This is a genomic window from Streptomyces erythrochromogenes (assembly GCF_036170895.1).
Classification (GTDB): domain Bacteria; phylum Actinomycetota; class Actinomycetes; order Streptomycetales; family Streptomycetaceae; genus Streptomyces; species Streptomyces erythrochromogenes.
Genome location: NZ_CP108036.1, coordinates 8,046,157 through 8,102,834, shown reverse-complemented (window position 1 = coordinate 8,102,834; position 56,678 = coordinate 8,046,157). Strand labels below are relative to the sequence as shown.

Genomic DNA, 56,678 nt, shown 5'->3' with positions numbered 1-56,678 from the left:
ACGCGGGCGAGTCGTGTGGTGCGGGAGATGGGCGTGGTGTGCCTCATGGGTCGCTCCTCCATGCCACGTACTGGTGGGGGTGGGCGAGGCGCTGGGCCTCTCAGGGGGTGCGGAGTGCGTGCCGGGAGCGTCCCACAGCCACCTTGAAGTGTCAGGAGCCTGTCAGGTGCATGGCAATATTTGGCTTGAATTACCGGTCGGTACGACATGGCGGCCGCCGCGGGGCGCGCCGCCGGGTCCGCCTCCCGGATGACGGGCACAATGAGGAGAGACCTCGATCGAAGGGGGACCTCCGATGCCATCGGACCGGCCAGGGGGTGCGGACGACGACACCCCTGGTCCGATCCGGTCCGAGCCGGGGTCCCTGCTGGAGCACGTGTCGGTCGCCGTGTTCGCCATGGACGACGAGGAGCGGATCCGCTACTGGGGCCCGGGCGCACGGAACCTGTTCGGACACACGGCCGAAGAGGTGCTCTCCCGGCCGGCCTCCGTCCTCTTCCCCGACCCGGCACCGGGAGCCCCCGGCGGGGCCGCGCAGCTGGTGGAGCGCGGGCGGAGCCTCGGCTACTGGCGGGTCCGCATGCCCGCCCGGCACCGCGAAGCCGGGGTCTTCGACTGCGGCTTCCGGGTGTTCCCGGTGACCGGGACCGCGGGCGACTCCGTGGTCATGGCCCTGGCCAGCAGGGGCGACGAGCTCGACCGGGTCAAGACGAACCTCGTCTTCCTCGACGCCCTCTTCGAGACCTGCCCGATCGGCCTGGTCATGCTCGACGAGGAGCTGCGCTACGTCCACCTCAACCAGGTGCTGGCCGACATGGACGGACTCCCCGTCCTGGAGCACCTGGGGCGGCGCATGACCGACATCATGATCACGTCCGACGGGGGCGAGTACGAACGCATGCTCCGGGCCGTGGCCGAGAAGGGCCACCCCCTGGTCGGCGCGCTGGTCGGACTGCGCACACCCGGCCGGCCCGACCGGGACCAGGTCCGCTCCGTGAGCTTCTTCCCGCTGAGCGGCGCGGGGGACACGCGGCCGGGTGTGGGCGGGCTGCTCGTCGACGTGACCGACCGGGAGCAGGCCCTGCTCGAAGCGACGGCCGCCCGGCAGCGGCTGGATCTCCTGGACCGCGCATCGGCCCAGGTCGGCACCACCTTGGACCTGGAGGTCACCGCCCGCGAGCTGATCGACGCCGTCATGCCCGACTTCTGCGACGGCGCCGTCGTGGAGATGGTCGAGTGGATGTACGAGGACGAACGGTTCGACCCCGCGCTGCCGCTGACCACCCGCCGGATCGCCGCCGACACGGTCCTCCCGCCGCCCGCCCCCGAGCTGGTCGGCGGCCTGGAGCGGGTCACGTACCCGCCGGGCTCCGGCATCCACCAGATGCTGAGCAGCGGACGCCCTCTCTCCGTCGTCGTCGACGAGGCCTTCGCGACCCGTACGGCCGCCCACCAGGACCGGGCCCGCCTGCTGCTCGACAGCGGTCTGGGCGGCATCGTCCTCGCCCCGCTCATCGCGCGGGGCACGGTCCAGGGCATCGCCATGTTCGGCCGATCCGCCGACCGCCCGGCCTTCACCGAACAGGACGTCACCCTCGCCGGCGAGCTGGCCTCCCGCGCCGCCCTGTGCCTGGACAACGCGCGCCTGTACGGCCGCGTCCAGGACATCGCGCTGACCCTCCAGCGCGCCCTGTTGCCCAGCGCCGTGGCATCCGGCGCCCACGTGAGCGTCGCCCACCGCTACCTCCCGGGCAGCCGGATCACGGAGGTCGGGGGCGACTGGTACGACGTGATCAACCTGCCCGGGGACCGGGTCGCGCTCGTCGTCGGGGACGTCATGGGGCACGGCGTACCGGCCGCCGCCTCGATGGGGCGGCTGCGCATCACGGCCAAGGCCGTTGCCGCCCACAGCCGCACCCCCGAGGCGCTGCTCACCGAACTCGACACGTGCGCGCAGGAGGCCGGCATCCAGCTGGCCACCTGCCTCTACCTCGTCTACGACCCCCACTCCGGCCGCGCCCGCATCGCGAACGCCGGCCATCCGCCGCCCCTGCTGCGCCACCCGGACGGCACCGTCCAGACCATCGGCGAGGGCCTGGGGATCCCGCTGGGGGTGGGCGGCGTCCCCTACCGGTCGTCGGCGATCGACCTGCCCGAGGGCGCGGTCCTCGCCCTCTACACCGACGGCCTCATCGAGGCGCGGGGCCAGGACATCGGAACCGGTCTGGACGCGCTGCGGGAACAGCTGCGCACGGTGACCGGGCCGCTGGAGGAGGCCGCCGACCGGATCATCGCGAACCTGCTGCCCGACGAGGCGACCGACGACACGGTCCTGGTCCTGGCCCGGATCCGCCGCGCCGCATCCTAGGGGACCGTAGTGGTCTTGCGCAGGACGCCGACCTTGTCGATGCGGTGCTCGGGGTTGCCCTGGGCGTCGCTCCAGAAGTTGCCCTCGGCGTGGTCCTCCGGTGTGGCGCAGGTCGAGATGGTGATCATGGCCTGGGTGGGGGTCGCCCCGGGTGAACCGGGGACCGCCGCCCGCTGTTCGTCGAGGGAGCGCTGCGACCGGAAGGACGTCTTGCGGGTCGCGGTGATCTCGTAGGTGTACTCCACCCCGCCCACCGTCACGGTCACCGTGTCGCCCTCGTCGACGGCGGGCAGGTCCCGCAGCGGGCCGCCGGCCGACAGGCGGTGCGCGGTGACCAGGAAGTTCCCCACCTGGCCGGGTCCGACCCCGCCCTGCTTCCCGTACGGGCTGGCCGCGTGTCCGCGGTCCTGGATGCGGGTCCCGGGCGCGTCGTCGGTGGTGCCCTCGTACGGCACCACGCGCAGCCCGGATATGCCCGCGGAGGGTATGGACAGGGTCGACTCCCGGGTGCGGACGTCGACGGGGTCCTGAGCCGGCGTGGCCGCGGGTGCGTGCGCGGCGGAGGCCGCGGGCAGGGCGGGCCGGGCGGACGCCGGGCCGGTGGCGGGGGCGGAAGCGGAGGCTGCGGGCGCCTCGGCCGTCCGGGGCGCCGCCGCGGGGCCCGCGGCGGCCGAGGGCCCGCAGGCCGCCAGCAGGGCGGTCACGGCGCCGGCGAGCACGACGGGTACGGCTCGGGACGGGAACGTCAGGGGCATGGGCGCATCCGTGGGGGTCGGTCGCCCGGGTCGAGCGGCAGGTGGGTGACCCGGTTGAGGGCCAGGGTGACATACGGAGCAAGAAGTCCATAAGGGGCGAGGCCTGTGACCTCCCTCCCCGCCCCCCGGGCCCGCCGCCCGCGCGGACGACGCAGGGCCCGCGGACGGGACCGCGGTCAGTGCCTTCGGCGGGCGCGCAGCTCCAGCTGCCCTCCCGGGAACCGCCGGCGGAATCCGCGGTCGTGCGAGACCGCGACCACCGCTCCCGGGTACGCGGCGAGGGCCGCCTCAAGGTCCTCGACGAGGTCGAGGGCGATGTGGTTCGTCGGCTCGTCCAGGACCAGGAGGTCCGCCGGGCGGGTCACCAGGTTTGCGATCTGCAGCCGCCGCTGCTGGCCCGCGGACAGGGCCGCGACCGGGACGTGCAGGTCCTCCTCGCGGAACAGGCCCAGCGCCAGCAGCGGCCGGGCGTACTCCTCCGGCAGCCCGGGCCTGCCGGCCGCGAAGGCGGCGAGCAGCGGCAGCCGGCTGGAGCGGGCGGGCAGCTCCTGCGCGAGGTACCCGATCCGGGCCGGGCGGCGTACGGTCCCCGCGTCGGGCTCCAGGTCGCCCGCCAGGACGCGCAGCAGGGTGGTCTTGCCGGCCCCGTTCTCGCCCGTGATCAGCAGCCGCTCCCCCGGCCCGACGGCCAGCAGGCCGTCGAGGCGCAGCCGGTCCCCGACGGCCACGCCCTCGAGCTCGGCGAGCGGGGCGGCGGCGTTCCGGTCCCCGCCGCCCGCCGCGGGCAGCGCCGCCGTGAACCTCAGGGGTTCCGGCGGCGCCGCCACCGGGTTGCGCCGCAGGTGGGCCAGCCGCTCCCGGACGGCCCGGACCTGTCCGCCGAGCTTGGCCTCGTGCGACCGGCGGTGTTTGCCGAAGCCCTGCCGCGGGTCCTTGCCGGTGGTGGCCAGGCGTTTCGCGGCGGCTCCGAGCAGGTCCTCGGTCCGGGTGAGTTCCGCGAGCCAGTCCGCGTGCTCCTGCTCCGCGCGCCGGCGGGCGGCCGCCTTCGCGGCGCGGTAGCCCGGCCAGCCGTCGCCGTACCGGTGCACGGTGCGCGCACCCCGGTCGACCTCGAGGACGGTGGTGGCGATGCGCTCCAGGAAGCCCCGGTCGTGGGTGACGGCGACGACGGTGCCCCGGTGGGCGCGCAGGTGCTCTTCGAGCCAGTGCACGGCCGCGGCGTCGAGGTGGTTGGTCGGCTCGTCGAGGAGCAGCAGCTCGGGGGCGGCGGCCAGCACGCAGGCGAGCGCGAGCCGGGACTGCTCGCCGCCGGAGAGCGAGCCGAGCGGGCGGTCGCGGGTGGTCCCGGCGAGCCCGAGGCCGTGCAGGGCGGCGTCGACGCGGGCGTCCGCCTCGTAGCCGCCGCGTTCCTCGTACGCGGTCAGCAGCTCGCCGTAGGCGTCGAGTTCGGCGGGGGACGCGTCGGCGAGGCCCTCTTCCGCCGCACGCAGCCGTCGCTCCATGTCGCGCAGGTCCGCGAGGGCGAGGTCGACGGCGTCCCGCACGGTGTGGCCGGGGTCGAGGTCGAGGGTCTGTGCGAGGTGTCCGGTGCCGCCGGGGAAGCTGACGGTGATCTCGCCGGTGTCGGGCGGCTCGGCCGCGGCGAGGAGCCGCAGCAGGGTGGACTTGCCGGATCCGTTCTCGCCGATGACTGCGGCCTTCTCGCCGGGGCGGACGGTGAAGGAGACCTGGTCGAGGACGGTGCGGGTGCCGTAGGACTTGGTGACGTCCTTGACGGACAGCTGTGCCACGGCAGCGGGCACGGCGGTGTGGGCGCGTTCGCGCATGGTGCTTTCCCTGGTGACGTGAAGGGTCGACGGGCGGCGGAGGCGGCGGGGCCGCCGTGCCCGGACTCAGGGGAAGCAGTAGAAGGACATGCATCGACCATAGCAAGACGATGCGTCTCGTCTCAACTCATTTATGCCGCCGCCTCCGCAGCTATTCGACCTTGGCCCAGTCCAGGGTGCGCTCCACCGCCCGCTTCCAGCCCTCGTACCCTTCGGCGCGCCGCTCCTCGGACCACTGGGGCTCCCAGCGCTTGGACTCCTGCCAGTGGGTGCGCAGTTCGTCCGTGTCCCGCCAGAAACCGGTGGCGAGGCCGGCCGCGTAGGCGGCGCCGAGCGCGGTGGTCTCGGCCACGACGGGGCGGCTGACCGGTACGCCGAGGACGTCGGACTGCGTCTGCATGCACAGGTCGTTGGCGGTGACCCCGCCGTCGACCTTGAGCACGTCGAGGTGTACGCCCGAGTCCTGCTCCATGGCCTCCACGACGTCGCGGCTCTGGTAGCAGATGGCCTCCAGAGTGGCCCGCGCCAGGTGGCCGTTGTCGTGGTAGCGGGCGAGGCCGACGATGGCGCCGCGGGCGTCGGAGCGCCAGTACGGGGCGAACAGGCCGGAGAAGGCGGGGACGAAGTAGATCCCTCCGCTGTCCTCGACCGTGCGGGCCAGGCGTTCGCTCTCGCCGGCGTCGGTGATGATCTTCAGCTGGTCGCGCAGCCACTGCACGGCGGAGCCGGTGACCGCGATGGAGCCTTCGAGGGCGTAGACCGCGGGGCTGTCGCCGAACTGGTAGGCCACGGTGGTCAGGAGGCCGTGCTGCGAGCGGACGAGTTCCGTCCCGGTGTTGAGGACCAGGAAGTTGCCGGTCCCGTACGTGTTCTTCGCCTCGCCGGGAGCGAAGCAGACCTGGCCCACGGTGGCCGCCTGCTGGTCGCCGAGCACGCCCGTGATGGGAATGGCCTCCCGCAACGGCCGGGAGGTGCGGGTCCGTCCGTACGCCTCGGGGTGGGAGGACGGGTTGATCGTGGGCAGCATGGACCGGGGGATGCCGAAGAAGCCGAGCAGTTCGTCGTCCCAGTCGAGGGTTTCCAGGTCCATGAGCATGGTGCGGCTGGCGTTGGTGACGTCGGTGGCGTGGACGCCTCCGTCGGGGCCTCCGGTGAGGTTCCACAGCACCCAGCAGTCGGTGTTGCCGAAGAGGGCGTGGCCCTTCTCGGCGGCCTCCCGCACCCCGTCGACGTTCTCCAGGATCCACTGGATCTTGCCGCCGGAGAAGTAGGTGGCCGGGGGCAGCCCCGCCTTGCGGCGGATGACCTCGCCCTGGCCGCCGCGCTCCAGCGCCGCGGCGATGGAGTCGGTACGGGTGTCCTGCCAGACGATGGCGTTGTAGTACGGGCGCCCGGTGCGGGGGTCCCAGACGACGGTCGTCTCGCGCTGGTTGGTGATGCCGACGGCCGCGAGGTCGGAGGCGTCGAGGTTGCCGTGCCGGAGGGCGTTCTGGATCACCGAGTTGGTGCGTTCCCAGATCTCCACCGGGTCGTGTTCGACCCATCCCGAGCGCGGGAGGATCTGGGAGTGCTCCAGCTGGTGTTTCGCCACCTCGTTGCCGGCATGGTCGAAGATCATGAAACGGGTGCTCGTGGTGCCCTGGTCCACCGCGCCGACGAAGTCAGCCATGGGGTGTGCCTCCTCTGGGGGATACCGCGTGTGGGGTTCCGGCGGGGACGGACGGCCGTGGCCGGTCCGTCCCGTGCGCGGTCAGCTCTTCTCCGGTTCCGGTTCGGGTTCCGGCACCCGTCCGGGGGGCTCCGCTCCGGCGTCCGGCAGGAACCGGCCGATGAGGAACTTGTAGAGGCCCGCTCCGAGCACACCGCCGATGAAGGGGCCGATGATCGGGACCCAGAAGTAGAGCTGCCCGTACTGGTCTCGCCACGCCCCGCCGTATCCGGTGAGGTAGCTGGCCAGGCGGGGGCCGAGGTCACGGGCCGGGTTGATCGCGTAACCGGCGTTGGTGCCCCACGCCATGCCGATCGCCACCACGATCAGGCCGACGATGAACGGGGCGAGGTTGGCGCCGGGAGGCGTGCCCAGCAGGTCCGTGACGGCGAAGATCAGCAGGAGCAGGATGGCGGTGCCGATGATCTGGTCGCGCAGTGCGCCCCACTCGGTCACCGGCAGGTTCGTGTTCCCGTTGGCCGGGAGGGTGGAGAAGACGCCCTGCGTCTTGATGGTGTGGCCGGGGTCGGCCGCGGCCAGCGCCTCGGTGTAGTTCCAGCGGACGATCAGCGCGGCCACGAAGGCGCCGGCCACCTGGGCCAGCGCGTAGGGGGCCACCTTCTTCCACGGGAAGTCCTTGAACGCGGCCAGCGCGACGGTCACCGCCGGATTGAGGTGAGCGCCGCTCAGCCTCGCCGCGACGTACACGCCCAGGGTCACTCCGAGACCCCAGGCCCAGGCGATGCTGTCGTGGTTCCCGAGGCCGCCCGCGGGATCCGTGAGGGCTCCGCCGGCGACCACCTGGGCCACCACACCACAACCGAACAGAATGAGGATCATGGTGCCGGCGAATTCGGCGAAGAGCTCGCCGACCAGCCCCGATCGTTTGAGGCGCTCCGTCATGGATGCCCGCTTCCCGCCGGGCCGAAGACCGGCTTCGAACTGCCCCGAGTTCTCTGTCTGACCGCATGTCGGGCCGGTTCCGCGCGCAGGACGGCAGGTCCTGCGCAGCGCGGATGCCTGACTGCGGGTACCTCGTTCCTCCTTCGTCGTTCGTCCTGCCGCCTGTCCGGCGGATCCGCCGCGGATGTGACAGGGCCCGGCCGGGGTGACTACAGGCTCCGGCCGGGCCCTGCGTGCGTGGGGTGCTGCTCTGGAGCGCGGATGCCCAGCGGCTCCGGGTCAGAAGCTTTCGTCGCGCGGACCGGCTTCGCGGGACTCGCCCTCGCGGCCCGGCTGACGGGACGGCCGGCGGGGCTCGGGATGGACCGGATCCTGTCCGGGGCCCTGCGGGCGCCGCTGCTCCTCGCGGCCCTTGCCCGGTTCCTGGCGCTTGTCCTTCATTCCGCCCATGACGGCAGACTCCTTCTGAGGGGGTAAGGATTCCTGGGTTTCCTCGGACTCCTTTCCACCACGCTGACACGACTGGTCACTTTCCGCATCATTTCGACTACGGGGCGCGGTACGTGCGAAGGGGTGGAGATCAGCGGGGTCAACGTCCGCGGGCCGGGTGGGCGCCGGGCGGGTCCGGCGGACTGCCCGGGCGCGAAGGCAAGGAGCGGTCGGTGGTACTCGTTCCCGGACCCGCCCTTCTGATCGCAGCGGTCGTCGTCGGCCTGGCCGGCCGTGGTCCTCGTGGGCCCCCGCCTGACCTGGTCGTTGCCGGCTCCCGCCGCTCCGCCCGGCGTTCCGCCCGGGCCCGGCGGGATCTCGACGCGCCGGCCCGGTGACCGGTGCGTGTCGCGGCGTGCGAGGTCGCCTTCGCCCCCGCGGTCGGTGACGGCAGCCGGCCGACGCGTGTGAAGCGGCGGCCACTGGTTCGGCCGCCGGGCCGCGCCCCGCTGACCGCCTGCGCTCCCCGGGGGGAGCCGACTGAGCCGCGCTCGCTCGGCGCGGGCGAGCGAGCCCGGGCAGTCCTGTCAGGCCCTGCGGCCCTGGCCGCCGCAGTCGCCGCGTTCTCCGCGTCTCCGCGGTCTCCGTCCGGCGTCTACCAGGAGTCCTCGCGCCCGCGCGCCACGGGATGCTGGTCCGCCGACCGGGTGGGGGCCCGGCGCCGCGCCCGCGTCGGCCGCCGGCCCCGGGGCTGTCAGCGGTGTCCGCAGCCGCGCCGCACCAGCAGGAAGACGACCAGGGCGGCGCAGCCGGCCACGAGCAGCACCTTGGGGTTGGCGCGTGCCGCCGTCGCGGCCCGGCCCGCGGTGTCCAGCACCGGCTCCGGAGTCGCGTCCTTAACCCGCTGCGCCGTGTGTGTTGCCTTCTCGTGGATCAGGTCGGCGACCTGCGCGGTCTTCTCCTTGGCCTGTGCCTTGACGTCTGCCTTGCCTGCCAGCGCCTCTATCGTCTGCCCCAGTTCGTCACGCGTGCGCTCGACCTGTGCGCGCAGCTCGTCGGGGGTGGGCGTGTCGGCGTCGGGTCGGGGTTCGTCGGGTTCGTGGGTCATCGCTGCGCCTTCTCCCTCATCGCGGCCAGGTCGGCCTTGACGCTGTCGATGGTCCGCGCCGGTACGGGGGCGCCGGCCTCGGCCACCTGCTTCTTCCCCGCCAGGGCCAGCACGGCTGCGACGACCGCCAGCACCACCGCGATGATCAGGGCCGAAGCCCACACGGGCAGTACCAGCGCGAGCGCTGCGATACAGGTCACCGTCAAGGCCTGGGCTGCCAGGAATCCGAGCAGGCCCGCTCCGCCGAAGAGGCCGCCGCCTTTGCCGAAACGCTTCCCCTTCTGCGTCATTTCCGCCCGCGCCAGCTGCATCTCCTCGCGGACCAGCTCCGAGATCTGCCGCGAGGCGCGCGAGACGAGCACGCTCACGGATTCATCGGCCATGTGGGTCTGCCGCTCTATCGTGCTCATGCGGAGTCTCACCCCTTCACTGTGCACACGCCTTGTCGAGGCGCGCCTACCCGGCAAACGCCCCTGCACCCGCTCCCGGGGGTCACCGCTTCATGCGCCGCCGGTCCTCCGCGTCCACGCACGGGTGTCACGCGGCGGGCTCATCGCCCTCGGGCAGCCCTCCGGCCATCGCGCACTGCCGGGACAGTTCCGCGTCGAACTCCAGCCCCAGGAGGACGGCGAGGTTGGTGATCCAGAGCCAGCCCAGGAAGACGACGACCCCGGCGACGGCTCCGTACGTCTTGTTGTAGGAGGCGAAGTTCGCGACGTAGAACGCGAAGCCGGCCGAGGCCGTCGCCCAGATCAGCAGGGCCGGGAGGCTGCCCGGCGTCACCCACTTGAATCCGCGGCTCTTGGCGTTGGGCGCCGCCCAGTACAGCCAGTACAGGAGGGCGATCATGGTCGTGACGAGGACGGCGAAGGCCGGCCGCTTCGCGATCGAACACACCGTCAGGCCGCCGTCGCCGATTCCCAGGACCGCGCCCGCCTGCCGGGCCAGGCTGCCGGTGAACAACGCTCATGGACGCGTGCGCGGCCGCCGGGGAGACCGTACCGACACCCGGCCCGCCGACGTCGCCGCCCTCGAAGGCATTGCCCTCACCTCGGCCGGCGCGGAACACCGCCCGCAGGCGGAGCGCCTGCTCGACCTCACCCTGGACGGCCTCGCGGTCCGCCGGTGAGGCCGACCGACGACATGGAGCGCCGCCCTCGATACCCGTCGGCGCGGCCGGTACGGCGTCCGGCCGCGTGATGGCGGGGGGGGGAGGCCACCACGCGGCCCGGGTCCGCCCGGGAGTCCGCGCCGCTCACCGCCGCGGACTCCCGTGAACACGCTTATGGCCGCTCCCCCCGGACCCAAACCTCGAATCGCCGCATCTTCTCGCAGGGGGGTGGAAGCGCACGCTCCGGGCAGGCGCCGGCCCTCTCGACCGTCACCGGTCGCGGTGGCGGGCTTCCTCCGCCGCCGCGATGGCAGCGAGGGGCGAACCCGGGTCCCGTTCGACTTCCAGGTCGCCGAGGGTGACGATGCCGACGAGCTCGCCGCTCCCGTTCCGCACGGGCAGGCGCCGCAGCGCGTGCCGGCGCATGAGGTCGACGGCCTCGTCGACGTGGTCGTCGGGCCCGACCGTGCGCGGTTCTGCGCTGCAGATCGCCTGCACGGTCGTCTCGGCGGGATCGCGGTCCTCCGCCAGCCCGCGTACGACGAGGTCGCGGTCCGTGAGGATGCCGCAGAGCCGGCCCTGGTCGACGACCAGTACGTCCCCGATGCCCGCGTCCCGCATCACCCGCGCCGCTTCCGCCAGTGAGGTCAGGCGCTCCACCGTCACCGGGTTGCGCGTCATCACCTCGTGCACTCGTCGGGTCATCGGTCCTCCCGATGGTCGAAGCCGCCGCAACACGGCACCTGCTGCGCCGCGCCTACCCCTCCACCGGCGAGGTAGGCCAGTGGGCCCGAGGCGGCCCGTTCCAGTATCCGGGTGAAGGCGGCGGCGCGCGTTGTGTGGGGGTGGCAGCACCGGGTAGCCGCACCCATGCCGACTCTCAAGCACCCTCCGTCCGTGTGGACCGACGGCACCCCCTCGCTGCTGACGCACGGCTACGCCTGGCTTCCCGACCACATGCGCGCTTCGGCGGACGGTACGGTCCGCACGCGCCTCCTCGGCCGCCGGACGGTCGCACTGCGCGGCCCGGAAGCCGTCGCCTTCTTCTACGACGAGCAGCACGTCCAGCGGCGGGCCGCGCTCCCGGACCCGGTGCTCGACACCCTCTTCGGGCAGGGTGCGGTGCACACCCTCGACGGCGTCGCCCACCGGGTCCGCAAGGCGATGTTCCTGAGCCTGCTGAAGGACGAGAAGGGCGTCGAGGCCTTGCGGGAGCACGTCCTCCTGCGCTGGCGGGAGGCCGTGGGCCGGTGGCGCGGCGAGCCGGAGGAGACCGTGGTCCTCTTCGACGAGACGGCCCGGGTCCTCGCCCTGGCGGTCTGCGACTGGACCGGCGTACCGCTACCGCTCACCGCGGCCGACGGCGGGCAGCTGGCACGGGACTGCGTGGCCATGGTCGACGGATTCGCGACGGCCGGGCCGCGCCAGCTGCGCGCCCGCCACGCCCGCAGGCGGCAGGAGCAGGCCCTGGCGCAGCTGATCGTCCGCGTCCGGGAGCAGCGGGAGACGGCCCCCGACGGGAGTGCGCTCGACGTGGTCGCCCGGCACCGCGACGCCGACGGCTCCGTCCTCGACCCGCACCTGGCGGCCGTGGAGCTGCTGAACATCATCCGGCCGACCGTCGCGATCGCGTGGTTCGCCACCTTCGCTGCGCACGCCCTGCACCGGTGGCCCCAGCACCGCGACCCGCTCCGCGACGACGCGTCGGGGCACCTCGCCACCGGTTTCGCCCACGAGGTCCGCCGCTTCTACCCCTTCGCGCCGTTCGTCGGCGGGCTCGCCGCCCGCGAGCTGCAGTGGCGCGGCGAAACCGTCCCGGAGGGCACGCTGCTCCTGCTCGACCTGTACGGGCAGCATCACGACCCGCAGTGGTGGGACCACCCGTACCGGTTCGATCCCCACCGCTACGGCACGGGGGAGAGCCTGCGCCATCTCGTACCCCAGGGCGGCGGCGACGCGGCCGCCGGGCACCGGTGCCCGGGCGAGGACATCACGGTCACGCTGCTGGCGGCGTTCGTCACCGAGCTGGCCGGGCTCGACGTGAGCGTTCCCGACCAGGACCTGACCATCCCGCTGTCCCGGATCCCCGCGCTCCCCCGCAGCGGTTTCCGGTTCCGCCTCGGGTAGGCGCGGCCGCGGGGACCCGGACACGGGTGGGCCCCGACCGGCCGGGGGGGATGGCCGATCGGGGCGGCCCCAGCCGGCCGGGGGGAGGCGGGCCGGGGCGTCCGGGGCGGGGGCGGGAAGGGCGTCGCGTCGCCTCACGGCTGAGGCACCGCGGGCACCGGATCGGGGCCGGGGACGTCATCCCCTCCCACACCCCACGCAAAGATGAACGCTCAACAACCTCTGGTTGTTCCCGCAATCCGGTGGCGCTCGGCGCCAAGATCAGTAAGGCTCGCTCGCATGGTCTCGGTATTGCAGAACGTGGCGGTCGACTGTGCGGATGCCTATGGGCTGGCTCGATTCTGGAGCGGGGTGACGGGCCGCCCGCTGCACCCGGACGTCAAACCGGGCGACCGGGAAACGCTGGTGATGCTGGCGGAGGGCCCGGTGCTGTACTTCAACCAGGTGCCCGAGGCCAAGACGGTCAAGAACCGGATCCATCTGTGCCTGCGCCCCGAGACCTCGCGCGACGAGGAGGTGGACCGCCTGCTGGCCCTCGGCGCCACCTTCGCCACCGACCACCGCAACCCCGACGGTTCGGGCTGGGCCGTCCTCGCCGATCCCGAAGGCAACGAGTTCTGCGTCCTGCGCAGCGACTCCGACCGAGCGGACGCGGACTCCCAGGGGATGTCTTGTCGATCAGGCCGCGAGCCGGGCATGAACGGCGAGACACCCCCTGGCCCGCCGACCGCCTAGGCCGGCTCCGCATCGGCCGCCCTGCTCGCGTAACGTCCCGATCAGTGTGTGGGGTGTCAGCAGGATCGGACCGCGCGGACGGTGATCGGCCCAGCGTGACAGCATGCGGCCATGCCCTTCCCCCACCCCGACGGCGAATACGCGGTCACCACGATGGGGCGAACGCCCGGGCGCTGGCGGAGTGGCTCGAACAGCGCGACGAGGTCTCGGCGGTGCACTACCGCGGCCTGCCGTCCAACCAGTGGTACGAGGCAGGGCGCCGCCACCTGCCGCGCGGTGCCGGAGCCGTTCTCGCGTTCGAGCTGCGGGGCGGGGTCGAGGCGGGCCCGCCGGTTCGTGGACGGCCTGGAGCTCTTCAGCCACCTCGCGAACGTCGGTGACGTGCGCAGCCTGGTCATCCACCCGGCCTCCACCACGCACAGCCAGCTCGACGAGGCACAGCTGGCCGCCACGGGCACCGCCCCGGGGCTGGTGCGCCTGTCGGTCGGCATCGAGCACCTGGCAGACCTGAAGGCCGATCTGGAGGCGGGGTTCCGCGCAGCGAAGGAAGCGTCCTGAACCCGGACGCACCAGCCCGGGCCACCGCGGGTCCCCCTCCCGCCACGGGTGCGTGGCGGGAGGGGGACCCGCCCGGCCACCGCAAGTGGCACCGGCGCACGAGGCCAATGGAGTTGGAGGCCGGAGGTGTGGTCCCGCAGGTGCGGCTGGCGTTCGAGACCTGGGGGCGGCTCGCGCCGGACCGTTCCAACGCGGTCCTCGTGCTGCACGTGCTGACCGGGGACAGCCACGTCGCGGGCGGCGCCGGGCCCGGTCACCCCACCGCGGGCTGGTGGGACGCGCTGATCGGTCCGGGCCGTGCGCTCGACACCGATCGGTGGTTCGTAGTGGCGCCGAACGTCCTGGGCGGCTGCCAGGGCAGCACCGGCCCCGCCTCCGCGGGCCCCGGCGGGCATCCCTGGGGCGGTTCCTTCCCGCGTCTGACCCAGCGGGACCAGGTGCGCGCCGAGGCCGGACTCGCCGACGCGCTCGGCGTGGAGCGGTGGGCCCTGGTGCTCGGGGGCTCCATGGGCGGGATGCGCGCACTGGAATGGGCGGTCGGCCAACCCGGGCGCGTGGCCGCCCTGTTGCTGCTGGCCTGCCCCGCGGCGCGAGCGCGGACCAGATCGCCTGGGCCACCTCGCAGGTCCACGCCATCCGCGCCGACCCCCACTGGCGGGGCGGCGGCTACCACGACGCGGGGCCGGGGCGGGGGCCGCACACCGGGCTGGGCATCGCCCGCCGCGTCGCGCACATCACCTACCGGTCGGCCGGGGAGCTGGAGGCCCGGTTCGGCCACCTCGCCCAGGAGGGCGAACGGCCCTGGCTCGGAGGCCGGTACGGCGTCGAGTCCTACCTCGACCGCCAGGCCGCCAAGCTCGTCCGGCGGTTCGACGCGGCCGGTTACGTCGCCCTCGTCGAGGCCATGAACACCCATGGCGTCGGGCGGGGCCGCGGCGGTACGCACGCCGCCCTCGGCCGGGTACGGGCCCGGACGGTGGTGGCCGGGGTGGACTCCGACCGCCTCCACCCCCTGGTGCAACAGGAGGAGCTGGCGGACGGCATCCCCGGCGCGGACCGGGTCCGGGTCATCCGCTCGCCGCACGGGCGCGACGGGTTCCTGCTGGGGGCGGACCAGGTCGCCGCACTGGTACGGGACCTCCTCGACGGCACGCCGCACCGGGCCGGCCGCCACGCCCCCTGAAAGAACCACCCCTGGGGTCGGGCGCCCTGATTCCCACGCTCCCCCGACTCGCCTTCGCAGATCCGGCGCCCTCCCCCGCAGCCCGCCCGCCCCTGCACCCAGCTCACCGAAGGAGCACCACCCGTGACCAGCACAGACACCCCCGGCCCCCCGGCCGCCGCGATCCCTACGACGGCTTCGCCGGACACGTGGGCCGTACCTTCGCCGAGTCGGAGCCCTCCTGGCAGCCGCCGCGCCGGCCCGCGGGCCGCGCCCCGAACGTCGTCGTGGTCCTCGTCGACGACATGGGCTACAGCGACATCGGCCCGTTCGGCTCGGAGGTCCCCACCCCCGTGCTCGACGAGCTCGCCGCCGACGGTGTGCGCCTGTCCAACTACCTCACCCTGCCGCTGTGTTCCCCGGCCCGAGCCGCCCTGCTCACCGGCCTCAATCCGCACCGCGTCGGGTACTCGTCGGTCGCCAACTCCGACCCCGGCTTCCCCGGGTACGGCATGGAAGTCGGCGAGGACGTCCCCACGCCGGCCGAGGTCCTGCACGACGCCGGCTACGCCACCTACGCCGTCGGCAAGTGGCACCCCACCCGCGACTGCGCGTCCAACGCCGCCGACGACCGGCGCAACTGGCCGCTGCAGAAGGGCTTCGACCGGTACTACGGCGTACTGGAGGGCCTGACCAGCCTCTTCCACCCGCACCAGCTGGTCCGCGACAACAGCCCTTTGGACATGGACGACCTGCCCGACGGCTACTACTACACCGACGACATCACCGACCAGGCCATCTCCATGGTGAAGTCGCTCCGCGCGCACGACCCGGACAAGCCGTTCTTCCTCTACGTCGCGCACAACGCCGTCCACGGCCCCCTCCAGGCCAAGCCCGGCGACATCCAACGGCAGCGCGGGCGCTACGACGGCGGCTGGGACGCCCTGCGCGCCACCCGCTTCGCCCGGCAGACCGCCGACGGCCTCTTCCCCCAAGGCGCCGCCCTGCCGGACCGCAACTCCGAGGCCGGCTTCGACGTAGGGCCCTGGGACGAGCTGTCCCCCGAGCAACAGCGACGCTACGCCCGCTACATGGAGGTCTACGCGGCGATGGTCGACAACATCGACCAGAACCTGGGGCGTCTCACCGACACGCTGCGCGCACTCGGCGAACTCGACAACACCGTCATCGTCTTCACCTCCGACAACGGGGCACCGGCGAAGGCGGCGCCGAGGGCACCGGCAGCTACGTACCGGACTACACCGGCCCCGGGCCCGGAGCAAGCAGGACGAGGAGGCGGGGACGCCGGTCCGTCACGGTGCGGCGGGGGTGTTGGCGGTGAACGGACACCGGGCCGCCCGGTGGTCTTCGGGCTGTGGGTCCGCAGCGGGCCGGTGGTCGCCGGGCCGGTCGCCGGGTGGGCGGGGACGGACCGAGACGTCGAGGGTGAGGTCGTGGGGCTGGAGGATGGTGCGCGTGTGGAAGACGGGTTTCGTGCCGGGTGATCGCGTGACCTCGTAGTGGGGGGTGAGGGTTGCGGTGACGATGGTCATGGCGGTGGTGGCGAAGTGGGTTCCGAGGCAGTTGCGCGGCCCTCCGCCGAACGGCATGAACGCGTACTTGGGCAGCGGGTTGGCGGCGCGGTCGGTCCAGCGGTCCGGGTCGAACGTGGTGGGCCGGTGGTAGTGGCGGGGGTCGCGGTGGAGGACGAAGGGGCTGACGGCGACCTTCTGGCCGGGGCGCAGGGGGTAGCCGGCGAGTTCGGTGGGTTCCTCGATGGTCCGCTGGAGGAACCAGAGCGGGGGGTAGAGGCGCAGGGTCTCCTTCACGACTGCTTCGGTGACGGCCAGCCGGGGCACGTCGGCCGCGGTGGGGAGCGCGCCGGCGAGTTCCCGGTCGGCCTCGTCCCGTACCCGCCGACGGACTTCCGGGTGCCGGTCGAGGAGGAGCAGCAGCCAGGCGAGCGCGGCGGCGGTGGTCTCGTGGGCGGCGAAGAGGTTGGCGACGATGACGCTGGTCGCGCCCTCGTGGGTGAGGGCGCCTTCGTCGCACGCGGTGTTCAGGAGGTCCGCGACCACGGAGGGCGAGTCGTCCCGCCTCGTCGTACGCCGCCGGCTTATCAGGGAGGAGACTTCGTCGGCTAGGTCGCGGCCGGCGCGCTGGCGGCGGCGTCGGCGCAGCGCGTGCCAGCGGGTCGGCAGGGGCAGTGTGGGGGGCAGCAGCGCGTCCTGCAGGCGGGCCAAGAGGTCGGGGACGTCGCCGGTCTCGCGCCCGAGGCAGAACTCGGCGATCAGGTGGGCGGTGAGGTCTTCCAGTGCGGGGATCGCTTCGATCCTGCCGCGTGCGTGCCAGGTGTCCGCGTGGCGGACGACGGTCGACGCGAGGCTGTCCCGGGCGGCGCGCATGCTGGTCCGGTTCAGGCCGCGTCCCGCCAGGCTGCGGGCCCGCATCCACAGGGCCAGGTCTTCGGAGGCGCGGCTTCCGTCGGTCGCCTCGCCCAGCAGGTCGCTGGAGATGCCGTAGGTGGTGTTGGTGTGCTTGAGGACCTCCTCCGCCAGGGCGGGTGAGTTCACGATGTACAAGTCGTCGTCGAAGCGGACCAGGTCGCCGTACTGCTGCTGGTCGAGGAGGAAACCGAGGTGGTCCCGCTCGAACGCGCGCCGGTTGCCGTACCGCCCGGCCCCCGAGGGGCCGGGCGGCACACGGGAAGACAACATCTGCTACCGCGCCTGTACGTAGTAGTAGTAATACGCACTGGAGTGGTCCGACCCTCCGAGCGTGCTGCTGCGTTGCACCTTCGCCCCGGAGGGATCGTTGGCCAGGTGGGCGGAGCTCGACGCGGCCTGGGCCGATCCGGCGCTGAGGAGCGCGGCGACGGCGGAGGCGGCGATGAGGAGCGACTTGCGGAGGGGGATCAGGGCAGCCATGGCTGTCCTCCTTCGGGGTGGGACGGGCGGCGGTTCCGCCCGGTTCGTTGCTCTCATTAGTCCACCCGCGGCATCCGGGGGTCATGCCCCGGGAACGCGTGGCATGACCCCCGCGCCCCCGTCTGCCACAATGCGGGCTTTCGCGCGCCCCCGGCTCCGCCAGGCCGGGGCCGCCCCGTCGCGCAGCGGAGCGGTTCAGTCCGAGGACGTGGTCGGGCGGCCCCGCCCGGCGGAGGACGTCCCGAAGGCGGGAGCGGTCGCGGCGCCGCCCGTCGTGGCGGGGCGCGCCGGGACTCCACCGGAGACCCGGGATCCCGTCGCCCGCCGGGGTCGGTCCGGCGGCGGTGGCTGGCCGGGCCGCGCTCGCCGGTGCGGGGCGAGGTCCTCGCCCACGGCACGCCGGGGGCCGGGCTGCCGGCCCCCATCAACCCACCGACTCCAGCCTGAAATCCTCAGCAATGCGGCCGCTTCGTCCACCAGCCCGTCCCGGACGACTGGAACGGGGACGTGGACCGGGACACCGACCTCATCGGCGGCCCGCGGAGGCTGGTGCACTACCCGCGGGGCTGGGGCATGGCCTCGAACACCCCGTTCCGGCTCTACAAGGGGCAGACCTACGCGGGCGGCGTCCGCGTGCCCTTCGTCATCTCCTGGCCCGACGGACTACGGCGGGCCGCCGGCGACACCGGGATCCGGCAGCAGTACCAATACGTCACCGACATCACGCCCGCGCTCCTCGAACTCGCGGGCGTGCCGCGCCCGAGCCGATGGCGTGCACGGCCCGCCCAGGAGCCGGACGGCGTCAGCTTCGCCCCCGTCTTCCGCGACGGGGGCACGCCCAGCGCCTACAGCGAGTACGGCGAACTCCACGAGACTGACGCGGGCCCGCTGCCCGCGGGCCGGCGGGCGGTCACCCTCTCGGGCCGAGGCGGTGGAAGGTCTGCGCTGGGAATTCCGCGTCCTGGTCGACGGCATCGAGACCGGCCGGTCGGGCAGCGTCCACCAGCTCGTCGGCATGGCGCCGCTGCAGGGCATCAGTGTGGGCGTGGACCGCAAGTCCCCGGTCTCCTGGCCGCTCCACGAACGCCACCGCAGCTTCCGCTACACCGGCGGCCTGCGCTCGGTGACCTACACCCCCGGCGTACAGGCGCCGTACGACCCGGCGCTCGTGGCCCGCGCCCTGCAAAAGGCGGCGGCCGCATTCGAGTGACCGTGAACCCGCGAACCGAAGAACCCGCGGACCCCTTTCATTTCATCAAGAGGCGTTATGTGTACGGCGGATGAAATCGGCATTCGCTTTCCCGGATCCCGATATCAAGGCCGTTGACACTCCTTCACCAGGCTGCCTAGCTTACGCCGCAGACAAAGACATCGGCGGCCTCTCCTGTCCGGCATGACGGCTGCTTTTCCATTTCTGCGCTTCGTCGAAGCCGCTGGAGTGCCCCTTGACCGAATCACTTCTCCTCTCCGCGCCCGCCGGCTCCTCCGGGACCCCCGGGCCGGCCGAGCGGGTCCTCCCGCTCCGCCGGCCGGGGCGGTGGGTCGCCGCCATCGTCGTGCTGGTGCTGGTCTCCCAGGCCTCCCACGGGCTGATCACCAATCCCTTCTACCAATGGGACCGGTTCGCGTACTGGTTCCTGCGCCCGGTCGTCCTGGACGGGCTGCTCATCACCCTCCAGGTGACCGCGTACAGTGCGGTCCTCGGCCTGGCGGGCGGTGTGCTGCTCGCCCTCGGCAGGCTCTCGGACAGCGTGGTCCTGCGGTCCGTGAGCTGGACGTACATCTGGCTCTTCCGCTCCGTGCCGCTGATCGTCGTCCTGCTCTTCCTCTACAACTTCAGCGCCCTCTACCCCACGCTCAGCGTCGGGGTGCCGTTCGGGCCCGCCTTCTTCACCTTCGACGAGTCGCGGCTCGCCACGGACGTCGTGGTCGCGGTGGTCGGCCTGAGCCTGTGCGAGGCGGCGTACGCGGCCGAGATCGTGCGGGCCGGTGTGCTCTCGGTCGACCAGGGCCAGCACGAGGCGGCGGCGGCCCTGGGACTGCCCAGGCGCTACCAGTTCGCCAGGATCGTCTTCCCGCAGGCACTGCGCTCCATCGTCCCCTCCTACGTCAACCAGCTGATCGGCCTGCTCAAGGCCACCTCGCTCGTCTTCTACGTCTCGCTGCTCGACCTGTTCGGCTCGGTGCAGAGTCTGGCGAGCACCTATCCCGGCGACGTGGTGCCGCTGCTGCTGGTGGCGACCGTCTGGTACGTGATCCTGACCAGCCTGGTCTCCGTCGTGCAGTTCTACGTCGAGCGGTACTACGCCCGCGGGGCGCTGCGCACCATGCCGCCCACGCCCCTCCAGCAGGCCCGGGCCCACCTGCGGGACCTGAGGATCCGATTCCGAAAGGAGACGGCCCAATGACCGGCCCAATGACCGGGTCAGTGACCGGCTCAGTGACCGGCCGAGCGACCGCGACCGTCAGCGCCGACACCGCACGACCCGCCGGCATCGAGGTGCACGGCGTACACAAGTCGTTCGGCGGCCGACGGGTCCTCGACGGGGTGAGCCTGACCGTCGCGCCGGGCACCGTCACCGTCGTCCTGGGCCGCTCCGGATCCGGCAAGTCCACCCTGCTGCGGGTCCTCAACCACTTGGAGAAGCCCGAAGCCGGCCATGTGAGCGTCGGCGGCGAGCTGATCGGCGTCCAGCGGCACGGGGGCCGGCTCAAGGAGCGCAAGGACGGGGCGATCCTCGCCCAGCGCAGCCGGATCGGCTTCGTGTTCCAGAACTTCAACCTCTTCCCGCACCTGACGCTGCTGGACAACGTCGCCGCGGCCCCGGTGGCCACCGGCCGGCTGCCGCGGGCGCAGGCGCTGGCCCGGGCGCGCGAGCTGCTGGAGCGCGTCGGCCTCGGGGACCGTACGGGTGCCTACCCGCGGCAGCTGTCCGGCGGGCAGCAGCAGCGGGTGGCCATCGCCCGGGCCCTGGCGCTGCGGCCGGGCGTCATCCTCTTCGACGAACCCACCTCGGCGCTCGACCCCGAGCTGGTCGGCGAGGTCCTCTCGGTGATCAAGGACCTGGCCACCGGGGGCACCACCCTCGTGATCGTGACCCACGAGATCGGCTTCGCCCGCGAGGTCGCCGACGAGGTCGTCTTCCTCCACGAGGGCCGCATCGTCGAGCAGGGCCCGCCCGCACAGGTGCTGGACCGCCCCGCCCACCCGCGGACGCGGGAATTCCTCAGCAAGGTGCTCTGACGTCGCCGCGGTGTCCCGCCGCCCACTGCCCACCCCCTTTGCCCGTCTCTCCGAACACGCGAGAAGGAACGCCATGCAACGCCAGTCCACCCTGCGCACCAGACTCGTCCGCGGCCTCGGCGCGGTGACCGCGACCGCCGCCCTCGCCGGCGGTCTCACGGCATGCAGCAGTGACGCGAAGGCCACCGGGAACGACGCGTCGGGCAAGGTGACCGTCGGCGCCGTCTCCAACGGAGCCGCCCAGCAGGCCGAGCTGTCGGCTCCCGTCGTCGAATCCCTGCGCGCTCAGCTGCCGGAAGCCGTCCGCGAACGCGGCGAGCTGGTCATCGGCGTCGGCGCCCTGCCCGCCGGCTTCCCGCCCCTCGCCTACGTGGGCACCGACCAGAAGACCCTCACGGGCGCGGAGCCGGACCTCGGCCGGCTGGTCGCCGCGACCCTGGGGCTGAAGCCCGTGATCAAGAACTCCACCTGGGAGAACCTCTTCGTCGGCATCGACAGCGGCAAGGTCGACGTGGCCTTCACGAACGTCACGGTCACCGAGGAGCGCAAGAAGAAGTACGACTTTGCGTCCTACCGGCAGGACGACCTGGCCTTCGAGGCGCTGAAGGAGAGCACCTGGAACTTCGGCGGCGACCACCGCAACCTCGCGGGCAGGACCGTGGCGGTGAGCCGGGGCACCAACCAGGAGAAGATCCTCCTGGAGTGGCAGAAGAAGCTGCAGTCGGAGGGCAAGGACCTGGAGGTCAAGTACTTCCCGGACTCCAACAGCGTCTACCTGGCGCTGAGCGGCAAGAAGATCGACCTCAACTTCGGCCCCAACCCCTCGATCGCCTACCACATCACCCAGACCGCGAGCGGCAACGCCCCCACGCGCAACGCCGGTTCGTTCTCCGGGGCCGGTGAGACCCTCCAGGGGCTGATCGCCGCGACGTCGAAGAAGGACAGCGGGCTGGCCGCACCGGTGGCGGGGGCCGTCAACCACCTGATCAAGAACGGCCAGTACCCGCAGCTGCTCGCCGCCTGGAACCTGTCCAACGAGGCCGTCGCCACTTCCGAGGTGAACCCGCCCGGCCTGCCCCTGACCAACTCATGAGCGCGGGTGAGGGCACCGCAACCCATCCGGCCACCACGACGCGGCCGGGCACCACGTCAGGGCCGGCCACCCCGACCGCCCCGCACGTCCTGGACAATCCGGCGTGGGCTTCCTTGTCCGGCGCCCATTCCGCCTTCGCCGAGCACCCGGGCGGGCTGCGGCCCGACGCCTCCCGCGCCGCCCGGTACGACCGGGACGTCTCGCCCTTCGCCGCCCTCGCCGACCCGGCCGACCCCCGCTCCTGGGCCGACCTGGCCGCGCTCGTCGGCGGGGGCGGGATCGCCTCGCTCGCCGGTGTACTGACCCCGCCCGAGGGCTGGGAGACCGTCGGCGTCATCGAGGGCGTCCAGCTGGTGGACACCTCGCTGCGCGCCGAACCCGCCCCGGAGTCGGTCCGGCTGGGGCCCTCCGACGTACCGGAGGTCCTCGCCCTGATCGGGCTCACGAAACCGGGGCCGTTCCTGCCCCGCACCGTGGAGCTGGGCACCTACCTGGGCATCCGCCACGGGGGCCGGCTGATCGCGATGGCCGGGGAGCAGCTGCACCCGCCCGGTTGGACCGAGATCAGCGCGGTGTGCACACATCCCGGGCACCGGGGGCGGGGGCTGGCGACGCGGCTGGTGCGCGCCGTGGCGGCGGGCATCCGGGAACGGGGCGAAGTCCCCTTCCTGCACACCTCCGCGGCCAACACCGGCGCGATCCGGCTCTACGAGTCGATCGGTTTCACGCTGCGCCGCCGGCCCTTCTTCCTGGCGGTCCGGGCGCCGGGAAACAAACCCGCCAAACTCCCTTAATGTCCCTGTCGTTGTACGGCACCGCCATCGCGCGTAGCGTCTTCGAAAGGGCCTCTTCCCCGCGGTGCCGCATTCATCGGTTCCGCATTCATTTCTCTTTTCCCTCCGGCCGAACAGGAAGGCGGTATCTGCCGTGTCCGAAATCCATCTCGCCGTCGCGCTCGACGGCGCCGGCGGGCACCCGGTCGCCTGGCGCGAGACGGGTGCCCGGCCCGCCGAACTGTTCACGGCCCGCTACTGGGCCGGTGTGGTCGCCGAGGCCGAGGCCGGGTTGCTCGACTTCGTCACCCTCGACGACGCCCTCGCCCTCCAGTCGGCCTCGCCGGGAGCGCAGGACGAGCGGACGGACCAGGTCCGCGGGCGGCTGGACGCCGTGCTCACGGCGGCCCGGGTCGCCCCGCTGACCGGACGCATCGGGCTGGTTCCCGGGGTGACGACCACCCACACCGAGCCGTTCCACGTCTCCAAGGCGGTCGCGACCCTCGACCACGTCAGCCGCGGCCGCGCGGGCCTGGACGTCCAGGTCTCCGGACTCCCTTACGAGGAACGGCACTTCGGGCGCCGTCCGGTGCCGCTCCAGGAGGACGAGCTGCACGAGGAGGCCGCCGACCACGTCGAGGCGGTCCGCCGGCTGTGGGACAGCTGGGAGGACGACGCCGAGATCCGTGACGTGGCGACGGGCCGGTTCGTCGACCGCGACAAGCTGCACTACATCGACTTCGAGGGGCGGCACTTCAGCGTCCGCGGGCCGTCGATCACCCCCCGCCCGCCGCAGGGTCAGCCCGTGGTCACCGCCCGGGCGACGGACAGCGCCGCGTACGGCCTCATCGCCCGGGCCGCGGACATCGGCTTCCTGCCGTCCCGCGACACGGCCGGGACGCGCGCCGCGGTCACGGCCGTCCGGCAGCTCCGCGAGTCGGCCGGGCCGGGCGGGCGGCCGCTGCACCTGTTCGGGGAGCTGACCGTGTTCCTGGACGAGGACGCCGCGGCGGCCGCCGACCGCCTCGGCCGGCTCGACGCGCTCGCGGGCGACCCGTACGAGGGCGGCGGCGCCCCGGTGTTCACCGGCACCCCGGCACAGCTCGCCGACCTGCTCCAGGAGCACCGGGAAGCGGGCCTGTCCGGCTTCCGGCTGCGGCCCGGTGTCATCGCCCACGACCTGCCCGCCATCACCCGCACCCTGGTGCCGGAACTGCGGCGGCGCGGCCTGTTCCGCCGGGAGTACGAGGCGGACACCCTGCGCGGGCTACTGGGGCTCGACCGGCCCGCCAGCCGCTACGCCGTGTCCGCGCTCCGCGCCTCCTGATCCCCTCCTGGTCCCCGGAAGGACGAACCATGAGCCGCAAGGCGCTCAAGCAGATCCATCTCGCCGCCCACTTCCCCGGGGTCAACAACACCACCGTGTGGAGCGATCCGGCGGCCGGCAGCCACATCGACTTCGACTCCTTCGTCCACTTCGCACGGACCGCGGAACGCGCCAAGTTCGATTTCCTCTTCCTCGCCGAGGGGCTGCGCCTGCGCGAACAGGGCGGGCAGATCTACGATCTGGACGTCGTGGGGCGGCCCGACACCTTCACCGTGCTCGCCGCCCTCGCCGCCGTCACCGACCGCCTCGGCCTGACCGGCACGATCAACTCCACCTTCAACGAACCGTACGAGGTGGCCCGCCAGTTCGCCTCGCTGGACCACCTCTCCGAGGGCCGGGCCGCCTGGAACGTGGTCACCTCCTGGGACGCCTTCACCGGCGAGAACTTCCGGCGCGGCGGATTCCTGCCCCGGGAGGACCGCTACACCCGCGCGAGGGAGTTCCTGGCCACCGCGAACGAGCTGTTCGACTCCTGGGAGCGGGGCGCTGTCGTCGCCGACGCCCCGTCGGGCCGTTTCCTGCGCGACGGCCGGGCCGGGGCGTTCGCGCACCGAGGGCCGCACTTCGACATCGGGGGCCGCTTCAACGTGCCGCGCAGCCCGCAGGGCAGGCCGGTGATCTTCCAGGCCGGGGACTCCGACGAGGGCCGGGAGTTCGCGGCGGCCTCCGCCGACGCGATCTTCGGCCGGTACGGGACCCTCGACGAGGGCCGGGCGTTCTACGCGGACGTCAAGCGCCGCCTGGCCGCGTACGACCGCACCCACGACCAGCTGAAGATCCTCCCCGCGGCCACCTTCGTCCTCGGCGACACCGACGCCGAGGCGCACGAGGCCGCGTACGAGGTGCGCCGCCTCCAGGTGAGCGGGCAGACCGCGATCAAGTACCTGGAGCACGTGTGGAACCGCGACCTGTCCGGATACGACCCGGACGGCCCGCTGCCCGACGTCGACCCCCTGCCCGGGGAGAACACCATCGCCCTCGGGCGGGCCAGCGTCCGCCAGTTCCGCGACCCCCTGGAGACAGCCCGCCGGTGGCGCGCGCTCGCCGAGGCCAAGAACCTGTCGATCCGCGAACTCGTCATCTCCACCACCTCCGAGCAGACCTTCATCGGCTCCCCCGGCACCGTCGCCGAGGCGATCGACACCCTGGTGCAGGCGGACGCCGCCGACGGGTTCATCCTGGTCCCCCACATCACCCCGGGCGGCCTCGACGTCTTCGCCGACACCGTGGTGCCGCTGCTCCAGGAGCGGGGTGTCTTCCGCACCGATTACGAGGGCACCACCCTGCGCGACCACCTCGGGCTGGCCGACCCGGGCGGGGAGCCGGCCCGAGAGGCCGCGGCCTCGTGAAGTTCCTGGCCGTCACCCTGATCACGGATTCCCGGGACCCGGTGACCGGGGCCCTCACGCCGACGCGCGAGCGGTTCCGCGAGGTCGTCGCCGCCGCGGAGCTGGCGGAGGAACTCGGCTTCGACGGGTTCGGAGTGGGCGAGCGCCACGAGCGGCCGTTCCTGTCGTCCTCGCCGCCCGTGGTGCTCGGGCACATCGCCGCGCTGACCCGCCGGATCCGGCTGTTCACCGCGGTCACCACCCTGAGCCTGCTCGATCCGGTGCGGGCGTACGAGGACTACGCGACGCTCGACCACCTCTCCGACGGGCGTCTGGAGCTGATGATCGGCAAGGGCAACGGCACGGCGCAGCGCGAGCTGTTCCACGTGACGCCCGAGGACCAGTGGGAGCGCAACGCCGAGGGCTACGAGCTGTTCCGGCGCATCTGGCGCGAGGACAAGGTGACCGCCGAGCCGCGGTTCCGCCCCGCCCTGGCGGGGGCGGAGGTGCTGCCCAGGCCGTTCCAGCGGAACCTGCGGGTCTGGCACGGCAGTGCCACGAGCCGGGAGTCCGTCGATCTCGCGGCACGCTACGGGGATCCCCTGTTCTCGGCGAACGTCACCCATCCGATCGGCCCGTACGCCGAGTTGATCCGGTACTACCGGGAGCGCTGGGAGCACTACGGGCACGATCCGGCGCACGCGGTCGTCGGCGCGGGCACGGCCGGCTACCACGCGGCCCCCACCTCGCAGCAGGCGGTCCGGGCGTACCGGCCGGCGTTCGCGCGCTATCTCGCCTTCCACGAGCAACAGGGTCTGGAGCCCGTCTTCCCGACCCTGGAGGACTTCGTCGAGCGGAGCTCCGCGCTGATCGGCAGCCCGCAGCAGGTGATCGAGAAGGTCCACCGCTACCACGGGGAGTTCGGCCACACCGCCCTGCACCTCCAGGCCGAGGCGGGCGGGCTCTCCACGGCGGAACACCGCGCCTCGCTCGAACTCTTCCAGTCGGAGATCGCCCCGGTGCTGCGCCGCGAGATCCCCGATCCTTCCTTTCCCGACTTCCAAGGAGCCAGGCCATGTCCGGCATCCCCCTCGGGGTCCTCGACCTCGTCCCGGTCCCGTCCGGTTCCACCGCCGCCGAGGCCCTCCACCACAGCATCGACCTCGCCCGGCGGACGGAGGCCTTCGGCTACGCCCGCTACTGGTTCGCCGAGCACCACCTGAACCCGGGGGTCGCCGGGACCTCGCCCGCCGTGGTGCTGGCCCTGACCGCCTCGGCGACGAGCACCATCCGGATCGGCTCCGGGGCCGTCCAGCTCGGCCACCGCACCGCGCTGTCGACGGTCGAGGAATTCGGCCTGATCGACGCCCTGCACCCGGGGCGGCTGGACCTGGGCCTGGGCCGCTCGGCGGGCGCGCCGCCGGCGCGGTCCGGCGAGCCCGCGCCGCCCGTCACCCCGGTCGTGGACGGGTACACCCCGGGCGGGCTGCGCATACCGGGCCGGTTCTCCTTCGCGCACCTGCTGGGCCATCCGCGGGTGGCGCTCCAGCAGAGGCTGCTGAACCTGCCCGGCGCCGTGCCTCAGGACTACGCCGAGCAGATCGACGACGTCCTCGCCCTGCTGCGCGGTGAGTACCGCACCCCGGAGGGCGTGGAGGCGCACGCCGTCCCCGGTGAGGGGGCCGACGTACAGGTGTGGATCCTGGGCAGCAGCGGCGGGGTCAGCGCGGAGACCGCCGGCCGCAACGGGCTGCGGTTCGCCGCCAATTACCACGTCAGCCCGGCGACCGTGCTGGAGGCCGCCGAGGGGTACCGGGCCGCCTTCAAGCCGTCCGCGGAGCTGGACCGGCCGTACGTGACGGTGTCCGCCGACGTGGTCGTGGCGGAGGACGACCCGACGGCCCGCGAACTGGCCGCCGGGTACGCGCCGTGGGTGCGCAGCATCCGCACCGCCGAGGGCGCCATCCCCTACCCCACGCCCGCCCAGGCCCGCGCCCTGCCCTGGACGGACGCGGACCGTGAGCTGGTCGCCGACCGGGTGGAGACGCAGTTCGTCGGCTCGCCGCAGACGGTCGCCGACCACCTGGAACGGCTCCAGGAGGCCACCGGCGCGGACGAGCTGCTGATCACCACGATCACGCACGGCCACGCGGACCGGGTCCGCTCCTACCGCCTGCTGGCCGAGGAGTGGGCGCGCCGCGGCCGGCACTGAGCAGCGCGGCGTGCGGTCGCCCGGGGGCCCTCGTACGGTGGTGGTGTATTCCGGGAGGCATCGTGGCGTACCGGTTCTGCGAGAACGAGCAGTTCGACTTCGAGGTGCTGGTGCTCCTCGGGGCTGCCTGGCAGAAGGGCTCCGATCCCGGCGAAGTACTGGCCACGGCCTCGGCGCTGCGCGATGCGGACGGCCGCGAGTGGTTCGAGGGCTGGACGGAGCTGGCCCGGCGCGTCCGGTCGGACGGCGAACGGGCGTCCGCGGCCGGGCGGGGGACGAGCGCACGGGACGCGTGGCTGCGGGCCGCGGGCTACTTCGGGACGGGGCTGGTCGCCGCCGACGCGCTGAGCGACGAGACCCGGCTCCTCCCGGTGTTCCGCCGGCACCGGGAGTGCTTCGAACGGTTCGCGGCGGCGTGGGAGCCGGCCGCGGAGCGGGTGGCGGTGCCGTACGAGGGGACCGAGCTGCCCGGCTACCTCTTCCGGCCCGCCGCGGGCGGGGCGGACGCACCGACGGTGATCGTGAACAACGGCAGCGACGGTCCGGTGAGCACCGCGTGGACGATGCTCGGCGCGCCGGCCGTGGCGCGCGGCTGGAACGCCCTCCTCTTCGACGGCCCGGGGCAGCAGTCGATGCTGTTCGAGCACCGGATGCCGTTCCGCCCGGACTGGGAGAACGTGATCACGCCGGTGGTGGACTTCCTGCTGGGCCGCGACGACATCGCGCCCGGACGGCTGGTGTTGGCCGGGATCAGCCAGGCCGGCTACTGGGTGCCCCGGGCGCTCGCCTTCGAGCACCGGATCGCGGCGGGCGTCGCGGACCCGGGTGTGGTGTCCGTGGTGGACAGCTGGTGGAACCACTTCCCGCCGGAGCTGCGCGAGCTGTTCGACTCCGGCGACCGGGACGCGTTCGACGGGGTCATGCGCGAAGGGCTCGCGGAGGACGGGGAGTTCGCCGCGTACTGGCGGTGGCGGGCCAAGCCCTACGGGATCGACTCACCGTTCGATCTGCTCACCGAGATGGGCCGGTACGACCTGACGGGGGTGCTGGACCGGATCACGGTGCCGCTGCTGGTGACCTCGCCGGAGGGCGAGCAGTTCTGGCCCGGCCAGTCGCTGCGGCTCTACGAGGCCCTGCCGGGCGAGAAGGCGTTCGTGGAGTTCACGGCGGCGGAGGGCGCGGACCTGCACTGCGAACCCCTGGGCCGGGCCCTGTTCGAGCAGCGGGTCTTCGACTGGCTGGCCGTCCGCCTCGGGGCCGCCGCCTGATGTCCTTCGGGCGCGGGCGTGCCGATCCGGGTCAGCGACGAGGTGTTCGGCAACCAGCGTGGCAGCAGGCTCGTGTGGCGGGCGCCGCTGCCCGGCGGCGGCTGAGGTGAGGGCTCGTGTCGGCTCCAGGCCCTCGATTTCAGGGCCTCGGCTTCAGGCCCTCGGTGCGGGGCGCGACGCTTCCGCCTCCAGCCGGAATCCGGTGACGAGGTCCGGGCGGATCCTCAACGCGCCGGTCGTCGGCGGTCCGACCCAGGGGCGCAGCAGGTCCGCGTACCGGTCGGCGTCATCGGCGTCGGCCACCGGGCGCGCGTAGCCGGTGACGACGACGCTCCAGCCGAGGTGCGTGTCGGGGTCGATGACGTCCGCTTCGTAGGCCACGACCACCCCGGGGGCCTCGGCCGGGGACGCCAGTGAGCCCAGGGCCCCGCCTTCGTGGATCCGGACGATGATGTCCTCGCCGTCGACGAAGTGGTTCACCGGCCGGACGGCGGGCAGCGCGTGCCGGGTGAAGACGATGCGTCCCAGCGACACCGTGGCGAGGAGCCCCAGGGCCTCGGCCCGGTCCAGTTCCCGCATGTGCCGTGGGGCTGCGGACCGGGACGGCTGCGCGATCACGAGACGACGAACTGCAGGTCGCGGTCGGCGGCGAGCACCCGCATGGACTTGATTACCTGGGGCGGCACGTCGCACAGCAGCAGCCGGGTTCCCGCCGCACGGGCGCGGCGGTCGAGGCGGGTGAAGAGGTCTATGCCCGCGCTGTCGCAGAAGGAGAGGCCGCGCAGGTCAAGGATCAGGTTCCGGTGTCCGGACTCGGCGAGTTCGCGCAGGCGCGGCCCCACGTGCTCCACCGTGAAGAAGTCGAGCTCTCCGGCCAGGGCGATTCTCAGGCCCCGGTCGTCCCGGGCCACGGTCTTCAGGTCGATCAGGGCGGTCCTCATGGCGTCCTCCGCGCTGCGTGCGGCTCCGTGGAGTCGCGCGGTTCCCCGTGTGCCCTCAGTCCATCCGGTGCCGCAGGCCACCGGGAGGGCCCGGCAGGCCCTCCGGACAGGGCCGAAGGTCCCCTTCCGGAGGGCCTGCCGGTACCTGCCGTCGGAACGGCAGCGCCGATGAGGGCCGATCGGCCCTGTCCGTTCGGCCGTACGGGAGGCAGGATGCCGGTGTTCGTGCGTCCAGGCACGAACCCAGGCCGAGGAGTTGTGTCATGACCGGCAGCGGTGCCCCCTCCCCCGCGACGAACGCGAGCGGCGCGACCGAGCCCATCAGCGTCTTCCTGCTCGACGACCACGAAGTCGTCCGGCGAGGAGTGCACGACCTGCTGGACGCCGAGCCCGACCTGACCGTGGTCGGCGAGGCGGGCACGGCGGAACAGGCACTGGTCCGCATCCCCGCGCTGCGCCCCCGGGTCGCGATCCTGGACGTACGGCTCCAGGACGGGGACGGGGTGAGCGTGTGCCGCGAGCTGCGCTCCCGGATGCCCGAACTGGCCTGCCTGATGCTGACGTCGTTCGACGACGAGGAGGCGCTGCTGGACGCCGTGATGGCCGGGGCCTCCGGCTACGTCCTGAAGCAGATCACCGGCACCGACCTGGTGACCGCGGTACGGACGGTGGCCGCCGGCCAGTCGATGCTCGACCCCGGGGCCACCGCGCGGTTGATGGCCCGCATGCGCGGCGAAACGCCGAAGGAGGAGCAGGTCCCCGGGCTTCCCGGCTTCACGGACCGGGAGAAGGAGATCCTCCTCATGGTCAGCGAGGGCCTCACCAACCGGGAGATCGGCAAGCGGCTGTTCCTCGCGGAGAAGACCGTCAAGAACATCATCTCGCGGCTCTTCGTCAAGCTCGGTGTGGAGCGGCGCGTCCAGGCCGCGGTCATCGCCAGTCACGCGCTGACGCCGCCGGGACAGCGCCCGGCACGTGCTCCGGAGTAGGGACGGGGAAGCCGTCCGCCGACGGTCATCGGTGCGGGACGACTGCCACGGGGCAGGCCGCGTGGTGCAGGACCGCATGGGCCACCGACCCGATGCGCGAGCCCAGCACCGCGTCGCGGACGCGCCGGCCGACGACGAGCAGCCCGGCGTCCGACGCCGCGGCCAGCAGCGCGTGGCCGGCGCTCCCCTGCTCGACGCGCGCGACGGCCTCCACTTCGGGGTACCTCGACCGCCACGGCTCCAAGGCCTGCTCCAGCGCGGCCTTCTCGTACGGTTGCAACCCGCCGAGCCTGTCGGCGATCCCCAGCGAGCCGGGGCTGTAGCCGTAGACCGGGGGCAGGCTCCAGGCCCGCACCACGCGGAGCGGAACCCTGCGCGCCGCGGCCTCCTCGAAGGCGAAGCGCAGTACCTCGGCGGACTCCTCCACGCCGCCCTGCTGGCCGACGACCACCTCTGCCCCGTCGGCCGCGGACACCGCCCTGCCCTGCCCGGCGCGGACGGAGACGACGGGGCACTCGGCGGCGGCGATCAGCTGCTGCCCGTACGAGCCGAGCAGGAAGCCGGCGACGGCGCCGTACCCGCGGGAGCCGAGCACCAACATCTCCGCCTCCTTGGCGGAGCGCAGCAGGGCCGGCACGGGGACGTCGGGCACCACTTCCGCGGTGAGCGCGAGCCGCGGGTGGCGGCGGGTGAGCTCGGCCTCGGTCTCCTCCAGGATCTCCTGGGCCCGGCGGGCCTCGGCGCCGCGGTCCTGCACGACGGGGACGGCGAGCGGCTGCCACAGCCATGCGTGGACCACGTGCAGGTGCAGGTTGCGGCGCTCGGCCTCCCGCGCGGCCCAGTCGGCAGCGGCCCTGCTCCCCGGGGAGCCGTCCACTCCGACGACGAGGGTGCGCTTCACAGGTCTGTCCTCCGTACTGACGCGCGAGGCGTCGGGGTCGCCGGCAGGGATGGGTGGCGCCGGCCGGGGGAAGGACCGGTCGCCCCGGGATTCACCTTCCTCGGGCCGGGCAGCTCCGGAAAAGGGCCGACCGTCCCTCCCCGGGGGACGGTCCTCCCCTGTCGGCCGCCCCGCCCAGGGCGTGCGCCTCCGGGGCCCGGGGCACGGCGGCCCCGCCGTCCTCACCGACTCCTGGCTGGAGGACACGTACAGCACGTCCCTCGACTCGGTCCACGACGGTACGGTCACGGATCCCCGAGGCCGAGTCCGACGCCCTGTTGCCCGGCTGGGGGAAGGCGGACCGGCCCTGTCCGTAGGGAGCAGGCCTCCGGCCGTGCTGGCGCAGGCCCCGGCCGTCACCCTTCGTGGCCCCCACGGGCCGGCGGGAGCCGGACCAGCGGGTGGGCTCGACCCCCTCCTGAGACAATGCGGGTGGAAGCAGGTACGGCGTCACGCGGAGCAGGCGGCGAACATGTCCGACGTACCGGGCGCCTCCGCGGAGGCGCACATCAAGGTGTGCCTCCTCGACGACCACGAGGTGGTGCGGCGCGGGCTGCGGGACCTGCTCGACGCCGAGGCCGACATCACCGTGGTGGGCGAGGCGGCCGCGGCGGACCAGGTCCTGGCCCGGGGGCCGACGCTCCGCCCGGACGTCGCCGTCCTCGACGTCCGACTGCCCGACGGCGACGGGATCGCCGTCTGCCGGGAGCTGCGCTCCCGGATGCCCGAACTGGCCTGCCTGATGCCGACGTCGTTCGACGACGAGGACGCCCCGCTGGACGCGATCATGGCGGGGGGGGAGAGAGGCCGGGTACGTGCTGAAACAGAACGGGAAACGGCTCCACCTCTCGGAGAAGACCGTCAAGAACCACATCTCGCGGCTGCTGGGAAAACCGGGAGTCGAACGGCGGGTCCAGGCAGCCGTCATCGCCGCTCAGGTCCACGAGCAGGGGACGAGCCGGACGTGAACCAGGAGGCCTTTTCTGATGAACTCCACCTCTTCCATCCGCTTCAACGCGGCGCTGCCGGCCGACTGTCGTACCCGCCTGATGGAGATGGCCGGTGAGGTCAACTTCGACGAGGGGGCGCACCTCTTCCGCGAGGGCGGTCGCGCCGACCGGTTCTGGATCGTCCGCTCGGGCACGGTGACCCTGGACATCCATGTGCCGGGCCGCCGCGCGGCCGTCATCGAGAGGCTCGGCGCCGGCGAGCTGGTCGGCTGCTCGTGGTTGTTCGCCCCGTACACCTGGCGCCTGGGAGCCGAGGCGATGACACCGGTCCGGACCCACGAGTTCGACGCCGTGCGCGTCCGCGAGCTGATGGAAGCGGACACCGCGTTCGGCGCGGCCCTCGGGCACTGGGTCGGACAGGTCCTCGCCCATCGGCTGCAGGCCGCTCGGGTCCGCCTGCTCGACCTGTACGCGCCCTACGGCAGCGGCAGCTACCTCTGACGGAGAGGTGACAGGGCGGTCACCTCGGCGGCTGGGGGAGCGGAACCACCACGTGAGGCGGGTGCCGGCCCCGCCCGCCTCCCCCGCGCCGATCCGGGCACGGAGATCGTCGGTGATGCCGACGGGCAGGAACTCGGCCGGCTTGCGGTCGTCGCCGGTGACGCCCAGCGCGCCGTACTCGGCGCCCACGAGGACGACGGCGGCCTCGACGATGCCGTTCAGGACCTGGGGCAGGTCCAGCTCGCGGCCCACCGACATGACGGCCCCCAGGAGCCCGTTCAGCCGCAGCCGCGGCACGCCACCGGTAGCGGGCCGGCAGTCCGCGCCCGCGTCCCGCCTCCGGCCGACGGAAGCGGTGGAGGGCGACCCCCTTCCACGGTAGTGCCGGCAGGAGCTGCGAGCCCGCCGACCGGGATACTCGTCCGTCGCGGCCTTCGCCGTGCCGTCGAGGCCGGTGCGGCCGCGCGGAGAGGGCCGCCCGGGGCCGCGTTCGGGACCAGTGGTCCCCATACCCCGGGCGCGATCCCGCTCCGGCCGGCCCTGATGGCCTTACGGCCCCCGGTGGGGACCGTTCGGCCCTCGTCCACCGGCGGGTGCGGAGGGATGGTGGGGGGACACCCGACCCGGACGCACGTCGCTCGCGTGACACGACGGAGCAGGAGGACGTCATGAAGCACATCAAGGTGGCGGATCTGATGACCGACGAGGTCGTCTCGGTGGCCCCGGAGACCGCCTTCAAGGACGTCGCCAAGCTCCTCGCCCAGTACGGCGTCTCCGGACTGCCCGTCCTCGACGACGAAGACCGCGTCGTGGGTGTCGTCTCGCAGACGGACCTCCTGGCCCGCATGGCACCGGCTTCACATCCGCTTCAGGAGGGCGACGCACCGGCAGGGCCGCCCACGGCCCGCGACGTCATGTCCGCCCCTGCGGTCACCGTCCGCGCCGACGAGACGGCCGGTGACGCGGCCCGGCTGATGACCCGCCGGGGCATCGAGCGGCTGCCCGTCGTGGACGAGGAGGACCGCCTGGTCGGCATCGTCACCCGCAGGGACCTGCTGCGCCTGTTCGTGCGCCCGGACTCCGAGATACGCCGCCGGGTCGCCGACGAGGTCCTCGCGGAAGTGTTGGACGTACCGCTCGGCGACATCGACGTCCACGTGGTGGACGGCATCGTCACGCTGGAAGGCCGCGTCGAGCGCCGCAGCCAGCTCCCCGCGCTCCTGCGCCTCGTCGAACAGCTCGACGGGGTCGTCGCCGTGACGTCCCGCGTCACGGCCCGGACCGACGACACGCCGACCGCTCGAGCCGGACGCGCGGGCCACGCGCTGATGTGGTGAGGGGCTGCCGGACCCGGAAGTCCATACGAGCACGCACACCCACAGGACAGCGCCATGACCACAGCACGCCTCGACCCCGACAACGTCGCCCGGCTCGTCGGCGACGCCGTGACCGCCCCGTCCATGCACAACGCCCAGCCATGGAAGTTCATATTCCGCCGGGCTGACGACGTCATCGAGCTGCGCGGCGATGCGGAACGCGCCCTGACCCGCACCGATCCGCACCACCGGGCCCTCCACCTCGGTTGTGCGGCAGCCCTGTTCAACCTGCGCGTCTCAGCGGCCCGGCACGGCCTTCGGGCTCGCGTGCGCCTGCTGCCCGACGAGTCGCAGCCGTGGCTGCTGGCAACGGCGGCGATCGGCCCACTCGCACTCTCCGACGAGGACCACGAGCTGGCCGCCCTGCACCCCGCCCTGCGTCGTCGGCACACCAGCCGCTTCCCGTTCAGCGACGAACCGGTCCCGGACGCTCTCCTGGACGGCCTGAGGAGCGCCGCCCGTTGGGAGGGCTGCCGGCTGACCGTCGCGGGCGACTGGCACCTGGAGACCGTGCTCGGGCTGGTACGCGACGCGGAACACCGCGAGGACATCGACCCGCTCGTCCGGGCGGAGACCTCTGCCTGGACCTCCCCCGGGCGCGCCTCGTCCGGTGCACGCCGGGACGGCGTTCCCGCCGGCGCGTTCGGCCCTCGCAGCTCCCGAGGCCCCTCCCCCGTACGGGACTTCGGCCGGGACGCCCCCGCGGCGGACCGCGGCTGGGCCGTGTTCGAGCAGCGGCCCCAGCTCGCGCTGCTCGGCACCCCGACGGACACGCGGGTCGACTGGCTGCGGGCCGGGCAGGCGCTGGAACGCGTCCTCCTCCGGGCCACCGCCGACGGCCTGGCCACCTCGATGACCTCCCAGCCCCTCGAATGGCCGGAACTGCGATGGACGGCCCGCGACCCGCTCGACGCCATGGGTCACGTCCAGATGGTCCTGCGCCTGGGCTACGGCCCCCAGGGACCCGAGACACCACGCCGCCCCGTCGCCGACGTCCTGAAGATCCGGGAGTAGGCGCCGAGGCCGCGCGGGATGTGGCGTCGCCCCCGGCCGGCTGCGCCGTCGTGCACGACACCCCCGCAACAGTTCAGGATTCCCTGAATTCACGAATCGATGTACTGTCGAGCTGTGCTGAACATCGCCGAAGACATCGAGGTCCTGGCGCGCTTCGGGCGCGCGCTGGCCGATCCGATCCGCTGCCGCCTGCTCCTCGAGATCCGCGAGGCCCCGGCGCACCCTTCCGACCTCGCCGACAAGCTGGGGATCTCCCGCACCCGGCTGTCCAACCACCTCGCCTGCCTGCGCGACTGCGGCCTCGTGGTCGCGGTCCCCGAAGGCCGCCGCACCCGCTACGAGCTGGCCGACGCGCGCCTCGGGCACGCCCTCGACGACCTCCGCTCCGCGGTCGTCACCGTCGCCGCCGACCGGACCTGCGCCGAGGCGGACGAGAAGGGGTGCTGCTGATGGCCACCCTGGCCCTCGGCCCGTCGCCCGCCCGGCGCGAGGTACTGACCCGCCGCATACGCCTCCTCGTGGCCGCCACCCTCACGTACAACGTCATCGAGGCGGTCGTCGCCCTCACGGCGGGCACCCTGTCCTCCTCGACCGCGCTCATCGGATTCGGCCTCGACTCGATCATCGAGGTCTCCTCCGCCGCGGCGGTCGCCTGGCAGTTCTCCGCCGGGGAGCACGCCCTGCGGGAGGCCCGTGAGCACAGGGCGCTGAGGATCATCGCCGTCTCCTTCTTCGCGCTCGCCGCCTACGTCGCCGTCGACGCGGCACGGTCGCTGACCGGCGCCGGCGAGGCGTCCCCCTCCGTGCCGGGCATCGTCCTGGCCGCCCTGTCGCTCGCGGTGATGCCGTTCCTGTCCGCCGCCCAGCGCAGGGCGGGGCGGGAGCTGGGCTCCGCGTCGGCCGTGGCCGACTCCCGGCAGACCCTCCTGTGCACCTACCTGTCCGCCGTCGTCCTCGCCGGCCTCGTCCTCAACGCCACCCTCGGCTGGACCTGGGCGGATCCGATCGCCGCCCTCGTGATCGCCGCCATCGCCGTCAAGGAAGGCCGCGACGCGTGGCGGGGCAAGGGCTGCTGCGCACCCGGGCGGCCTGCCGGCCCGTGCCGCACCACCGACACCAGCGACACCACCGGGAAGACGAAGGAGAAGCAATGAGCAACTGGGCTTGGACCGCGCTGGCGTTGTTCGCCGTCTGGGCGGTGACCGCGTTCGGCATTCGAGCCGCCGTGCAGCGGCGCCGCACCGGAGACGCCGGCTTCCGGGGCATCTCGGGCCGGCCCGGATCCGCCTCGTGGTGGGCCGGCGTCCTGTTCGTCCTCTCCCTCCTGGGCGGAGCTGCTGCTCCCGCCGCCGCACTGGCCGGAATGCCCACGCTGCCCGGCGCGGGCGACAGTACGGCCCTTCGTTGGACGGGGCTCGCCGTGGCCCTGGCGGGAATGGCCGCCACGCTGGTCGCGCAGAGCGGGATGGGTACCTCCTGGCGCGTCGGCGTGGACGCCGCCGAGCGCACGGAACTCGTGACCTCCGGACTCTTCGCGTACGTGCGCAACCCGGTCTTCACCGCCATGACCGTGACCGCCGCTGGGCTCGCCCTGATGGTGCCGAACGCCCTTGCCGTCCTCGCGTGGCTCGCTCTCGTCCTCGCCGTCGAGCTCCAGGTCCGCGTGGTGGAGGAGCCGTACCTGGCCCGGGTGCACGGCCCCGCCTACGTCGGCTACACCGCGCGGGCAGGCCGGTTCGTCCCCGGCGTCGGCCGACGCGCCTGCATCCCCGGGGCCTGATCGGGAGCGGGATCCCGCGGGCGATCCGACCGCCTCCGGCTCCCGGGCTCCCGGGCTCCCGGGCTCCAACACGAACGGCTCCGTGCCCGTGGCGTCCCAGGCTTCGGGCTCACCCCTGCCAGGCTGACCACGGGATCGGCCGGCGCCACAGACCAGGAGGAACAGCACCATGGGACACGGCCAAAGCCACGGCTCCTCGACCAGGGACGACGGTGGTGACGGGCACGCCCACGGCCCGCGGATCGGCAGCGCCGGCGAGCGCCACCAAAAGCCGTTGGCCATCGCCTTCTCCATCACCGCGGCGTACGCCCTGGTGGAGGTCGTGGCCGGCGTCATCACCGGCTCCCTGGCCCTGATCAGCGACGCCGCCCACATGGGCACCGATGTCCTGGGCCTCGGCCTGGCCCTCGCCGCGATCCGTCTCGCGAAGCGACCGGCATCGGGCCGGCGCACGTACGGCACCTACCGTCTCGAGGTCCTGGCCGCGATCATCAACGGCCTCCTGCTGTTCGGCGTGGCCTTCTACGTCCTCTACGAGGCCGTGCAACGCTTCCGCGACCCGTCCGAGGTGCCCGGCCTCCCCGTGCTGGTCGTCGCCGTCATCGGCCTCGTCATCAACCTCATCTCCTTCCGCCTGCTCACCGCCGGTGCCAAGGAGAGCCTCAACGTCAAGGGCGCCTACTTCGAAGTCCTCGCCGACATGCTCGGTTCCGTCGGCGTGATCATCGGAGCCCTCGTCATCTGGACCACCGGTTTCGAGTACGCCGACCCGATCATCGGCGCCGCCATCGGCCTGTTCATCCTGCCGCGCACCTGGAAGCTGATGCACCAGGCCCTGCGGATCATCATGGAAGTGGCACCACCCGATGTCGACGTCGAGGCGGCGGAACGGGACCTCGCCGCCGTCCCGGGCGTCCAGCAGGTGCACGACCTGCACATCTGGACCATCACCAGCGGCATGGAAGCCGCCTCCGCCCACGTGATGGTCGAGGACGGCGCCGACTGGCACGCCGTCCTCGACCAGAGCCGCCGGATCCTCGCCGAGCGGTACGGCGTCACGCACCCCACCATCCAGGTGGAGCCGGCCGACCACTCGGAGGAGCCGGCCGGATTCTGACCGCCGTCGACCGGCCGTCGACCGGCCGCCGGGCGCAGACGGCTCAGACCAGCACGTTCTTGTAGAAGATGCTGGAGCGGCGGTCGCCCTCCAGGCCGGTGGCGAAGCCGAGGAAGAGACGGCTCTCGCCGGCGTCGGTGCGGTAGACGGCCAGGCCCTCGGGCTCACGGTGGTGGAGGGTGGAACCGGCCTTGGTGAGGACGGGGCCCTGCTTCACGGTGCCCGTGTTGATGTCGACGCTGGTGATGTAGGTGTTGCCGTCGCCGACCGGAGTGCCGGGCTCGGGGTAGGCGTCACCCGTCAGGTAGTACATGTACGAGCCGTAGAGGGCGTAGCCCTGCGGGGTTCCGGGGATCGCCGGCTGCTTGAAGTCGACGAGCGGCGTACCGAAGTTGCGCGTCTGGAAGGCGGAGAGGGGGTACACGGCGATGCGCTTGCCGTCGCCCGTGTGGTACCGCACGATCATGCGCTGGTGGACCGGGTCGACGGAGCAGGTGTACTCGGCGGCTCCGGCGATCGGCTGGTAGGCGGCCGAGGCGGCCGGAGAGCCCAGGGTGGTGTTGGCCGTGTAGGGGATGGGGGCGAGCGCGGTGCCGAACCCCTTGGTGTTCGCGGCGCACTCGATCCACAGCTCGGTGCCGGAACCGTCCGGCAGGGCGGCGAAGGCGACGCCGTGGCCGAAGCCGTTGAGGTGCATGTACGAGATGTAGTTCCCGTCGAAGTCCATCTTGTTGATGCACAGGTCGCCGTCGGCCTCGGTGCTCCCGCTCCGCTTGGTCGCGACGAACAGGAACTTGTTGGCCCAGTCGAAGGCGAAGCTCTGCTGGACCCGCGCCCCGTGCGTGTCCTTCGAGCGGAACAGGTCGTGCGACGGCTGCGTGAGATCGAACCGCTTCGTGGTGGCCACCGAGGCGGAGGCGGTCTGCGCTCCGATGCCGAGCCCGAGCGCGGCGAACGAGGCACCGGCACCGGCGCGTATGAGGCTGCGGCGGGAAAGGGGGAAGCCTGAAGGGTGGTTCACGGGAGGACTCCAGAGCGGTGGTGCGGGGGCAAGACCACGCGATGCTACCCGTCGCAGGCCGGGCGCAACGATCCAGGTCACACTGGGCAGTTGGACTCGGACGCCTGCGGGATCCCGGCGCCCACCCACCACCGCTCGTCTCCGTGGGACACTGGAGTGCCAACGGGCTCCTGGCGGTCTTCTTTCCGGAGGCGGTATGGCGGTCACCGTGCTCACCGTCGCGATCATCGTGGCTGCCCTGGTCATCAGGACCGCGGTCGCGGAGCTCCGCGCCCCCGGGAGCGCACGCAGGCAGTGGGCCTTCCTGACCGACCGGCGCGCATGGGCGGTCGCAGCCGGCGCGGCCCTGGTGCTCGGCGCCTTCGGATGGGCCACGGCCGGTCCCACCGCCGCGCTCTGGGCGGCACTCGCAGGCCTCCTCGTCGCCTCACTCATCGGCCCCGGGGGGAAGGGCGACTGAGGCCGACGGTCCGCGCAGGCCAGATCCCTGATCCCGTGAGCCACGTCACATCCCGTTCCTGTCAGCAATCGGGGCGGCGTCCCGTTCAAGGGGCACGCGAACGAGACAGGAGCAACGCCATGAAGCACCGCATCGTCGTACTCGGCGCCGGATACGCCGGGGCCTTCGCCGCCGGGAGCCTGGCCCGCAGGCTCTCCTCCGCCGACGTCGAGATCACCGTCGTCAACGCCGTGCCCGACTTCGTCGAGCGGATGCGGCTGCACCAGCTCGCGACCGGTCAGGACCTCGCGGTGCGCGGGCTCGCCGATGTGTTCGCGGGCACCGGGGTCCGGCTGTGCCTGGCGCGGGTCACGGGCGTCGACCCCGCGTGCAGGACGGTCGCCGTGACCGGGGAGGACGGCGACCGCGAGCTCGCGTACGACACGCTCGTCTACGCGCTCGGCAGTTCCGCAGCCCGCCACGACGTGCCGGGCGTGGCCGAGTACGCCTTCGACGTGGCCGGCCTGTCGTCGGCGCTGAGGCTGCGCGAGCGCCTGGCCCGCCTCGACGGGGGCGGCACCGTGCTGGTCGTCGGCGAGGGGCTGACCGGCATCGAAACCGCCACCGAGCTGGCCGAGTCCCGGCCCGACCTCTCGGTCGCGCTCGCCGCCCGCGGCGAACTGGGCGCCTGGCTCTCCCCGAAAGCCCGCCGCCACCTGCGCCGGGCCTTCGACCGGCTCGGGGTCACCGTCCACGAACACACCGGCATCGAAGCCGTCGAGCCGACACGGGCGATCGCCTCCGGCGGAGCGGCCATCCCGGCCGATGTGACCGTGTGGTCCGCCGGGTTCGCGGTGCACCCCATCGCGGCCGCCGGCGGCCTGGCGGTCGCGGGGACCGGCCAGATCGTCGTCGACCGCACCATGCGCTCGGTCTCGCACCCGGATGTGTACGCCGCCGGTGACTGCGCCTACGCGATCGGCGACAACGGCCGGCCGCTGCCGATGTCCTGCGCCTCCGCCGGCTTCACCACCATGCAGGCGACCGCCGCGATCATCGCGCGGCTCACGGGCACCGAGGTCCCGACCATCGGGCTGAAGTACCACGGCAACCACATCAGCCTGGGGCGGCGAGACGCGATCTTCCAGATGGTGGACGGGGACGTCCGGTCGAAGTCCTGGTACCTGGGCGGCCGGATCGCCGCCCGGCTCAAGGCGGGTGTGCTCAAGGGAGCCGGTTTCGGCATCGCCCACCCGACCTTCGGCAGGCCGAAGCGCAAGCGCCGGCTGGCCGCCGCGGCCGGCGCGCCCGACCGGATCGGCGCGAGGGCCGCCGCATAGGCTGATCCGCATGGACATGGCAGCTATCGATCGGTTCGAGGCCGGCCGGGGCCGGCTGGCCTCGCTCGCGTACCGTCTGCTCGGCTCGGCGGCCGACGCCGAGGACGCCGTGCAGGACGCGTTCCTGCGCTGGCAGGCTGCCGACCGGGAGCGTATCGACGTACCGGAGGCATGGCTGACGAAGGTCGTCACCAACCTCTGCCTCGACCGGCTCCGGTCGGCTCAGGCGCGCCACGAGCGCGCCGTCGGGGACTGGCTGCCCGAGCCGCTCCTCGACGGCGACCCGATGCTCGGCCCCGCCGACACCTTCGAGCAGCGCGAATCGGTGTCCCTGGCCGTACTGACCCTCATGGAGCGCCTCTCGCCGGTCGAACGTGCCGCCTACGTGCTGCGCGAGGCCTTCTCGTACCCCCACGCGGAGATCGCCGGGATCCTCGACATCACCGAGTCCGCGAGCCAGCAGCACGTCCACCGAGCCCGGCGCCGGGTCGCCGCCGAGCGTCGCGGCGGCGGCGAGGTGGACCCCGCAACCGCGCGCCGGATCGTCGAGGAGTTCCTGACCGCCGCGTTGTCGGGGCGCACCGAACGGCTGGTGGCGCTGCTCACCGCCGACGCGACCGCGGTCTCGGACGGCGCCGGACTGGCCAGGCGGCTGCTGCGGCACCGGACGCCTGAGCGCATCGCCTCGTCCGTACGGGCCGGCTTCAGGCCCACCGCGGCCAAGCGGCGGATGGCCGGCGGCTCTCCCGCCTTCCACATCGCGCGGGTCAACGGCTCCCCGGCCGTCCTCGCCGTGGTCGGCGACCGGGTCGTGGGCGCCGTCGCGTTCGAGGTCCGCGACGGAAAGGTCGCCTCCCTGCGCGGGATGGCCGCCGCCCACCGGCTCGCCCGCCTCGGCGAGACCTGGGCGCGGCACGAGGCCGGGGCGCCGGTCGTCGACGCGTGGTGACCAGTGCCGCCGGTCGTCGGCCGGCGTCCCGCCGGTTCACCCGAACGGGTCGGCCCGGCTCCCGCTCGGCCCGTGGACCGGTGGCCGCGGGGCCGGGCGGGGTACCGCTGCCTGCCGGTGGTGATCGGGCGTCGGGCTGACGGCCGGGGTCAGGCCGGCACCTCGTGCGCGAGACCGCGGGTGGTGACGACCCGGGCGCTGCCGTCGGCCAGGCGGTAGGACAGGCCCACCACGGCGGCGCGCCCCGCCGCGACCTGGTCGGCGAGGACGCGGGAGCGGTCCAGGAGCAGGTCGACGGTGTGGCGTATGTGCTCGGCGATGATGTCGTCCTCGTCGGTGAGTCCGGCTGCGCGGGCGGCCAGCACGCTGGGGGTGACGCGTTCGATGACGTCGCGCACGTACCCGGTGGCGCTGACGCCGTCGCTCAGGGCGGCGCGGGTCGCGGCGACCGCACCGCACGTGTCGTGGCCCAGCACGACGACCAGCGGGCAGTCCAGCACGCTCACCCCGTACTCGATGCTGCCCAGGACCTCCGCGCCCGCGACGTGGCCTGCGGTGCGGACGACGAACAGGTCACCGAGACCGCGGTCGAAGATGATCTCGGCGGCCAGTCTCGAATCGGAGCAGCCGAAGAGGACGGCGAAAGGGCTCTGGGCCGGAGCCGTCTCGGTACGGCGTGCCGCGTCCTGGTTCGGGTGCTCGGGTGCGCCCGCGGTGAAACGCCGGTTGCCGGCCAGCAGCAGCTCGAAGGCCTCGGACGGAGTAGGTGACAGCTGGGTACTCATAACCGCAGGCTACGACGCCGCCCGGACGGCCACCTGCCGAGGGTCACGTCTCCAGCAGGTCGGGCACGACGCCGCGCAAGGCCCGGGCGCTGATGGCACCGGCTCGCTTGAGGACCGGTGCCGGGCCGGTGAGATCCACGATCGAGGAGGCGACGGCGGCCTCGGTGGGCCCGCCGTCGAGGTAGACGGAGACGGAGTCGCCCAGCATGCCCTGTGCGGCGTCGCAGTCCTGCGGGGAGGGCCGGCCGGTCAGGTTGGCGCTGGAGACGGCCATCGGTCCGGTCTCGGAGAGCAGCGCGAGGGCAACGGGGTGGGAGGGCATCCTGACGGCGACCGTGCCGTTCGTCTCCCCGAGGTCCCAGGTCAGCGAGGGCAGGTGGCGGGCGACCAGGGTCAGCCCGCCCGGCCAGAACGCCTCCACCAGGGCCCACCCCTGCTTGGGGAAATCGGCGACCAGGTCGTGCAGGGCGTCCGGGGAGGCGACCAGGACCGGCGAGGGCATCGCACGGTCGCGGCCCTTGGCTCCCAGCAGGCTGTCCACCGCGTCGGGGTTGAAGGCGTCCGCACCGATGCCGTAGACGGTGTCGGTCGGGAGCACCACGAGCTCGCCCCGCCGTACCGCCAGGGCTGCCGCGCCCAGGCCGTCGGCCCGGGTCGAATCCGTGGAGCAGTCGTATCGAAGGGACATGGCCGTTCTCCATCCCACCGGGCTCTCCGCCCTAACCTGCCGGGTTACCCCGGCAGGTTACCGGAACGGGCCGCCCTGCTGAGCCGCACAGCCGTACAGCCGTACAGGCGCCTCTGACCGGCTGCTTCGCGACGGAAGGGCATGCGACCGGGCGGCAAGACGTCACCTCCGCAAGCCTTGTTTCGCCCGATCGGGGGAACCGCACCGCTGCGGCGGAGCCGACCTGGCAGCGGCGCGCCGAAGGGCGTTTCGACAGGGCCGGGGGCGGTTGCCGGCGGCCGGGGCACGGCCACCAGCAGTGCCCCGCCGCGCCGCGGTCCTATGACGGGGCGGGAGCCGCGGGAAGCCGTTCACCGGCTTCCGGCTCGTGCGGTGGTTCGCTGAGCTGGTCGCGCAGGTAGTTCCAGACGACGGCGATGAGTGCCGCCACCGGTACGGCGAGCAGGGCGCCCACGACGCCGGCCAGACTGCTGCCCAGTGTGACCGCCAGCAGGACCACCGCCGCGTGGAGACCGAGACTGCGGCTCTGGATCATGGGCTGGAACACGTTTCCTTCGAGCTGCTGCACCGCGACGATGATGGCCAGGACGATCAGCGCGTCCGTCGGGCCGTTCGACACCAGCGCGATGAGCACCGCCACCAGACCGGCGAACAAGGCGCCCACGATCGGCACGAACGCGGAGACGAAGGTCAGAACTGCCAACGGCAGCACCAGGGGTACGCCTACGATCCACAGGCCCAGGCCGATGAAGACGGCGTCGAGGAGGCCGACGAAGGCCTGGGACCTGACGAACGAACCGAGGGTCTGCCAGCCGCGCGTGGCCACGACCGGGATGTCGGTGGCGAGGCGGCCCGGGAGTTGGCGGGTGAGCCACGGCAGGAAGCGGGGGCCGTCCTTGAGGAAGAAGAACATCAGGAAGAGCGCCAGGACCGCGGTGATCAGGCCGTTGAAGATGGTGCTCACCCCCGTGACGACGGTGGAGACCGCGCTGCCGACGCTGTTCTGGAGGCGGTCCATGGCAGCGGCGGAGGCACCGCTGATCTGGTCGTCGCCGATGTTCAGCGGCGGCCCGGCCGCCCACTCCCGCAGTCGTTCGATGCCCTCGGTGACGCCCTCGGCCAGTTCGCCCGACTGGGAGGCCACGGGAACGGCGATCAGCGCCACGATGCCCGCGGCCACCAGGAGGGACAGCACGGTCACCACGGAGGCCGCCAGCGCGGGCGGCCACCCCCGTCGACGCAGGAATTCGGCCAGGGGCCAGGTCAGGGTGGTGAGGAACAGGGCGACTATGAGGGGCCAGACGACCGACCACATCCGGCTCAGGAGCCACAGGGCCGCCGCCGCCATGACCAGGACCACCAGCAATTCGGCGGAAACGCGCGCCGATGTACGGAGCGCGGCAGCGGCCTTTGCGGAACTCAGAATGGCAGACATGGCGTCACCCTATGCACCCTCCGATCGGAGTCGTGCAGGCTCGGCCCGGTCGACAGAGGCGCCTGGCCCGTTCGGCCATCGGTTTGGCGAGTCCTTGCCATGGCGAGGTCTTGCCGTCGGCAGGCCTTCACGTCGGCGCGACCGGGCCTATAGACCCATGGCATGTCCTCCCCCTCTCATGCTTCCGCCCTCCGGCGCCGGCGCCGGCAACTGCTGTCGGCCGCCGCCGCGGTGCCGCTGTTGGCGTCGGCGCTCGCGGTCCTGCAAGCGCCCGCTCAAGCCGCTCCGAGCAAGCCCACCGTTCCCGCCAAGTCTTCGGCGACCCACAAGGTCACTCTGGTAACCGGCGACGTCGTCACGGTCACCACGATGGCCGACGGCAAGCAGACCGCCGAGGTCGACCGGCCCGACAGTGCCGTCGGCGGCGTGAAGATCCAGCAGGTCAAGGGAGACCTGTTCGTCGTCCCGGACGAGGCCGCGCCGCTGCTGGGCACGGACAAGCTGGATCGACGGCTGTTCAACGTCACCGACCTGATCGAGATGGGCTACGACGACGCGAAGTCGGCCTCGGTACCGCTGATCGCGACGTACACCCGGTCGAAGTCCCGCGCGGCCGGCGAGCCGACGGCTCCCCGGGGCAGCAAGCTGACCCGCCGTCTGGGGGGCATCGACGGTGCCGCGCTCAGCACCGAGAAGCGACAGGCCCGCACCTTCTGGACCACCGTCGCACCGCAGGGCAGCCCGTCGCTGGGCGAGGGCGTGGCGAAGCTGTGGCTCGACGGTCGCGTGAAGGCCAGTCTGAAGGAGAGCGTGCCGCTGATCGGCGCACCCCAGGCCTGGGCGGCCGGGTACGACGGCAAGGGCGTCAAGGTCGCGGTGCTCGACACCGGCATCGACGTCAACCACCCCGACTTCGCCGGCCTGATCGACGGCACGGCGAGCTTCGTGCCGGGCGAAGCCGTCACCGACGTCAACGGGCACGGCACGCATGTCGCCGGCACGATCGTCGGTTCGGGCGCCGCCTCCGGGGGCGCCGACAAGGGAGTCGCCCCCGGCGCCGACCTGTTCGTCGGCAAGGTCCTCGGCGGTACGGAGGGCTCCGGCCAGGACTCCTGGGTCATGGCCGGCATGCAATGGGCCGCCGAGTCCGGTGCGGACGTCGTCAACATGAGCCTCGGCGACTCCTACCCGACGGACGGCAGCGACCCCATGTCGCAGACGGTGGACGCACTGTCCGCGCAGTACGGCACGCTGTTCGTCATAGCCGCCGGCAACTCCGGCCCGGAGAGCATCTCCGCGCCGGGCGCGGCCGCCTCGGCCCTGACCGTGGCCGCCACGGACAAGCAGGACCGGCTCGCGCCCTTCTCCAGCACCGGCCCGCTGGCCCACTCCGGCGGTATGAAGCCGGACATCGCGGCGCCCGGCGTGGACATCACCGCGGCCCGTTCGCAGGAAATGACCGACGGTGGTGAGGGCCCCTACCGCACCCTCAGCGGCACCTCGATGGCCACCCCGCACGTGGCCGGCGCGGCGGCGGTCCTGGCCCAGCAGCACCCGGACTGGACGGGCGCGCAGCTCAAGGAACACCTGACGAGCACCGCGAAGGGCCTGGACGGCGGGTACTCGCCGTACGAGGTCGGCACCGGCCGCCTCGACGTGGCCGCCGCCGTGCGCACCACGGTCCGCGCGACGGGATCGCTCTTCTTCGGCAACCACACATGGCCGCACGAGCCGAGCGACGCCGCCGTCACCAAGGACCTGGCCTTCACCAACACCGGTGCCGCCGACGTCACCCTGCACCTGGCGCAGACCGTCGGAAGCCCGTTCGCTCTGGGAGCGACGAGGGTGACCGTCCCGGCGCACGGCACTGCCGCCGTCCCGGTGACCGGTGACCCGAAAGCCGCAGCGCCCGGCCGGCACTCCGGCTACGTGACGGCCACCGACGCCGCCACCGGGCAGCCGGTGACCCGCACGTCCGTGGCGCTGCTCAAGGAGGAGGAGCGCTACGACCTGAACATCAAGCTGGTCGGCCGGGACGGCAAGCCCGCCGCCGGGTGGGTCACGGTCAACCTGGCCGGCGACTTCTGGCCCTGGTCGCTCTACGTCGACGGCTCGACCACCATGCGCATGGCACCCGGTACGTACACCGCGGCGGCGTACCTCGACGTGGCGGGCGAGAGGGCCGACCGCTCGGGTCTGGCCGTGCTGGTCGACCCGGAGACCGTACTCAAGGACCGCTCCGCGGACGTGGTCCTGGACGCGAGCACGGCACGCCTCCTGCAGACCGAGGCACCGCAGCGCACTGAGGACCGGCAGCGCAAGGTCGACTTCAACGTCCACTACAAGGGCCTCGACCCGTTCATGGACTACCGCAGCGCGTACGTGGTGCCGCCGACGTACGACGACGTCTACGTCGCGCCGACGCAACCCATGGAGCAGGGCGAGTTCATACTGACCACCCGGTGGCGCAAGGGCGAACCGCAGCTCAGCCTGAGCACACCGGGCGGCCGGCTCCGGTTCGAGGCACTGGTGCAGGCGGGCAGCGCACTGGGCACCGCCCGGGACACGCTGGACGCCGTCTACGCGGGCAACGGCGCGGCGGCTGCGTACAAGAAGGTCAAGGCCAAAGGCAAGGTCGTCGTCATCGACCGCAGCGACGAGGTCTCGCCGCAGGAGCGCGCCGAAGCCGCGGCAGCGGCCGGTGCGAAGGCGCTGGTCGTGGTCAACGACCGTGTCGGCGGGCTGATGGAGTACGTCGGCGAATCGGACATCCCGGTCGCCTCCGTGCACCGCAACGCGGGCAAGGCCCTGGTCGCGATGGCCAGGACCGGCAGCGCCAGGCTCACCGCGGAGCAGACCGAGTACACGCCGTTCGTGTACGACCTCACCCGGGAGTATCCCGGCCGGGTTCCGGACCGGGCCCTGGTCTACAGGCCGGCCAAGGACGACCTCGCCCGCATCGATGCCCGCTACTACTCGGCCGCGAACGGCCGCTCGGCGGAGGGCTACCGGTCCGACTTCACCCTCAGCCCGTCGGTCAACTTCCCCGAGCGCGAGTGGCACCCGGGCACCCGCACCGAGTGGGTGACCCCGGGCCAGGTCTGGAGGGAGTTCCACGCGCAGGGCGTCGACACGGCCCTGCCGTGGGTGATGGTGTCGGGCGACAACACGTACGCCAAGGGCAGCACCACCCGGCTGGACTGGTTCGCTCCGGCGACCCGTCCCGGCCAGAGCGAGTCCTTCGGTGTGTACAACTCCCGCTGGCAGAACCACATGACCTGGAACGTGCAGGCGTGGGCTTCAGCCAGCGACACCATGCGGCTGGGAGGTTTCCTGCCGTGGGGCGAGACGCCGACCCGTCTGCAGGTCTTCCAGGGCGACCGGCTGATCCACGACAATCCGCACAGCACGGACATGCAGTGGGTGGAGGTGCCGGCGGGCAACCTGCCCTATCGGGCAGTCCTCGACGCCGAGCGGCCCGGTGACCTCTTCCGGCTGTCGACGCGCACCCACACCGAGTGGACGTTCCTGTCCGACACCGTCGACTCGGACTTCTTCGAGCCGTTCCCGGTGCTGAACCTGGACTACGGGCTGGAGTCGGACCTGCACGGTGACGTCAAGGCCGACGCTACCCAGAGGATCACGCTCAAGCCGGTGTCGATGGGCGCCGGCACCGTACCCGGCACCGTCACCACCGTGGCGCTGGACGTCTCCTACGACGACGGCGCCACCTGGCAGAAGGTGACCGTGTCCAAGGGGGCCGACGGCCGCTGGACGGGCTCGTTCAGGACGGCCAAGAAGTCCGGCGGCTTCGTCTCGGTCCGCGCGAGCGCCCGGACGGACAGCGGCTTCAGCGTCAAGAACGAGATCATCCGGGCATACGGCCTGCGATGAACCGCGCTGTCGGGCCCCGGGGCGGCGACGCCCCGGGGCCCTCCCTCTCGTACCTGCTCCCACCTGGGACTGTTCAGGGTTTGCCGCCATGGCGCATACTCTCCCCGCTGCGGCAAGCGGAAGAGAGTCGGTCGCCGATGCTGGATGTTCTGGGCCTCGACCCCGACGACGAGCGGGTCTACCGGGCGCTGCTCGGACGGCCGAACTCCACCGCGCCCCTGCTGGGCGACGAGCTCGGCGTCCCGCATGCCCACGTCGCCACGGTCTTGTCCCGTCTGGTCGGGTGGGGGCTGGTCACGAGGTCGGCGGACGACCGCTTCACGGCCGCGCCGCCGGCCGTGGCTCTCGGCGCTCTCATCAGCGAGCGGCGGGACGGGCTGCGCATGGCCGAGCACGCCCTGGTGGCCTTCGCCGAGGAGCACCGGGCGGCGATGACCGTGAGCAGCATCAACGATCTGATCGAGGTCGTCACGGGCGCCGACGCCATCCGCCACCGCTTCCTCCAGGTGCAGCAGGCGGCCCGCACGCAGGTCCGCTCCTTCATCACCGCACCGTTCGTCGCCCTGCCGCCCGACGAGAACACGGCCGAGCCGGTGGCCCTCGGCCGTGGCGTGCAGTTCCGGGCGGTACTGGACCGGGCCGTCCTGGCAGAGCCGGGCATCGTCGACGACGCGATCGATTCGCTGGGCAGGGGCGTGCAGCTCCGTGTCGCGGACGAGCTGCCGATGAAACTCGTGCTGGCCGACGCCGACCTCGGTCTCGTCCCCCTCGCGGTCACACCGGACGGGGAACCCGGCGCCTTGCTGCTGCACCGCAGCGGCCTGCTGGACGCGCTGGACGCCCTGTTCGAGACGGTATGGCGGACCGCCCACCCGCTCGCGCTGTCGGCCACCGGCGGAAAGGCCGAATCCACCGTCGAGGTCGGTCCGCAAGGCCCGACCGAGCTCGACCGCAGGATCCTCGGGCTGCTCCTGGCAGGCCTGACGGACCTGACGGCCGCGGCACAGCTCGGCCTGTCGGCGCGCACGTTGCACCGGCGCCTGCGTCATCTCATGGACATGGCCGGAGTCCGCAGCCGGATGCAGCTCGGCGCGCACGCCGTCCGGCACGGTTGGGTCGAGCCGCACTGAGCGTCCGGCGTCGGCCACCCTGACCGCGGGCGTCGACATGCAGGGCACGTCCGACCGTTTGAAGGGCGAGTCCCTGGGCACACGGCGGAGCATCCGATCGACCACTCTGGGAGGGCTTGTGTCCGGACTATTCGCAAAGATCAAGCAGTTCAGCCGCAGCCCGCAGGGGCAGCGGACGATCTCCTCGCTGCGGCGTGCGGCTTCCGACCCGCGCAAGCGGGATCAAGCCCGCGGAATGCTCAGGCGCCTTCGAGGCGGGCGCTGACCTCAGCGCCCGAAACCTGCCGCCTGGGCCCGATCACCGGTCCAGGGTGTTGGCGCGGGCCAGGAAGAGGGTGGGGCGGGCGTGTTGCGCGAGCCTGCTTCCGGATTGCGTGCGGGCATGTCTGCCTCCCTCGACTCCGAGGCCGCACCCGCCCTGGGCCAGCGGGCGGCCCCGGGCGCGGTCCAGGGTCGACGTCTCAGGGTTGGGTCGTCATCTCCGCGCACCGGGTGACCACGGACGCGAGAGTCCGCCCCTCGGCGAGCAGGCGTCGCTGCGTGCGGGCGCCGTTCCCCCGTTCGTGCAGTCGGGCGATGGCTTCGCGGACACGCTCGTCGTCGTCGTGATCTTGCAGCGCCTCGCGCACATGCCGGTACAGGGCTTCGACGGCGGCCTCGGCGGACGTCTCCCGCATGGTTTCGGGGTGCAGCAGGGGGCCGTCCAAGCCCGACCGGCCGGCCCGCCAGGAGGCCAGGCGCAGCAGGCTCGTACTGACCCTGACCGGAGGCTGCCCGTCCTGCCAGGCGCGGGACGCCGTCTCCGCCAAGCCGCGGACGAGAGCGGCGAGCAGGACAGGCGTCGAGGCGTCCAGGCAGACGTCGGCGACCCGGACCTCCACCGTGGGGTAGGCGGCCGACAGGCGGGCGTCGAAGTAGATCATGCCCTCGTCGCGCAGCACCCCGGTGCCGATCATCGCGCGGACCTGCTCGTGGTAGCGGTCGGCGGATCCGAAGATCTCGACCGGTCCGGCGGACGGCCACCGGTTCCACACCCGGCTGCGGTAGCCGGCGTAGCCGCTGTCCTCGCCCTGCCAGAACGGCGAGTTCGCGCTGATCGCCATGAGGACGGCCAGCCAGGGCCTGATGCGGTCCAGGACCGCGACGCCCTCCTCGTCGGATGCGACCGACACATGAACGTGGCACCCGCAGGTCAACTGTTCCTGCGCGGTGAGTCCGAACTGCTCGCCCATCCACCGGTAGCGCCGGCCGACGTTGAGCGACGGCTGCACGGGTAGCGGCGATGTCGCGAGCGCCGCCACCACGGCGCCGGCGCTCGCCGCATGTCGGGCCGCCTCCCCGCGGATCCGAACGATCTCCTCCTGGAGCTCGCCCATCTCCGTGACCGGCTTGGTGGCGAACTCCAGCTGTTCCTTCTGCAGTTCCTTCTCGAATTCGTGCTCCCCTGCGCCGCATGCACCGGGGCGCTGCCAGGCCAGGCGGTCCGCGGCGGCCAGCACGGCCCCCGAGACGGCGAGTGGGGCACCACTGTTCCGGTCCACCAGCAGCAGCTCTTCTTCCACGCCTACGCTTCGCATGTCACCGCCCGTGGATCGACGCACCAGATGCCCTGCACCTGCCCTGCCCGCCCTCGACCATGCCGCGCCGCACTGCACATCGCCGGCATCGCCCAGAGGTGAATCCGGTGCACAGGTGCGGACGCACCGCTCGAAGGCCGCTAGGCTCCCTTCCGCACCGTCCGTCCACGATCACGCACAGGGAGTGAGGCTTTGCAGCTCGGGGGGCGAGGGGTCTGGAAGACCCGCGCAGGCGTGATCCAGCCGCCGTACCTCAGAGATCACTTGTGTCGGTTGCTCCACCTCGCAGTCGGCACGTTCCCGTTGCTCCTCTGGTCCCGTGATCCGTCCGCCTCGGGCGTCGCCGGGCTGGTCCTGGCCCTGCTGCTCTTAGGGCGGGGCGTCCTCTACGACCTGCGGCTGCGCGTGACCGTCCGGCTGTTGAGGGGACGGGAGCGCCTGAAGCGGGTTCTGGTCCTCCTGCTGTCCGGCGGCGCGTTGGCGCTGTGGCCCGGGGACTGGCTCGGCGGCGCCGGGTCGGAAGGGGGTGCGGTATCCCGGGCCTCGGTGGGCTGGGCTTCGGCCCTGCTCCTCGTCACGGCGCTCGGCTGCCTCCAGGAGTGGCGCATGTGGCCGGACGTCCGCGGCGTTCCGTCACACCGGCTGCAGCCCTTCTGGGTGCTGCGGCGGCTGCTGGGATGCGGCTGGGGCGCGGCGCTGCTGGCGGTCACCCACCCCGGCGCACGGGGATTGCTGCTGCCCGCCATCGCGGCCACGGCTGCCGAGGTGGTCTTCTCCGGGTACGCGGCCCGTACCGGGGACTGGCAGCTCAGGGTGGTCGACGCACTGCGCCTCCCGCTCCAGGCCTCGTTCCGGGTCCCCTGGGTACAGGCGAGCGCCGTCGGGACATGGGCGTACGACTCGGTGATCCGTCGCCCTCGACGGCCTGATCTGGCCCCCTGGGAACTGATGCTGCGCCATGACGAGGTGCTGGCGGACTCCGTCGGCTACGACGTCGTGGTGAGGACCTGGCAGGCGAACGCGACCACGCCCACCGCGGAGGCCGAGCCGTGGGTGAGCACGGCCGAGGCGTACGCGGACTCCCTGAAGGCCCTCTTCCAGCACCGGGCGGGGTCGGAGATCCCGGAGCCCGAGCGCCGCCGGCTGTTCACGACGTGGCAGACCGTAGCCGCCATGACGGCCATGGCACGGGCCGAAGTGAGCGTGACGACCGGGCTGTCGGACAATGCCGTGCGCAACCGCAGGTACGCGGCCCGGCTCTTCGCCGCCGCCGGTCTCCCGTTGAACGCGGCCGCTGCCCGGTGCCTCACCGCCGACCTCCTCGCCTTCCAACTGGCCCGTCCGGCCGAGGCGCTGGCCGAGGTGGACGAGATGGGCGACCGCGCCACCCTGCCGCCGGCCGTGAAACGGCTCGCGGAGCTCGTGGAGGGCGTCGCGGGCCGGCCGCACCGCGGCTCGGGCGGGGACGGCCGGCGGCTGACCGCCCTGCCGCCGGGAGCGGCGACCGCCTTGATCGAGGAACTGCCCAGCTGGCTTCCCTTCCTCTCCGTCCACCACCGGGAGATCGCCTTCGTGCGGCACGTCGAGCAGCGCGTCGACAACGCCGCGCACCTGCTCGGCCGACAGCCCGACGTGACGTTCCCCAGCGCCTACCGGGGCTTCGCCGGCAAGTACCGCCTGCCCCTCGGCGACGACCTCCGGCAGACCATGGCGGACGCGCAGCGGTCCTACGCGCGCGGATCCCTCGACGTCGCCCGGCGCGCGGCCATGGACGTGCTCGACGTCGCCCGGTCGGCGAACGACCTGGCCCAGCAGACGGCCGCGCTCCGATTACTGGCCCGGACCGCGGCCCGCTCCCGCAACTGGTCCGAGCAGTACGCCCACCTGATCGCCCTCGTCGCCGCGGTCGAGACCGCACGCGATCGTGTCGCCGACGCCGATCTGCGCATCGATCTCGACCTCGCTGAGCCCTGTGCCGAACTCGTCGCCCTCATCGTCGACCGCCGCGTACCCGGCGTACCGCTGACGACGGCACTGGACGTGGCGGAGCGGGGCCGGGCTCGCCTCATGCTGCAGACGCTGGGCGGCACCCACCACGCCGATCTACCCGCGGAGCTGCGGGAGTTGCAGGAGAAGGAGAAGGGCCTGCTGAAGAGCGTCCGCAACAGCGACCGGATCGATTCCCGCGGCCCGTACGGCTTCTCCGTGCTCAACCCCTACTGGGGCGAGGTGGAACGCGCGAGGCTCGAAGAGATCTGGCGCGCCATGGAGGCGACCGGAGCGGCCGGCGCCGCGTACGTGAGCGGTCGGCGGGGCGCGCCGGCGGAGTACGCGCAGCTGCGGGACATGCTCGAACCGGGTGAGGTGCTCTGCGAGTTCGTCCAGGCCGGCGCCCGTACGATCGTCCTGCTGGTGCGCCGGGACCGGCCCGAGCCGGTGGTCGTGGATCTGCGGCTGACGGCGGAATCCCTCCTGCCGCAGAGGCCGGACGTCGGGCAGCAGGCGCCTCCCTGGATCACCGAACTGGAGCCGCTGGCCCGCGCCCTCGCCGAACACACACGGCCGGGTGAAGTGCTGTGGCTGGTGCCCGAGGGCCCGCTGCACGACCTGCCGCTCCACGCCGTCACCGTCGCGGGGCTCCCCTGGGGTGAGCGCAACCCGATGAGCTGTACGCCCAGCGCGTCGCTCATGCGGTACAGGCTCGGCCCCGCCGCAGTCGAGGGGAGCGGGACACGGGCGGCGCTGGTCCTGGCCGATTCCCGGGGAGACCTGGCGCATGCCCGGGCCGAGGCCCGGGCCATCCGGGCGGTCCTCCCCGCCACCGAGGTCCACTTGGGCGCGTCGGCCACCCTGGAGACCCTGCGGGAGCGGCTCTCACGTGCCCGCTACGACGTGGTGCACCTGGCCTGCCACTGCCGCCTCGACAGGGAACGGCCCTCCAGGTCGGGCATCCTCCTGGCCGACGGGGAGCTGACCGCCGAGGGCCTGCTCACAGTACGGCTCGACGTACGCCTGGTCGTGCTCAGCGGCTGTGACACGGGCGTCCAGGAACAGCGCAGGGGCAATGAACTCATGGGGCTGACACGGCAGTTCCTGCACGCGGGAGCCCGGTCCGTCCTCGTGACCAGGTGGTGGGTGGACGATGTCGCCGGTGCGCTGCTGATGGAGGACTTCTACGAGCGGCTCAAGCACGGCAGCCCCCTCGCGACGGCGCTGTCCGCCGCCAGGCACCGGCTGCGGACCATGAGCCTCGAACAGGCCCTGGAGCACTGCGAACGGGAGCGGCGGCGCACGGCCGATCCCGACTCCGAGCACTCCCTGGGCCACGACATCGCCCGCCTGCGCCTGCGTGCCGGCGATGTCACCGGCGCCCTCGAAGAGATCGACGCCCGCCTCGCCGAGGCATCCGCCGGATCTCCGCATCGGCACCGGATGCTCATGCTGCGCAACCGCGCCCGCTACGCGTCCCCACGCCGCGACCACCACCTGCCCGCCTTCGATCACCCGTACTACTGGGCTCCGTTCACCTTGGTAGGAGATTGGCGATGACCCTCGAAGAGCTTCCGCTCGCCCCCGTCAGCACCCGTCCCGACGAGGCGACGGACGGGTACGTCGTGGCGCTGGACGCCGCCGGGGTGCCGACCGGCCTGGGCCGCGCCGCTCCCCCGGGCAGCCCGGCGCCCGGCGCCGGCGGGGCTGGGGGTGGGGGCCTGCACCCCGCCGTGCTCCTGCCCGCCGGCCTCAGCCTGCACGAGCTGCTGACCGGCGAAGCGGTCACCCTGCTCCCGCTCAACCCCTTCGGAGCCGTGGTGATCGACACTTCCGGCATTCTGGGCGTCCTGGAGCACCCGACGATCGCACGCCACGCCACCGGCGCGGACGTCCCCGCGGGCCGTACGCGGTCCGACCTCGCACACCCCGAGGACGCGGTCCTGGCGGGCGTGGTCGGCGTCCCCGTCGCCAGGGTCCTGTGCCGCTGCGGGCAGCTGAACCAGGTCACGTTGTACGACCCCGACTACCCGCCGACGTGTCCGAGCGACGACGGCCATCCCCTCGATCCGCAGGAGCGGTGAAGGATGTTCAGCGCCACCCTCGGTGAACTCACAGGCGTGGCCGGGCGGCGTTCCGTCCGCGGCGTGCTGCTGCCGAGCCTCGTGTTCTGCTGCCTGGCACTGCTCGTCGTCGCGACCGGCCGAGGCTCCGCGCACGACGCGCTGCACGCGTGGCGCCAGGGGTCGTGGGAGTCCAAGGTGCTCGTGGTCGCCGGGTTCGCCCTCGCCCTGGTCTGCGTGGCCGCCGCGCTCGGCAACGCCCAGACGGCGCTGATCCGGTTGGCGGAGGGCTACTGGAGCCCGCCGGTGCGCCGTACCCTCGGCCGACTGGGCCGGGGCCACCACCGGCACCTGGTCCGGCGTGCGGACGATGCCTCCACACACGACCGCTATCCCCCGCGCACCCGCCCGGACGACATCATGCCGACCCGGCTCGGCAACGCCCTCAAGGCCGCCGAGCTCTACCCCCGCCTCCGCTACGGCATCGACGCGGCCCTGGTGTGGCCCCGGCTGCACCCTCTGCTCCCGGACACCTTCCTGACCGTGCTGGGTGCGGCGCGGACGGGTCTGACGGCACTGCTCGCATCGGCGTTCCTGTCCGTCGTCCTCGCGGTCGGCGGCGCCGGGTACCTGTGGGCGGTACACGCCCCGACGCCGCTGTTCCTGCTGTGCCTGTGGGGCGGCGGACTGGCCGCGTGGGCCTGCTACCGCGGCGCCCTGCTGAGGGCCGTCGTCTAC

At 72.8% G+C, this 56,678-nt stretch carries 46 protein-coding genes and 10 pseudogenes (2 of these 56 only partly in view); 35 read left to right on the top strand and 21 right to left on the bottom strand.

Annotated elements, in window-relative coordinates; genetic code table 11:
- Positions 1–47, bottom strand: the beginning of a protein-coding gene (locus OHA91_RS37285) for a hypothetical protein (RefSeq protein WP_031151844.1). 493 nt of this gene lie to the left of the window's left edge; 47 of the gene's 540 nt are visible here — the first part of the coding sequence; its start codon is at positions 45–47; its stop codon lies off the left edge, out of view.
- A 248-nt stretch (positions 48–295) separates the two neighbouring features.
- On the opposite strand from OHA91_RS37285, the gene OHA91_RS37280 reads away from it, so the two are divergent.
- Positions 296–2,368, top strand: a complete 2,073-nt coding sequence (locus OHA91_RS37280) for a SpoIIE family protein phosphatase (RefSeq protein WP_031151843.1) — start codon at positions 296–298, stop codon at positions 2,366–2,368.
- Here the strand turns inward: OHA91_RS37280 and OHA91_RS37275 are convergent.
- The 8 genes and pseudogenes from OHA91_RS37275 to OHA91_RS37240 all read right to left on the bottom strand — a co-directional run.
- Complete coding sequence (locus tag OHA91_RS37275) at positions 2,365–3,123, bottom strand: sortase domain-containing protein (RefSeq protein WP_078959349.1); 759 nt, start codon at positions 3,121–3,123, stop codon at positions 2,365–2,367. The two genes, OHA91_RS37280 and OHA91_RS37275, sit on opposite strands and share 4 nt — an antisense overlap.
- A gap of 176 nt (positions 3,124–3,299) precedes the next feature.
- Positions 3,300–4,949 carry a ribosomal protection-like ABC-F family protein gene (gene abc-f / locus OHA91_RS37270; RefSeq protein WP_328740864.1) on the bottom strand — a complete coding sequence of 550 codons (1,650 nt, stop codon included), beginning with the start codon at positions 4,947–4,949 and terminating at the stop codon, positions 3,300–3,302.
- A 151-nt stretch (positions 4,950–5,100) separates the two neighbouring features.
- The gene (glpK, locus tag OHA91_RS37265) at positions 5,101–6,618 is read right to left on the bottom strand and encodes a glycerol kinase GlpK (protein WP_031151836.1); all 1,518 of its coding nucleotides are present in this window, start codon (positions 6,616–6,618) and stop codon (positions 5,101–5,103) included.
- Between the two features lie 81 nt (positions 6,619–6,699).
- On the bottom strand, positions 6,700–7,560 hold the full coding sequence (locus OHA91_RS37260) for an MIP/aquaporin family protein (protein WP_031151834.1): 861 nt from the start codon (positions 7,558–7,560) through the stop codon (positions 6,700–6,702).
- 279 nt (positions 7,561–7,839) lie between these two features.
- A complete protein-coding gene (locus OHA91_RS37255; protein ID WP_167344728.1) occupies positions 7,840–8,010 on the bottom strand; it encodes a hypothetical protein in 171 nt (56 codons plus the stop codon).
- Between the two features lie 733 nt (positions 8,011–8,743).
- On the bottom strand, positions 8,744–9,097 hold the full coding sequence (locus OHA91_RS37250) for a DUF3618 domain-containing protein (RefSeq protein ID WP_031151829.1): 354 nt from the start codon (positions 9,095–9,097) through the stop codon (positions 8,744–8,746).
- Positions 9,094–9,507, bottom strand: coding sequence for a phage holin family protein (locus OHA91_RS37245; RefSeq protein WP_031151827.1), 414 nt, complete (start codon positions 9,505–9,507; stop codon positions 9,094–9,096). The genes OHA91_RS37250 and OHA91_RS37245 overlap by 4 nt, the downstream gene beginning before the upstream one ends.
- 82 nt (positions 9,508–9,589) lie before the next feature.
- Positions 9,590–10,060 (bottom strand): annotated as a pseudogene (locus OHA91_RS37240) (YihY/virulence factor BrkB family protein); the annotation flags it as partial.
- Here OHA91_RS37240 and OHA91_RS37235 point away from each other — a divergent pair.
- A pseudogene (locus tag OHA91_RS37235) lies at positions 10,057–10,226 on the top strand (SbtR family transcriptional regulator); the annotation flags it as partial. The pseudogenes OHA91_RS37240 and OHA91_RS37235 overlap by 4 nt on opposite strands.
- Positions 10,227–10,478: 252 nt before the next feature.
- Here OHA91_RS37235 and OHA91_RS37230 read toward each other — a convergent pair.
- Entirely contained in the window at positions 10,479–10,913 is a 435-nt protein-coding gene (locus OHA91_RS37230) for a CBS domain-containing protein (protein ID WP_031151825.1), read from the bottom strand.
- A gap of 165 nt (positions 10,914–11,078) precedes the next feature.
- Between OHA91_RS37230 and OHA91_RS37225 the strand changes: the two genes are divergently transcribed.
- The 5 genes and pseudogenes from OHA91_RS37225 to OHA91_RS37205 all read left to right on the top strand — a co-directional run.
- On the top strand, positions 11,079–12,335 hold the full coding sequence (locus OHA91_RS37225) for a cytochrome P450 (RefSeq protein ID WP_328740863.1): 1,257 nt from the start codon (positions 11,079–11,081) through the stop codon (positions 12,333–12,335).
- A 279-nt stretch (positions 12,336–12,614) separates the two neighbouring features.
- Positions 12,615–12,995 (top strand): annotated as a pseudogene (locus OHA91_RS37220) (VOC family protein); the annotation flags it as partial.
- 233 nt (positions 12,996–13,228) lie between these two features.
- Positions 13,229–13,628 (top strand): annotated as a pseudogene (locus tag OHA91_RS37215) (PLP-dependent transferase); the annotation flags it as partial.
- A gap of 200 nt (positions 13,629–13,828) precedes the next feature.
- Positions 13,829–14,811: pseudogene (metX, locus tag OHA91_RS37210) on the top strand (homoserine O-acetyltransferase MetX).
- A gap of 188 nt (positions 14,812–14,999) precedes the next feature.
- A pseudogene (locus tag OHA91_RS37205) lies at positions 15,000–16,039 on the top strand (sulfatase-like hydrolase/transferase); the annotation flags it as partial.
- Positions 16,040–16,103: 64 nt separating this feature from the next.
- Here the strand turns inward: OHA91_RS37205 and OHA91_RS37200 are convergent.
- Both OHA91_RS37200 and OHA91_RS37195 read right to left on the bottom strand, forming a co-directional pair.
- Positions 16,104–17,507, bottom strand: coding sequence for a cytochrome P450 (locus OHA91_RS37200; RefSeq protein WP_328740862.1), 1,404 nt, complete (start codon positions 17,505–17,507; stop codon positions 16,104–16,106).
- A 3-nt stretch (positions 17,508–17,510) separates the two neighbouring features.
- Positions 17,511–17,717, bottom strand: coding sequence for a hypothetical protein (locus OHA91_RS37195; RefSeq protein WP_030711774.1), 207 nt, complete (start codon positions 17,715–17,717; stop codon positions 17,511–17,513).
- Between the two features lie 465 nt (positions 17,718–18,182).
- Here OHA91_RS37195 and OHA91_RS37190 point away from each other — a divergent pair.
- The 11 genes and pseudogenes from OHA91_RS37190 to OHA91_RS37140 form a co-directional block, all read left to right on the top strand.
- Positions 18,183–18,927: pseudogene (locus OHA91_RS37190) on the top strand (sulfatase-like hydrolase/transferase); the annotation flags it as partial.
- A gap of 235 nt (positions 18,928–19,162) precedes the next feature.
- The gene (locus OHA91_RS37185; RefSeq protein ID WP_031151809.1) at positions 19,163–20,125 is read left to right on the top strand and encodes an amino acid ABC transporter permease; all 963 of its coding nucleotides are present in this window, start codon (positions 19,163–19,165) and stop codon (positions 20,123–20,125) included.
- Positions 20,126–20,145: 20 nt separating this feature from the next.
- Positions 20,146–20,961, top strand: a complete 816-nt coding sequence (locus OHA91_RS37180) for an amino acid ABC transporter ATP-binding protein (protein ID WP_276328747.1) — start codon at positions 20,146–20,148, stop codon at positions 20,959–20,961.
- Between the two features lie 73 nt (positions 20,962–21,034).
- On the top strand, positions 21,035–22,054 hold the full coding sequence (locus OHA91_RS37175; RefSeq protein ID WP_328740861.1) for a transporter substrate-binding domain-containing protein: 1,020 nt from the start codon (positions 21,035–21,037) through the stop codon (positions 22,052–22,054).
- Complete coding sequence (locus OHA91_RS37170; RefSeq protein WP_328740860.1) at positions 22,051–22,848, top strand: GNAT family N-acetyltransferase; 798 nt, start codon at positions 22,051–22,053, stop codon at positions 22,846–22,848. The genes OHA91_RS37175 and OHA91_RS37170 overlap by 4 nt, the downstream gene beginning before the upstream one ends.
- A 133-nt stretch (positions 22,849–22,981) precedes the next feature.
- The gene (locus OHA91_RS37165; RefSeq protein WP_031151800.1) at positions 22,982–24,154 is read left to right on the top strand and encodes an LLM class flavin-dependent oxidoreductase; all 1,173 of its coding nucleotides are present in this window, start codon (positions 22,982–22,984) and stop codon (positions 24,152–24,154) included.
- 29 nt (positions 24,155–24,183) lie between these two features.
- Positions 24,184–25,563 carry an NtaA/DmoA family FMN-dependent monooxygenase gene (locus tag OHA91_RS37160; RefSeq protein WP_328740859.1) on the top strand — a complete coding sequence of 460 codons (1,380 nt, stop codon included), beginning with the start codon at positions 24,184–24,186 and terminating at the stop codon, positions 25,561–25,563.
- Positions 25,560–26,765, top strand: coding sequence for an LLM class flavin-dependent oxidoreductase (locus OHA91_RS37155; protein ID WP_266504763.1), 1,206 nt, complete (start codon positions 25,560–25,562; stop codon positions 26,763–26,765). The genes OHA91_RS37160 and OHA91_RS37155 overlap by 4 nt, the downstream gene beginning before the upstream one ends.
- Positions 26,693–26,908: pseudogene (locus tag OHA91_RS37150) on the top strand (LLM class flavin-dependent oxidoreductase); the annotation flags it as partial. The gene OHA91_RS37155 and the pseudogene OHA91_RS37150, both read left to right, overlap by 73 nt.
- 96 nt (positions 26,909–27,004) lie before the next feature.
- Positions 27,005–27,754, top strand: a complete 750-nt coding sequence (locus tag OHA91_RS37145; protein ID WP_245240131.1) for an LLM class flavin-dependent oxidoreductase — start codon at positions 27,005–27,007, stop codon at positions 27,752–27,754.
- Between the two features lie 62 nt (positions 27,755–27,816).
- Positions 27,817–29,022, top strand: a complete 1,206-nt coding sequence (locus OHA91_RS37140; RefSeq protein ID WP_328740858.1) for an alpha/beta hydrolase family protein — start codon at positions 27,817–27,819, stop codon at positions 29,020–29,022.
- Between the two features lie 153 nt (positions 29,023–29,175).
- Here OHA91_RS37140 and OHA91_RS37135 read toward each other — a convergent pair whose 3' ends face one another.
- Positions 29,176–29,601 carry a pyridoxamine 5'-phosphate oxidase family protein gene (locus tag OHA91_RS37135; RefSeq protein WP_328740857.1) on the bottom strand — a complete coding sequence of 142 codons (426 nt, stop codon included), beginning with the start codon at positions 29,599–29,601 and terminating at the stop codon, positions 29,176–29,178.
- Between the two features lie 35 nt (positions 29,602–29,636).
- Complete coding sequence (locus tag OHA91_RS37130) at positions 29,637–29,963, bottom strand: STAS domain-containing protein (protein ID WP_051893218.1); 327 nt, start codon at positions 29,961–29,963, stop codon at positions 29,637–29,639.
- A 263-nt stretch (positions 29,964–30,226) separates the two neighbouring features.
- Between OHA91_RS37130 and OHA91_RS37125 the strand changes: the two genes are divergently transcribed.
- Entirely contained in the window at positions 30,227–30,952 is a 726-nt protein-coding gene (locus OHA91_RS37125) for a response regulator (RefSeq protein ID WP_266504770.1), read from the top strand.
- Between the two features lie 25 nt (positions 30,953–30,977).
- On the opposite strand, the gene OHA91_RS37120 is transcribed toward OHA91_RS37125, so the two are convergent.
- Entirely contained in the window at positions 30,978–31,853 is an 876-nt protein-coding gene (locus OHA91_RS37120; RefSeq protein WP_328740856.1) for a universal stress protein, read from the bottom strand.
- A 511-nt stretch (positions 31,854–32,364) separates the two neighbouring features.
- Here OHA91_RS37120 and OHA91_RS37115 point away from each other — a divergent pair.
- Positions 32,365–32,860, top strand: a pseudogene (locus OHA91_RS37115) (response regulator transcription factor).
- Positions 32,861–32,878: 18 nt separating this feature from the next.
- A complete protein-coding gene (locus OHA91_RS37105) occupies positions 32,879–33,343 on the top strand; it encodes a cyclic nucleotide-binding domain-containing protein (RefSeq protein ID WP_031151779.1) in 465 nt (154 codons plus the stop codon).
- A gap of 72 nt (positions 33,344–33,415) precedes the next feature.
- Here OHA91_RS37105 and OHA91_RS37100 read toward each other — a convergent pair.
- Positions 33,416–33,634 (bottom strand): annotated as a pseudogene (locus OHA91_RS37100) (histidine kinase); the annotation flags it as partial.
- Between the two features lie 377 nt (positions 33,635–34,011).
- Between OHA91_RS37100 and OHA91_RS37095 the strand changes: the two are divergent.
- The 6 genes from OHA91_RS37095 to OHA91_RS37070 all read left to right on the top strand — a co-directional run bounded on the left by OHA91_RS37095 (position 34,012) and on the right by OHA91_RS37070 (position 38,630).
- Positions 34,012–34,680, top strand: coding sequence for a CBS domain-containing protein (locus tag OHA91_RS37095; protein WP_031151776.1), 669 nt, complete (start codon positions 34,012–34,014; stop codon positions 34,678–34,680).
- A 54-nt stretch (positions 34,681–34,734) separates the two neighbouring features.
- Positions 34,735–35,733, top strand: a complete 999-nt coding sequence (locus tag OHA91_RS37090; RefSeq protein WP_266504777.1) for an Acg family FMN-binding oxidoreductase — start codon at positions 34,735–34,737, stop codon at positions 35,731–35,733.
- A gap of 114 nt (positions 35,734–35,847) precedes the next feature.
- A complete protein-coding gene (locus OHA91_RS37085) occupies positions 35,848–36,183 on the top strand; it encodes an ArsR/SmtB family transcription factor (protein ID WP_031151774.1) in 336 nt (111 codons plus the stop codon).
- The gene (locus OHA91_RS37080; protein WP_328740855.1) at positions 36,183–36,887 is read left to right on the top strand and encodes a cation transporter; all 705 of its coding nucleotides are present in this window, start codon (positions 36,183–36,185) and stop codon (positions 36,885–36,887) included. Before OHA91_RS37085 ends, OHA91_RS37080 begins: the two co-directional genes overlap by 1 nt.
- Positions 36,884–37,513, top strand: coding sequence for a methyltransferase family protein (locus OHA91_RS37075; protein WP_031151772.1), 630 nt, complete (start codon positions 36,884–36,886; stop codon positions 37,511–37,513). Before OHA91_RS37080 ends, OHA91_RS37075 begins: the two co-directional genes overlap by 4 nt.
- A 169-nt stretch (positions 37,514–37,682) precedes the next feature.
- On the top strand, positions 37,683–38,630 hold the full coding sequence (locus tag OHA91_RS37070) for a cation diffusion facilitator family transporter (RefSeq protein ID WP_328740853.1): 948 nt from the start codon (positions 37,683–37,685) through the stop codon (positions 38,628–38,630).
- 43 nt (positions 38,631–38,673) lie between these two features.
- On the opposite strand, the gene OHA91_RS37065 is transcribed toward OHA91_RS37070, so the two are convergent.
- A complete protein-coding gene (locus tag OHA91_RS37065; RefSeq protein ID WP_031151770.1) occupies positions 38,674–39,651 on the bottom strand; it encodes a phage baseplate protein in 978 nt (325 codons plus the stop codon).
- Positions 39,652–39,847: 196 nt separating this feature from the next.
- On the opposite strand from OHA91_RS37065, the gene OHA91_RS37060 reads away from it, so the two are divergent.
- From OHA91_RS37060 to OHA91_RS37050, 3 genes are all read left to right on the top strand, one after another.
- Positions 39,848–40,111: a hypothetical protein gene (locus OHA91_RS37060; RefSeq protein ID WP_031151769.1), complete on the top strand. Its 264-nt coding sequence runs from the start codon at positions 39,848–39,850 to the stop codon at positions 40,109–40,111.
- A gap of 119 nt (positions 40,112–40,230) precedes the next feature.
- Entirely contained in the window at positions 40,231–41,430 is a 1,200-nt protein-coding gene (locus OHA91_RS37055; protein ID WP_328740852.1) for an NAD(P)/FAD-dependent oxidoreductase, read from the top strand.
- Positions 41,431–41,440: 10 nt separating this feature from the next.
- A complete protein-coding gene (locus tag OHA91_RS37050) occupies positions 41,441–42,379 on the top strand; it encodes a sigma-70 family RNA polymerase sigma factor (protein WP_031151767.1) in 939 nt (312 codons plus the stop codon).
- Positions 42,380–42,528: 149 nt separating this feature from the next.
- Here OHA91_RS37050 and OHA91_RS37045 read toward each other — a convergent pair whose 3' ends face one another.
- From OHA91_RS37045 to OHA91_RS37035, 3 genes are all read right to left on the bottom strand, one after another.
- Complete coding sequence (locus tag OHA91_RS37045; RefSeq protein WP_031151766.1) at positions 42,529–43,164, bottom strand: carbonic anhydrase; 636 nt, start codon at positions 43,162–43,164, stop codon at positions 42,529–42,531.
- 43 nt (positions 43,165–43,207) lie between these two features.
- Entirely contained in the window at positions 43,208–43,852 is a 645-nt protein-coding gene (locus OHA91_RS37040) for an L-threonylcarbamoyladenylate synthase (protein ID WP_031151765.1), read from the bottom strand.
- A gap of 319 nt (positions 43,853–44,171) precedes the next feature.
- On the bottom strand, positions 44,172–45,287 hold the full coding sequence (locus tag OHA91_RS37035; protein ID WP_031151764.1) for an AI-2E family transporter: 1,116 nt from the start codon (positions 45,285–45,287) through the stop codon (positions 44,172–44,174).
- Positions 45,288–45,449: 162 nt separating this feature from the next.
- Here OHA91_RS37035 and OHA91_RS37030 point away from each other — a divergent pair, with 162 nt between their 5' ends.
- Positions 45,450–49,181, top strand: coding sequence for a S8 family peptidase (locus OHA91_RS37030; protein ID WP_328740851.1), 3,732 nt, complete (start codon positions 45,450–45,452; stop codon positions 49,179–49,181).
- Between the two features lie 137 nt (positions 49,182–49,318).
- Positions 49,319–50,311: a helix-turn-helix domain-containing protein gene (locus tag OHA91_RS37025; protein ID WP_266504804.1), complete on the top strand. Its 993-nt coding sequence runs from the start codon at positions 49,319–49,321 to the stop codon at positions 50,309–50,311.
- A gap of 461 nt (positions 50,312–50,772) precedes the next feature.
- Here OHA91_RS37025 and OHA91_RS37020 read toward each other — a convergent pair whose 3' ends face one another.
- Positions 50,773–51,888, bottom strand: a complete 1,116-nt coding sequence (locus tag OHA91_RS37020) for a glutamate--cysteine ligase (RefSeq protein WP_031151761.1) — start codon at positions 51,886–51,888, stop codon at positions 50,773–50,775.
- A gap of 273 nt (positions 51,889–52,161) precedes the next feature.
- Between OHA91_RS37020 and OHA91_RS37015 the strand changes: the two genes are divergently transcribed.
- The 3 genes in view from OHA91_RS37015 to OHA91_RS37005 are tightly spaced (at most 3 nt apart) and all read left to right on the top strand, a layout consistent with a single transcriptional unit that may run on beyond the window.
- On the top strand, positions 52,162–55,437 hold the full coding sequence (locus OHA91_RS37015; protein WP_328740850.1) for a CHAT domain-containing protein: 3,276 nt from the start codon (positions 52,162–52,164) through the stop codon (positions 55,435–55,437).
- Positions 55,434–55,961 (top strand): hypothetical protein, encoded by a 528-nt coding sequence (locus OHA91_RS37010; protein ID WP_328740849.1) that lies wholly within the window; start codon positions 55,434–55,436, stop codon positions 55,959–55,961. The genes OHA91_RS37015 and OHA91_RS37010 overlap by 4 nt, the downstream gene beginning before the upstream one ends.
- Before the next feature lie 3 nt (positions 55,962–55,964).
- Positions 55,965–56,678, top strand: the 5' portion of a protein-coding gene (locus tag OHA91_RS37005) for a hypothetical protein (RefSeq protein ID WP_031151758.1). The gene runs 297 nt beyond the window's last position; only the first 714 of its 1,011 coding nucleotides appear in the window; it begins with the start codon at positions 55,965–55,967; its stop codon lies beyond the right edge, outside the window.

Excerpts from the sequence above, each read along its gene's own strand:
- OHA91_RS37080 (WP_328740855.1), top strand. The coding sequence starts at position 36,183 with ATGGCCACCCTGGCCCTCGGCCCGTCGCCCGCCCGGCGCGAGGTACTG.
- abc-f (WP_328740864.1), bottom strand. The coding sequence starts at position 4,949 with ATGCGCGAACGCGCCCACACCGCCGTGCCCGCTGCCGTGGCACAGCTG.
- OHA91_RS37175 (WP_328740861.1), top strand. The coding sequence starts at position 21,035 with ATGCAACGCCAGTCCACCCTGCGCACCAGACTCGTCCGCGGCCTCGGC.
- OHA91_RS37250 (WP_031151829.1), bottom strand. The coding sequence starts at position 9,097 with ATGACCCACGAACCCGACGAACCCCGACCCGACGCCGACACGCCCACC.
- OHA91_RS37130 (WP_051893218.1), bottom strand. The coding sequence starts at position 29,963 with ATGAGGACCGCCCTGATCGACCTGAAGACCGTGGCCCGGGACGACCGG.
- OHA91_RS37070 (WP_328740853.1), top strand. The coding sequence starts at position 37,683 with ATGGGACACGGCCAAAGCCACGGCTCCTCGACCAGGGACGACGGTGGT.
- OHA91_RS37260 (WP_031151834.1), bottom strand. The coding sequence starts at position 7,560 with ATGACGGAGCGCCTCAAACGATCGGGGCTGGTCGGCGAGCTCTTCGCC.
- OHA91_RS37020 (WP_031151761.1), bottom strand. The coding sequence starts at position 51,888 with ATGCGAAGCGTAGGCGTGGAAGAAGAGCTGCTGCTGGTGGACCGGAAC.
- OHA91_RS37200 (WP_328740862.1), bottom strand. The coding sequence starts at position 17,507 with ATGTTGTCTTCCCGTGTGCCGCCCGGCCCCTCGGGGGCCGGGCGGTAC.
- OHA91_RS37055 (WP_328740852.1), top strand. The coding sequence starts at position 40,231 with ATGAAGCACCGCATCGTCGTACTCGGCGCCGGATACGCCGGGGCCTTC.
- glpK (WP_031151836.1), bottom strand. The coding sequence starts at position 6,618 with ATGGCTGACTTCGTCGGCGCGGTGGACCAGGGCACCACGAGCACCCGT.
- OHA91_RS37090 (WP_266504777.1), top strand. The coding sequence starts at position 34,735 with ATGACCACAGCACGCCTCGACCCCGACAACGTCGCCCGGCTCGTCGGC.
- OHA91_RS37230 (WP_031151825.1), bottom strand. The coding sequence starts at position 10,913 with ATGACCCGACGAGTGCACGAGGTGATGACGCGCAACCCGGTGACGGTG.
- OHA91_RS37125 (WP_266504770.1), top strand. The coding sequence starts at position 30,227 with ATGACCGGCAGCGGTGCCCCCTCCCCCGCGACGAACGCGAGCGGCGCG.
- OHA91_RS37040 (WP_031151765.1), bottom strand. The coding sequence starts at position 43,852 with ATGTCCCTTCGATACGACTGCTCCACGGATTCGACCCGGGCCGACGGC.
- OHA91_RS37280 (WP_031151843.1), top strand. The coding sequence starts at position 296 with ATGCCATCGGACCGGCCAGGGGGTGCGGACGACGACACCCCTGGTCCG.
- OHA91_RS37255 (WP_167344728.1), bottom strand. The coding sequence starts at position 8,010 with ATGGGCGGAATGAAGGACAAGCGCCAGGAACCGGGCAAGGGCCGCGAG.
- OHA91_RS37010 (WP_328740849.1), top strand. The coding sequence starts at position 55,434 with ATGACCCTCGAAGAGCTTCCGCTCGCCCCCGTCAGCACCCGTCCCGAC.
- OHA91_RS37050 (WP_031151767.1), top strand. The coding sequence starts at position 41,441 with ATGGACATGGCAGCTATCGATCGGTTCGAGGCCGGCCGGGGCCGGCTG.
- OHA91_RS37105 (WP_031151779.1), top strand. The coding sequence starts at position 32,879 with ATGAACTCCACCTCTTCCATCCGCTTCAACGCGGCGCTGCCGGCCGAC.
- OHA91_RS37095 (WP_031151776.1), top strand. The coding sequence starts at position 34,012 with ATGAAGCACATCAAGGTGGCGGATCTGATGACCGACGAGGTCGTCTCG.
- OHA91_RS37075 (WP_031151772.1), top strand. The coding sequence starts at position 36,884 with ATGAGCAACTGGGCTTGGACCGCGCTGGCGTTGTTCGCCGTCTGGGCG.
- OHA91_RS37195 (WP_030711774.1), bottom strand. The coding sequence starts at position 17,717 with ATGGCTGCCCTGATCCCCCTCCGCAAGTCGCTCCTCATCGCCGCCTCC.
- OHA91_RS37275 (WP_078959349.1), bottom strand. The coding sequence starts at position 3,123 with ATGCCCCTGACGTTCCCGTCCCGAGCCGTACCCGTCGTGCTCGCCGGC.
- OHA91_RS37025 (WP_266504804.1), top strand. The coding sequence starts at position 49,319 with ATGCTGGATGTTCTGGGCCTCGACCCCGACGACGAGCGGGTCTACCGG.
- OHA91_RS37225 (WP_328740863.1), top strand. The coding sequence starts at position 11,079 with ATGCCGACTCTCAAGCACCCTCCGTCCGTGTGGACCGACGGCACCCCC.
- OHA91_RS37170 (WP_328740860.1), top strand. The coding sequence starts at position 22,051 with ATGAGCGCGGGTGAGGGCACCGCAACCCATCCGGCCACCACGACGCGG.
- OHA91_RS37135 (WP_328740857.1), bottom strand. The coding sequence starts at position 29,601 with ATGCGGGAACTGGACCGGGCCGAGGCCCTGGGGCTCCTCGCCACGGTG.
- OHA91_RS37045 (WP_031151766.1), bottom strand. The coding sequence starts at position 43,164 with ATGAGTACCCAGCTGTCACCTACTCCGTCCGAGGCCTTCGAGCTGCTG.
- OHA91_RS37035 (WP_031151764.1), bottom strand. The coding sequence starts at position 45,287 with ATGTCTGCCATTCTGAGTTCCGCAAAGGCCGCTGCCGCGCTCCGTACA.
- OHA91_RS37245 (WP_031151827.1), bottom strand. The coding sequence starts at position 9,507 with ATGAGCACGATAGAGCGGCAGACCCACATGGCCGATGAATCCGTGAGC.
- OHA91_RS37030 (WP_328740851.1), top strand. The coding sequence starts at position 45,450 with ATGTCCTCCCCCTCTCATGCTTCCGCCCTCCGGCGCCGGCGCCGGCAA.
- OHA91_RS37160 (WP_328740859.1), top strand. The coding sequence starts at position 24,184 with ATGAGCCGCAAGGCGCTCAAGCAGATCCATCTCGCCGCCCACTTCCCC.
- OHA91_RS37060 (WP_031151769.1), top strand. The coding sequence starts at position 39,848 with ATGGCGGTCACCGTGCTCACCGTCGCGATCATCGTGGCTGCCCTGGTC.